The sequence below is a fragment of the Paenibacillus allorhizoplanae genome (genome assembly GCF_927798215.1).
Lineage (GTDB): Bacteria > Bacillota > Bacilli > Paenibacillales > NBRC-103111 > Paenibacillus_E > Paenibacillus_E allorhizoplanae.
Genome location: NZ_CAKMMW010000036.1, coordinates 1 through 47008, shown reverse-complemented (window position 1 = coordinate 47008; position 47008 = coordinate 1). Strand labels below are relative to the sequence as shown.

Annotated in this window: 39 protein-coding genes and 4 tRNA genes; 12 read left to right on the top strand and 31 right to left on the bottom strand. The window is 47.3% G+C overall.

All coding sequences use genetic code 11. The features are described 5' to 3' along the window. Positions 1–199: 199 nt before the first annotated feature. The 5 genes from add to L6I86_RS33165 form a co-directional block, all read right to left on the bottom strand. Positions 200–1237, bottom strand: coding sequence for an adenosine deaminase (gene add / locus L6I86_RS33185; protein ID WP_236293015.1), 1038 nt, complete (start codon positions 1235–1237; stop codon positions 200–202). A 224-nt stretch (positions 1238–1461) separates the two neighbouring features. Next, a complete protein-coding gene (locus L6I86_RS33180) occupies positions 1462–2499 on the bottom strand; it encodes a FecCD family ABC transporter permease (RefSeq protein WP_236293013.1) in 1038 nt (345 codons plus the stop codon). A 3-nt stretch (positions 2500–2502) separates the two neighbouring features. Continuing rightward, entirely contained in the window at positions 2503–3543 is a 1041-nt protein-coding gene (locus tag L6I86_RS33175; RefSeq protein ID WP_236293011.1) for a FecCD family ABC transporter permease, read from the bottom strand. 14 nt (positions 3544–3557) lie between these two features. Further along, positions 3558–4508, bottom strand: a complete 951-nt coding sequence (locus L6I86_RS33170; RefSeq protein ID WP_236293009.1) for an ABC transporter substrate-binding protein — start codon at positions 4506–4508, stop codon at positions 3558–3560. A gap of 165 nt (positions 4509–4673) precedes the next feature. Beyond that, positions 4674–5363 carry a DNA alkylation repair protein gene (locus L6I86_RS33165; RefSeq protein WP_236293007.1) on the bottom strand — a complete coding sequence of 230 codons (690 nt, stop codon included), beginning with the start codon at positions 5361–5363 and terminating at the stop codon, positions 4674–4676. A 117-nt stretch (positions 5364–5480) separates the two neighbouring features. On the opposite strand from L6I86_RS33165, the gene L6I86_RS33160 reads away from it, so the two are divergent. After that, entirely contained in the window at positions 5481–6278 is a 798-nt protein-coding gene (locus tag L6I86_RS33160; protein ID WP_236293005.1) for a Cof-type HAD-IIB family hydrolase, read from the top strand. 358 nt (positions 6279–6636) lie between these two features. On the opposite strand, the gene L6I86_RS33155 is transcribed toward L6I86_RS33160, so the two are convergent. Further along, positions 6637–7092, bottom strand: coding sequence for a GNAT family N-acetyltransferase (locus L6I86_RS33155; protein WP_236293003.1), 456 nt, complete (start codon positions 7090–7092; stop codon positions 6637–6639). A gap of 359 nt (positions 7093–7451) precedes the next feature. Between L6I86_RS33155 and L6I86_RS33150 the strand changes: the two genes are divergently transcribed. Then, entirely contained in the window at positions 7452–8303 is an 852-nt protein-coding gene (locus L6I86_RS33150) for an SDR family oxidoreductase (RefSeq protein ID WP_236293001.1), read from the top strand. A 609-nt stretch (positions 8304–8912) separates the two neighbouring features. Here L6I86_RS33150 and L6I86_RS33145 read toward each other — a convergent pair. The 5 genes from L6I86_RS33145 to L6I86_RS33125 form a co-directional block, all read right to left on the bottom strand. After that, positions 8913–9767, bottom strand: coding sequence for a carbohydrate ABC transporter permease (locus tag L6I86_RS33145; RefSeq protein WP_420851963.1), 855 nt, complete (start codon positions 9765–9767; stop codon positions 8913–8915). 51 nt (positions 9768–9818) lie between these two features. Further along, positions 9819–10694 (bottom strand): carbohydrate ABC transporter permease, encoded by an 876-nt coding sequence (locus L6I86_RS33140; protein ID WP_236292997.1) that lies wholly within the window; start codon positions 10692–10694, stop codon positions 9819–9821. Positions 10695–10768: 74 nt separating this feature from the next. Continuing rightward, the gene (locus L6I86_RS33135) at positions 10769–12115 is read right to left on the bottom strand and encodes an extracellular solute-binding protein (RefSeq protein ID WP_236292995.1); all 1347 of its coding nucleotides are present in this window, start codon (positions 12113–12115) and stop codon (positions 10769–10771) included. Between the two features lie 125 nt (positions 12116–12240). Beyond that, a complete protein-coding gene (locus L6I86_RS33130) occupies positions 12241–13800 on the bottom strand; it encodes a response regulator transcription factor (protein ID WP_236292993.1) in 1560 nt (519 codons plus the stop codon). Next, positions 13797–15593 (bottom strand): cache domain-containing sensor histidine kinase, encoded by a 1797-nt coding sequence (locus tag L6I86_RS33125; protein ID WP_236292991.1) that lies wholly within the window; start codon positions 15591–15593, stop codon positions 13797–13799. The genes L6I86_RS33130 and L6I86_RS33125 overlap by 4 nt, the downstream gene beginning before the upstream one ends. Before the next feature lie 205 nt (positions 15594–15798). Between L6I86_RS33125 and L6I86_RS33120 the strand changes: the two genes are divergently transcribed. From L6I86_RS33120 to L6I86_RS33105, 4 genes are read left to right on the top strand one after another with little or no spacing between them, the layout of a single operon-like run. Continuing rightward, entirely contained in the window at positions 15799–16461 is a 663-nt protein-coding gene (locus L6I86_RS33120; protein ID WP_236292989.1) for a helix-turn-helix transcriptional regulator, read from the top strand. Further along, positions 16458–17564: an alanine racemase gene (locus L6I86_RS33115; protein ID WP_236292987.1), complete on the top strand. Its 1107-nt coding sequence runs from the start codon at positions 16458–16460 to the stop codon at positions 17562–17564. Before L6I86_RS33120 ends, L6I86_RS33115 begins: the two co-directional genes overlap by 4 nt. Positions 17565–17600: 36 nt before the next feature. After that, positions 17601–19205: an N-acyl-D-amino-acid deacylase family protein gene (locus L6I86_RS33110; protein ID WP_236292985.1), complete on the top strand. Its 1605-nt coding sequence runs from the start codon at positions 17601–17603 to the stop codon at positions 19203–19205. A 47-nt stretch (positions 19206–19252) separates the two neighbouring features. Then, the gene (locus tag L6I86_RS33105) at positions 19253–19717 is read left to right on the top strand and encodes a RidA family protein (RefSeq protein ID WP_057313891.1); all 465 of its coding nucleotides are present in this window, start codon (positions 19253–19255) and stop codon (positions 19715–19717) included. Positions 19718–19860: 143 nt separating this feature from the next. Here L6I86_RS33105 and L6I86_RS33100 read toward each other — a convergent pair whose 3' ends face one another. From L6I86_RS33100 to L6I86_RS33045, 12 genes are all read right to left on the bottom strand, one after another. Further along, the gene (locus tag L6I86_RS33100; RefSeq protein WP_236292983.1) at positions 19861–21000 is read right to left on the bottom strand and encodes a toxic anion resistance protein; all 1140 of its coding nucleotides are present in this window, start codon (positions 20998–21000) and stop codon (positions 19861–19863) included. A 30-nt stretch (positions 21001–21030) separates the two neighbouring features. Beyond that, positions 21031–22716, bottom strand: a complete 1686-nt coding sequence (locus L6I86_RS33095) for a vWA domain-containing protein (RefSeq protein WP_236292981.1) — start codon at positions 22714–22716, stop codon at positions 21031–21033. Between the two features lie 16 nt (positions 22717–22732). Continuing rightward, positions 22733–23473 carry a hypothetical protein gene (locus L6I86_RS33090; RefSeq protein WP_236292979.1) on the bottom strand — a complete coding sequence of 247 codons (741 nt, stop codon included), beginning with the start codon at positions 23471–23473 and terminating at the stop codon, positions 22733–22735. Between the two features lie 255 nt (positions 23474–23728). Then, entirely contained in the window at positions 23729–24550 is an 822-nt protein-coding gene (locus tag L6I86_RS33085; RefSeq protein WP_236292977.1) for an alpha/beta hydrolase family protein, read from the bottom strand. A 53-nt stretch (positions 24551–24603) separates the two neighbouring features. Continuing rightward, complete coding sequence (locus tag L6I86_RS33080; RefSeq protein ID WP_236292975.1) at positions 24604–25026, bottom strand: MarR family winged helix-turn-helix transcriptional regulator; 423 nt, start codon at positions 25024–25026, stop codon at positions 24604–24606. A gap of 137 nt (positions 25027–25163) precedes the next feature. Continuing rightward, on the bottom strand, positions 25164–26897 hold the full coding sequence (locus L6I86_RS33075; protein ID WP_236292973.1) for a methyl-accepting chemotaxis protein: 1734 nt from the start codon (positions 26895–26897) through the stop codon (positions 25164–25166). 85 nt (positions 26898–26982) lie between these two features. Then, positions 26983–28014, bottom strand: a complete 1032-nt coding sequence (gene mglC, locus L6I86_RS33070) for a galactose/methyl galactoside ABC transporter permease MglC (protein WP_236292971.1) — start codon at positions 28012–28014, stop codon at positions 26983–26985. A gap of 18 nt (positions 28015–28032) precedes the next feature. Then, the gene (locus tag L6I86_RS33065; RefSeq protein ID WP_236292970.1) at positions 28033–29550 is read right to left on the bottom strand and encodes a sugar ABC transporter ATP-binding protein; all 1518 of its coding nucleotides are present in this window, start codon (positions 29548–29550) and stop codon (positions 28033–28035) included. Positions 29551–29699: 149 nt separating this feature from the next. After that, a complete protein-coding gene (locus tag L6I86_RS33060) occupies positions 29700–30776 on the bottom strand; it encodes a galactose ABC transporter substrate-binding protein (protein WP_216855935.1) in 1077 nt (358 codons plus the stop codon). Positions 30777–30893: 117 nt separating this feature from the next. Continuing rightward, entirely contained in the window at positions 30894–31862 is a 969-nt protein-coding gene (locus L6I86_RS33055) for a substrate-binding domain-containing protein (RefSeq protein WP_236292969.1), read from the bottom strand. After that, positions 31859–33613 carry a cache domain-containing sensor histidine kinase gene (locus tag L6I86_RS33050; RefSeq protein ID WP_236293016.1) on the bottom strand — a complete coding sequence of 585 codons (1755 nt, stop codon included), beginning with the start codon at positions 33611–33613 and terminating at the stop codon, positions 31859–31861. The genes L6I86_RS33055 and L6I86_RS33050 overlap by 4 nt, the downstream gene beginning before the upstream one ends. 68 nt (positions 33614–33681) lie before the next feature. Beyond that, complete coding sequence (locus L6I86_RS33045) at positions 33682–35340, bottom strand: response regulator (RefSeq protein WP_236292968.1); 1659 nt, start codon at positions 35338–35340, stop codon at positions 33682–33684. A gap of 381 nt (positions 35341–35721) precedes the next feature. Here L6I86_RS33045 and L6I86_RS33040 point away from each other — a divergent pair, with 381 nt between their 5' ends. From L6I86_RS33040 to L6I86_RS33025, 4 genes are all read left to right on the top strand, one after another. Further along, positions 35722–36678 (top strand): AAA family ATPase, encoded by a 957-nt coding sequence (locus L6I86_RS33040; protein ID WP_236292967.1) that lies wholly within the window; start codon positions 35722–35724, stop codon positions 36676–36678. A 7-nt stretch (positions 36679–36685) separates the two neighbouring features. After that, positions 36686–37819 (top strand): DUF58 domain-containing protein, encoded by a 1134-nt coding sequence (locus L6I86_RS33035; protein WP_236292966.1) that lies wholly within the window; start codon positions 36686–36688, stop codon positions 37817–37819. Continuing rightward, a complete protein-coding gene (locus L6I86_RS33030) occupies positions 37800–39182 on the top strand; it encodes a DUF4129 domain-containing protein (RefSeq protein WP_236292965.1) in 1383 nt (460 codons plus the stop codon). The genes L6I86_RS33035 and L6I86_RS33030 overlap by 20 nt, the downstream gene beginning before the upstream one ends. Positions 39183–39443: 261 nt before the next feature. Beyond that, entirely contained in the window at positions 39444–39614 is a 171-nt protein-coding gene (locus tag L6I86_RS33025) for a hypothetical protein (RefSeq protein WP_155993910.1), read from the top strand. 167 nt (positions 39615–39781) lie between these two features. On the opposite strand, the gene L6I86_RS33020 is transcribed toward L6I86_RS33025, so the two are convergent. Then, positions 39782–40051 carry a zinc ribbon domain-containing protein gene (locus L6I86_RS33020; protein ID WP_236292963.1) on the bottom strand — a complete coding sequence of 90 codons (270 nt, stop codon included), beginning with the start codon at positions 40049–40051 and terminating at the stop codon, positions 39782–39784. Positions 40052–40267: 216 nt separating this feature from the next. On the opposite strand from L6I86_RS33020, the gene hprK reads away from it, so the two are divergent. Together hprK and L6I86_RS33010 are read left to right on the top strand one after the other, a co-directional pair. Beyond that, positions 40268–41182 carry an HPr(Ser) kinase/phosphatase gene (gene hprK, locus L6I86_RS33015; protein WP_236292961.1) on the top strand — a complete coding sequence of 305 codons (915 nt, stop codon included), beginning with the start codon at positions 40268–40270 and terminating at the stop codon, positions 41180–41182. A gap of 83 nt (positions 41183–41265) precedes the next feature. After that, on the top strand, positions 41266–42162 hold the full coding sequence (locus L6I86_RS33010; RefSeq protein WP_236292959.1) for a hypothetical protein: 897 nt from the start codon (positions 41266–41268) through the stop codon (positions 42160–42162). A gap of 56 nt (positions 42163–42218) precedes the next feature. Here the strand turns inward: L6I86_RS33010 and L6I86_RS33005 are convergent, their stop codons facing one another. From L6I86_RS33005 to L6I86_RS32975, 7 genes are all read right to left on the bottom strand, one after another. Further along, positions 42219–44216, bottom strand: a complete 1998-nt coding sequence (locus L6I86_RS33005; protein ID WP_236292957.1) for a transglycosylase domain-containing protein — start codon at positions 44214–44216, stop codon at positions 42219–42221. 121 nt (positions 44217–44337) lie between these two features. Then, on the bottom strand, positions 44338–45216 hold the full coding sequence (locus L6I86_RS33000) for an aldo/keto reductase (RefSeq protein WP_236292955.1): 879 nt from the start codon (positions 45214–45216) through the stop codon (positions 44338–44340). A 68-nt stretch (positions 45217–45284) separates the two neighbouring features. Beyond that, positions 45285–46484 carry an MFS transporter gene (locus L6I86_RS32995; protein ID WP_236292953.1) on the bottom strand — a complete coding sequence of 400 codons (1200 nt, stop codon included), beginning with the start codon at positions 46482–46484 and terminating at the stop codon, positions 45285–45287. Between the two features lie 130 nt (positions 46485–46614). After that, positions 46615–46688 (bottom strand) — tRNA-Pro (locus tag L6I86_RS32990). An 18-nt stretch (positions 46689–46706) separates the two neighbouring features. Continuing rightward, positions 46707–46783 (bottom strand) — tRNA-Arg (locus tag L6I86_RS32985). An 11-nt stretch (positions 46784–46794) separates the two neighbouring features. Further along, positions 46795–46869, bottom strand: a tRNA-Gly gene (locus L6I86_RS32980). Between the two features lie 43 nt (positions 46870–46912). Next, a tRNA-Leu gene (locus tag L6I86_RS32975) sits at positions 46913–46992 on the bottom strand. Between the last annotated feature and the right edge of the window lie 16 nt (positions 46993–47008).

Genomic DNA, 47008 nt, shown 5'->3' with positions numbered 1-47008 from the left:
GGACTTGGACTTGGACTTCGACTTCGACTTCGACTTCGACTTCGACTTCGACTTCGACTTCGACTTCGACTTCGACTTCGACTTCGACTTGAGCTTCGGCTTTAACTTTGCTTTGACTTTGACTCTGGGTAAGCTTTGCTTTCCTAGCGTGAACAAAAAAATCTGCTGCATAATCGCAACAGATCCTCTACCACTTCATTTAATTATATACACCCAGGCTGTTAAGCTCAGCCTCCATCTCTTGTCTGAATATCCCTTTATCATCTTCTTCCATAAAAGCGGCCTCTACACCATTCATGATCAACTTCACAAGCTCCGGCGTTGTAAAAGCGAATCGATCAGCGATCGTGCGATACTCTTTCGTAATATCGGTTCCCGATACACTAGGATTATCAGTGTTGATCGTTACGATCAAACCTTGATCCAAGTACTCCCGGATCGGATAAGCCTCCCACGAAGCCACAGCCTTCGTTTGGATATTGGAGATCGGACACATTTCTAATGGAATACGGCGATCTTTGATCATCTCCAGAATAGCGGCATTCTCCCGAAGTCTTACCCCATGCCCGATTCGGGTTGCCCCTAGATGTGTAACCGCCTCGTAAACGTTAACCGCACCAGCTGCCTCACCAGCATGAATGGTCACAGGAATGCCGAGCTTATGTGATCTAGCGAACACTTCTCGGAAAAACTCAGGCGGATAATTCGCTTCATCACCAGCCAAATCAACAGCAACTACGCCCTTCCCTACGAACTTGGCGGCTGCTTCAATGACTTCCAAATTATCTGCACAAGCGTGATTCCGCATACAAATGGCAATAACACCGAATCTCGTTCCAAAATCGCGCCTAGCACGCTTTAATCCTTGCGTGACGTAGTGGAACGTCTCTTCCAAGGTTAACCCCATGTTGCGATGCAATTGAGGCGCGAAGCGCACCTCCACATAACGACAGTTATGCTCCACGGATTGCTCAACGACTTCATAAGCTACACGCTCTAAGGCTGCACCTGTTTGTAGAAAACGTGTCGTAAAATCGAATTTACCTAAGTATTCAATCAGACTGCCGCAATTGTCCGTCACGCGCATATGCGGGATCAACCCATCCTTGTCGTAAACAGGGAGTGATATGCCTTGCTCGAGAGCGAGCTCCAATATCGTCTCGGGCTTCACACTTCCATCTAAATGTAAATGAAGATCCACCTTCGGTAATCTCGCTAACAAATCATTTGTTCGCATGTGAGCCATCTCCCATCTCTCCCTTTGCCTCTCGTAGGCGCCAGCGCGCTAGAGAATAATTTTAATTACTTTAAACCAATGTAATGTTTATGTCAATATATATAACAAATATTTATTGAATTAGTATATGCGTCATGATATCTAACATTTCCTATTTCACTTGTAAAATGAGAAAAATCCACAACAGGCTACTAAGCCTACTGTGGATTTCTATATTTGTCCTCTTACGAAGCTCGCGTTCGAACTAATAAATACAGAAAATATGGCGCTCCGATAACAGCGGCCACGATGCCAGTCGGAACCTCCGTCGGCTGAAACATCCCCCGTGCTATCGTGTCCGCGACAATAAGCAGCAGCCCTCCGGTGAGTGCCGAAGCCGGAATCAAGTATTGATGCTTAGGTCCAACTAATCTTCGTGCCAGATGCGGACCTATCAACCCTACAAAGCCAATCCCCCCACCGACCGCGACGCATGCGCCTGCAAGTGCAACGGCTGCAGCCAGCAACCCAAGGCGTTCCCGCTCCATCCTTATCCCGAGTCCAATGGACGTCATTTCGCCTAGATTCAGCACATTCAGCACATTGGCTTTAAACATAACGTAAGGAATAAGAACGACGATCCACGGTAATAAGGCGAGAACAAACTTCCAGTTGGTTCCCCAGATACTACCTGCTAGCCAGATCTGAACAAACTGAAAATCAGTCGGATCCAAGCGAATGCTCAGTACAACCATCAGAGAAGCAATACCCGCGGAAACCGCGATACCCACAAGGAGCAGGCGGGATGACGAGATTCCCTTGCCTTTGACATACGAAAGCGTATAGATCAGTAAAGCGGCCAAGCCGGCGCCCAGCATAGCGATCATCGGCATGAAGAACAACGGTGCCCCAACATTATTGGGATAAAAGGATACGACCAGAATGATCGCGAGTCCTGCTCCTGCATTAATGCCTAGAATACCTGGATCAGCTAGCATATTTCGTGAAATCCCCTGCAAGATGGCTCCAGAAACCGCTAACCCCGCTCCAACCAGGATTGAAATCACGATACGTGGAAGCCGGAAATCCCACAGAATAATACCTTGCTTCGCTGTCCCGCCTCCGAAAAACGTTCGAAGCACCTCAAGTGGACTCAAACGAATCACGCCAGTGTTCATACTAATAATAAATACGATGATTATTAGGACCATTAAAATCGACATCACCGTGATCGCTTTAGCTAATCTCGGTTTCTTGATACTGCCAGATTGCATGGATGTCATAGCCTAATCCCTCCCCTTTTTACGCGCCAGATAGAGGAAGAAGGGCACACCAATCAGAGCAATAATGGAACCTATCGGCGTCTCAAATGGTGGATTCACCATGCGGGCTCCGATATCAGCCAGCACGACCAGCAACCCGCCTAATACGGCTGAGGTCGGGATGATCCAACGATAATCAACACCCACGAGATAGCGAACAACGTGCGGAATAATAAGACCAATGAATCCAATAGCTCCTACTGTTGCCACAGCTGCACCTGCAAGGACAAGAACCAGCACGAATGCTGCAAGCTTCACAAGCCCTGTCCGTAAACCGAGGCCTGTTGCCACATCTTCCCCCATGCTTAACAGCGTAATCCAAGGTGAGATGAAAAACGCGCCTAGTAAGGCAACGATAATCCAAGGTGCCATAATATCAACTTGCAACCACTTCGTACCTGCAACCCCACCTGCAAACCAAAAAGCGAGATCCTGACCAATATGGTAGGTAATCGCAATCCCTTCGCTGAGCGCCAGAAGTAAAGCACTGACAGCAGACCCCGCCAGAACGATTCGAACAGGTGTTACGCCACCCTTCGCCAGCGCACTAATGCCATAGACAAGCCCAGTTCCTATTGCAGCACCGAGGAATGAAAATAGAATGACATAGTGAAACGGCAGCTGTGGTAAAAAGGCAAAACACAGGGCAAGCATAAAGCCTGCACCTGCGTTGATACCAAGAATACCCGGGTCCGATAACGGATTGCGTGTAACACCTTGCATAATCGCCCCTGCCACAGCAAAAGCAGCCCCAACCAATGCTCCAGCGATTGCTCGCGGAAGCCTTAATTGTTGGATGATCAAATGCTGAGTCGAATCAGCATTAAATTGAAAGATGGCTTGCCATACCTCGCCGAAGGAGATATCAGCTGCCCCAACCGATATGGAGGCAATCAGGCTGATCAGCAACAAAGCCAGTCCTCCAATAATAATGGCTGATGCAGCTAATGGACGGGATTTTAATGGCGGATGGATTGCGGGAACTCGTTTATCTGAACCCGTCATACCCTAGCCCCCAATTATTTAATGACTTTAACGATATCGTCCATCACGCGCTCGCCAGCGATTACACCGTTGTACAACCAGCTGCTCTTCGTGTCCATTTCGAATACTTTGCCTGATTTAACAGCAGGAACGTTCTTCCATAGCGGATCTTCTAAATTCCCAGCTTGACCTTTATCACTGTTAACCAAGAATATGTAGTCTGCATCCAATTGTGCAAGCTTCTCTAGGGAGATTGGTGTCCAGTTCGCTGTCGCATCTGGCAGGACAGCTAGAATATTAGGCAATTTCAAACCAAGATCGCCATAAGCAACCGCACCACTTGCTACTTTACCATTAACGACGTAGAAAGCTTTGTTCGTTAGCCAAAGGATCGCAACCTTTTTATCACCAACAGTTGCTGCAAGCTTCGCTTTGGTCTCTGTTACTTTTTGATCATATTTTTTCAGTGCTGCATTCGCCGCATCTGATTTGTTAAGAATTTCGCCCATTTTCAAAAGCGTCTTGCGGAAGTCAGCTGTTACTTCACTTCCTAGTACGAATGTAGGTACGACTTTGGAGTACTGATCGTAAAGACCTTTTTCAACAGCAGACTCGTTGCCTACAATCATGAAATCAGGAGTAGCTTTCAAGACCGATTCAACTGGAAGATCATAACCAATTGTTGGTACCCCAGCAAGTTGTGTTTGTAGGTAATCTTGAACAGTTGAACCTTTCACGGACCACTGAACAACTGGTTTAACACCAAGTGCAAGAAGTGGATCTTCCAAGTAGGAAGCGATAACTGCTTTCGGGTTGGCTGGAACCTTAACATCGTGGCCCATGCTATCTTTTATAACTTTATCAACAGTAGGCGCAGGTGTTGCTGTCGCTGCTGCAGTAGCTGCCGGAGCAGTTGAAGTTGCAGGTGTTGTTGTGCTTGCTGCATCTTTGTTACTTCCGCAAGCTGTTGCTAGTAGAGCTGCCATGCATACTGATAGGACAGTGAAAGTAACTTTAGTAGTTTTTGTTGTATTGAAACGTGGCAAGGTGGACCCTCCTGAGTATCGATTTATGTATGATATTGATTCTCAATTCATAATAATGAAAATGATTATCAATGTCAATACATTAGAGGAGCAGCCCGATATGTTCTAATGTTCTGCAAATTTCTTATGAATGACCTTCAATGCCTCTCTGACACTTAGCGGTGATAACGCTGTGTTTGCAACGAAAGATTCCACGGCCTCAGCATCCGTCTTGGAATACTCGCGCAGTGCCCATCCAATCGCTTTGCGAATGAAGAACTCTTTCGAATGTGCCATCGTCTTAATACAGTGAAACAGCAGCTGCACGTCGGTCTTCTTTTTATACTTCAACTGAAAAAGAATAGCGGTTCGCTGCAGCCACATGTTATTGGAAGCTAACCATTTCTCCACATAAGCGGGAATTAGCTCGGGAAATCGCTGGAGATGAAAACCGATCAAGTGATCCGCAATCGTATCTACCGTGTCCCACCAGGATTGGGTTACGATGTAATGCTCCAGCACGTCAATGTGCTCAGCGTTCACTGTTTTTCTAACTTGCAGAAGCACCAAAATAGCCGTATAAGCAAACTCACGCTCAGGCAATTGCCACAGTTCCTGCGCAATGCGAATGCCCTCCTCCCCTTTCGGGAAACCATGTTCCTTCGTGAATTGTTTGGTCAGTGCCACGCGTTCTGGATTTCGAATGCCGAGGAATGGAAAATTATTCTTCATATAAGCTTCCATACTTATTGCATTTCCCTTGTTCGCATGCGATCTAAGCCATTTCTCCAAGTCATTCGTGTATGGGGATGTCATCGTGAAAGTGCCTCCTTTTAGCTATCTCCTATGCGCTTATTGTAGCAATTCGCTAGCAATTCGGGTATGCTATTAGCAGAATTTTAATAGAGAAGATGAATAGGATCGGTGAGAAACATGACGTATAAATTAGTTGCTGCTGACTTGGATGATACGCTGCTGCGTGATGATTTGACGATTTCACTAGAGACGGTTGAGGCCATGCATCAAGCTGTTGCCAAAGGGGTAACGGTCACCATCGCCACAGGAAGAAGCTTTCCTTCTGCCGCCAAAATTGCCAATCGGATTGGACTCAACGTCCCTATCATTACGTATCAAGGAGCTTTGATCAAAAATTTACTAGACGAGGAAGTCCTCTACGAGCGCACTGTTCCTGTCGAAAGTGCCCGCTTCCTACTTGATTACTGCGAGAAGAACAACTATCATCTTCAGCTTTACCATGGGGATGAGCTTTATGCAGCTGAGGATAACGATAAGATTAAAAAATACGTGAGCTTATCCAAGACACCTTATATTATTGGTGATTTGCGTCAATGGATCGATATCCCACAGCCAAAAATGCTGATCGTGGATACACCGGAGGTTTGCGACCGAATCCGTGAGGAGCTGCTCCCTCTACTGGGTGATAAGCTGCATATTACGAAATCCAAGCCGCACTATTTGGAGTTTATGCATAAGGAAGGTACGAAGGGACATGCGATCACGTTCCTTGCTGAGCACATCGGATGCTCATTAGATGAAGTAATTGCACTAGGCGATGCATGGAATGATCGAGAGATGCTTGAAGTTGCAGGCCTCGGCGTGGCCATGGAGAATGCCCTGCCTGAGCTGAAAGCATTGGCGAACTTCGTGACGAAGAGCAATAACGAAGATGGCGTGAGGCATGTGTTGGAGAAGTTTGTTTTGGCGGAGTAATGGATGTGGGGCTTGAGGGGGAGGTCGAATGAGACCTCCTCTTTTCGCACATTGCGGATAAAGGTTATGGATTCGATCAGGACGTGAAACTAACGTTAAGGAATCAATAAAGGTGTGGCATAAACGTTATCACTCTCCTTGACCTTCAATATCTCTGGCTTTGGATAGTATAACGTTATCCCATCGTCTTATTGGCTCTCAAAACGATTCACCCGTGCAAATAGCGTTACCCTATCGCTTTATTCTGAATAAGGAGATTCCGAACTCCAGTAACAATGAAATGAGCAGCCTGTATAGTTTTATACACAATGAAAAAAAGACCCCCAGCAACATCCTGAAGGTCTCCGCTATTACGATCTTATAATTCCAACGTCATAAATGAACTTAGCGGGTCATCCGTGTAATTCGCGAACGGTTTGCAGTAGGAAAACCCAAAATTTTCATATAACTTTCTAGCTGGCTCGAAAGCTTCCATGGATCCCGTTTCTAAGCTTATTCGCGTATAGCCGCGTTGCTTCGCTTCATTAACAACGTGTTCAAGGATTCGCTTCGCGACTCCTTTTCTATGATGTGCGGAGGAAGTTCGCATTGATTTTAACTCGCCATGTTGACGATCCAGCTCTTTGAGAGCCCCGCAACCAACTAATTCCCCTTGTTCCCAACCACTCCAAAAGGTCACATCTGGCTTTTTCAACCCATCTAGATTTAGGGCATGCGTACTCTCAGGTGGGGATAATGATTGCATATGTAAAAGGTGCTCCATAATGAGTGCTCTTACTTCAGGACCGGATAAATCGTCTACTTTAATCTCCACTCTTGCCACTCCTCTGTCTCTAATTTTTATTGACTAGAATACAACATTACAAAGGTCAATTCAACTGTTATTGGTTATCTGCACAACATAAAGTACAGGGATTGTGCACGGTGACAATGCATCTATTGGTACTGGACAGTAAGGTTGCTGGTATGAGAACATGAGTTATCAGCACTAATGTAAGCGCTATCCATAGCATTAAGGGCATAAAGATTTCATGAAATTAATATCCATACCCATGAGGTAAAATAAACGACTCCCCCGTCCAACAAGGACTTCTCACAGTGTTTATGGAAAATTTAACCCACTTATTAAGTGAAACATAGAAACTCTATATTTTAAAAAGGAGCGTGAATCCTATGTTCGATGGAGCATTACTACAAGATAAAGTAGTACTTATTACTGGCGGCGGCACAGGTCTTGGCCGCGCGATGGGTGAGAAGTTCCTGTCGCTTGGAGCTAAGCTGGCTATCACGAGTAGACGAGAAGAAGTACTTGCGAAAGCTGCGGCTGAAATGGCTGTTGGCGGCGGGGATGTGTTCTACCATCCCTGCGATGTACGTGATCCACAGCAGGTTGCTGCCATGATCACGGCCGTGGAACAGCACTTCGGTCGCATCGACGTGCTGATCAATAATGCGGCGGGCAACTTTGCCAGCCCGACCGAGCACTTATCACCGCGAGCAGTCGATGCGGTGCTGAACATTGTGCTCCACGGGACGTTCTACACCACGTTGGAGCTGGGTAAAAGGTGGATCGAGCAAGGCGTAGGCGGTACGATGCTGAACATCGTCACCTCCTACGCCTCCACCGGATCCGCCTTTGTTGTGCCTTCCGCCGCCGCGAAGGCCGGCGTGCTTGCCCTTACCCGCTCACTCGCCGTCGAGTGGGCGCGGTACGGGATCCGGCAAGTGGCTATCGCGCCGGGGCTGTTTCCGACCGACGGCGCGTGGAGCCGATTGGCTCCCACGCCCGAGCTGTCGCAGAAGCTCTTGCACCGCGTCCCACTGGGACGCGTCGGGGAAAAAGATGAGCTGGCGAACCTCGCCGCTTATCTGATTTCAGACTTCGCCGGGTATATTAACGGCGAAGTGATCACCATTGACGGCGGCGAGTGGCTGCAAGGTGCCGGACAGTTCAACGATCTGCTCGAGGTGACCGATGAGCAGTGGGTTTCGCTTGCGGAGATGACCCGCAAGGGGAAATCGTAGCGTTGGAGAAGTAGTAAGGAGCTCGATGTGGTGACTCGTCTCGCTCGATTGGAGTTAACAGGAAAAACTACATCTAATTCCAGGCTATTTGGCTGAATTAGTAAAATAAATGGAAAAGATACATCTAATTTACCGGATAATTAGGGTTTCAATGAAATAGACCAAAAATAGATGGAGAAAATCCAGTTATCTTCCATTTTCGATGAAATTGGGCAGGAATAGCTGGATATTTTCCAGCTATTTCGTTGGCGAGCACTTTTTTCTAGTCTTGTTCTACTCTTTTGCGCTCTTTTGCTACTCTTTTGCTGCTCTTCTCCTACTCTTTTGCTGCTCCTATTTTGGTCCACTTCTACTCATCAGCTACACTTTAACTCTCCGACTAGCTTTTTACTACTTTTAAGTTACTTTCTGCTCCCACTCCACTCTTGTTTTACCTTCTCCACTTGTGCTTCAAGTTCTTATTTTCACGCTTCTTCTGATTCAATAAACAGGCATACAGATGCAAAGTTTCGCATCTGTATGCCTGTTTGCTATCACTATCGAAACGCTCTTCACGTTTCCCCACTCTGTAGAGTTGCAATTTATCACCACAGCAAGGGGCAGCTATAACTACCCCTTCACCGCTCCAGCCGTCATCCCCTTCATAATCTGCTCCTGGAACAGCAAGAACACGATAATCGTTGGAAGCACAGCAATCGCGAGTGCCGCCATCGTCAATTCGTAATCCGTCATGTAACCTGTGGCAAAGGCGGATAAGCTAAGCGGTACGGTTTTGAGTGCAGGCTTACTAATAAAGACAAGAGCGAATGCGAAGTCATTCCAGAATCGTAGAAAGCCAAGAATGGCAACGGTTGATAGTGCAGGTACACTTAGCGGAAGCATCATGCGGAAGAAAATTCCCCAGTAGCCCGTACCATCAATAAGCGCGGCTTCTTCGATTTCTTTTGGAATACTGACTAAGTAAGCAGCTACTATGAAGATCGCTAAGGGTAACTCAAATGCGACATAGGGCAAAATAAGTGCGCCGTACGTGTTCAACAGCCCTATTTTTTTCATGATAATAAAGAGAGGTACTAATGTGCTGTGAATCGGAATGAGCATGCCTAACAGAAAAAGTCCTGTGAAAAATGCCTTCAATTTAAACTCAAACCGCGCAATAACAAAGGCTGCCAATGCGCCTAGAATCAGCGTAAGTATTAAAGATGCTACCGTTACAACTGTGGAGTTCCACAAGGAGAGTCCCATTCCCGAAACTTTCCATGCGCGGATAAGGTTATCCCACTTCCAAACTGTCGGCAGCAGAAACGGCCGGGAATAAAACTCTTCATTGGATTTAACGGCACTAATAAATAGCCATATTAATGGATACAACGTGACTAGCGCATATAAGGATAAAACGGCATTGATGGCGCCGCGCGTCCACACTTTACGTTGCTTGGCTCCAGCGGGAAAACCCGTCTGCATCGCTACAACCTGCTTCATAGATGTCCCTCCTGACGAATTAGATGATCGGTGTTAGCGATAGTCTCGCTTCATTAAATACTGACTGCCTACAATCAAGAGCAGGCTAAGAATAATAATCGCTGTGGAAAGTGCACTACCGAATCCGAAGCGATACACATTGAAGGTACTGTTATACATATAGGAAGCCAGCAATTCCGTGGAATGCGCAGGGCCGCCGCCTGTCATGACGTAAATGAGATCGAACGCCTTTAAGGAGCCCGAAATACAAAGCACGATCGCCACTTTCACCGTATCCCAAATCATAGGGAGTGTGACAGCAAATAGCTTACGTACCGGTCCGACGCCATCCAACTGGGCAGCATCTTCAATTTCAGGAGAAATATTTTGTAACGCAGCAATAAACATAATCATATAAGGACCAATATAATTCCAGATGATCGGCACCATCAGTGCGAACATCGATACTTTCGGATCGGAGAGCCAAGCTTTCTTCCAACTATCAAGACCAACACCATCAAGCAAGAAGTTCAGAATACCGATTTGCGGGTGATAAATGTATCCCCAGATAATCCCGACAACAACTGAGGACAATACCATGGGCATAAAAACTGAAGCACGAATAATTCGTTGAAAAGGTGTGCTGCGCATCAAAAGAAGCGCTAGGATCATAGCGATCGGAACCTGTCCAAAGACGGAAGCGGCAACGATAAGCATGTTATTTTTAAAGGCTTTCCAAAAGATTGGATCTGTAAATACTTCGATATAGTTATCCATCCCAATAAATTTCGCTGCGCCAATGCCTTTCCAGTCAAAAAAGCCATAGTACGCCGACCAAAAGAGTGGAACGACAACAAAAAACAAATAAATGATTAAGGCTGGAAGGAGCCCTATGGTAATGAATCCTCTCATTCTTGCGGACACGTTCATGATGCCCCTCCTTGTAAGCTTTTTTTGGAAAAAAGGCTCCAGCCGAGCTGAGGCTGGAGTCCTTTGGCCTAACCTTATTTGCCGAGAGCTTTCGCTTGCGCATCTTGCACTTTCTTAGCAATATCCTCTGGCTTGCCGCCCATCAGAAGCTCTTGAAGTCCGTTATTTACAACATCTGCACTGGATGAACTCAATCTGCCGTCATAGACAGGCGTCATTTTCACAGTGCCCATCATTTTGTAAACTTCTGCGAATAGAGATGTTACTTTGCTTGTATCCAAAGCTACCTTGTAACTAACAAGCTGATTGCCTTCTAAGATGGCTTTCTGTGCTTCTGGACCAGACAATGCATAGATCAACTCGTAAGCAGCTGCTTTCTGTGCGCCAGTAACTTTTTTGCTCATACCCAATCCTGTTCCTACAACACCGGATAGTGTGTTCGGATCTCCCTTACCATTCGGTACGGAAGGTAAAACGGTAACAGCCATGTTCGCCAATGCTTCTTTGGAGGCGCTAGCTGCTAAGTTCGGCAATGCCCAGCCACCATCGATCATCATCGCTGCTTTCCCTTGCGCGAACATTTGCTCCATCTGTGTGTTATCAATACTGTTGAAGCCATCTTGGAAAGCTCCGGCTTTACCAAGCTGTTGTAAGTACGTCAAGGATTGAACAAATTCAGGATCCGTAAACTTCGCACCATTTTGATCAACTGCCTTCAAGAACCATTCTGTTCCTGTCACGCGGTCAGCCAATGAGCTTAGGATGCTCGATTGTGCAACCCACGCTGCTTTGTTACCAAGCGCGATTGGTGTTACGTTATTCTTTTTGAACGTTTCTACTAGCTTCATCATGTCGTCCCACGTTTTCGGTGGTTGTACGTTATATTTGTTGAAGATTTCTTTGTTGTAATAAAGAATGGATGTTGGCGATAAGGCCATAGGTGCTGCATAGGTTTTGCCAGAAATCGTGAAATCATCGAAGGAACCTGGCATAAAGTTACCCTTCCACTCTGCCTTGCTATCCAGAAGCTCATTGATCGGTTGGATCAAATCGCCACCGACGAACTCCTTCGTCATTACACCAGGCCACATAACGAACAGATCCGGCATCTCATTCGCTGCTGCTACAGTTTTCAGGCGAGGACGGTACCCATCGGGTGGTATCCCCTGAATATCCAACTCCACATTCGGATGATCCTTCTTGAACTTTTCCATATATTCGCGCATCGTTTTGGCACGTGTATCTTCGCCTGTATAGTTGTGCCAGATAGAAAGCTTAACTTTCTCACCAGGTTTCGCTGTCTCTGTTTTAGCTGGTGCCGTGCTATCTTTTGCCCCATCCGTAGTTCCATTCGACCCACAACCTGCTATCAACGAAAGTGACATCGCAGCCGCCAGTGTAACGATAAATGACTTTTTCATTCGTTCGGACCTCCTAAAAGTTTCGTAGCAACTAGCTCCTCTACTTGCAAGCTTTCTTCGTTACTCCTTTAGTATAGGGGACATTTCTCTGCCCTGGTACGGGAGAGACTTCGGTGCGAAGGGGGTCATATTTCAGTCTTTGCCCCTTGTCGATACTCGGATGGTGTTCTTCCCGTGTACTTTTTGAACTGCTGCGTAAAGTATTTGATATCCTCATAACCCACTCGTCTAGCAATATCGCTCACTTTCATTTGTGTGCTCTGCACAATATCTATGGCTAATTTCATCCGTTCCCGAGTAACAAACTCGATATAGGTGCAGCCGGTCTCCCGCTTAAATACCTCACTGAAATGATTGGGATTGATATGGACGTAACCTGCAACTTGCTGGAGCGTAATTGGCTGATGCAAATGATCCCGAATGTATGCAATCGCCTTATGGATATACGCATACTTATTCTGATCGAGCCCCTGATGGAAAATGTTCATGAGCGCTGACAACACTTTGAACACTTCCTCTTCAGGACGGCCTTCTCCCTCTAGCTTAGATAGCGCGCTTAGTGCAGATAGATCTTGCTCTGCCGTACTAGCTCTCTCTAACCAGCGATGGCCGGCTACTACAAGAGACTGTATGTACCCTTGAACGGAAAGCGGTGTAGCAGCTGTATCCTCCAGCTGTGTGCGAACCTTGTGATTGACCCAGTGTCTAAGATCCGTCGCATTATCATTCATGAGAATCGCGGCAAGCTCCGACTCCTCTTTCTCCGTGCACACCGTGCGGCTCCCGCTTCGATCACGAATATCTTGGGGCGTGTAAAGGCCAGTCGAGCCCAGCAACCCCTGGTAAGCGAAAACTTCCGTGGCAGCACGATAAGACTCTCGGAGACCCTCATCATCGTGCGCAACTGTTCCAAGCGCAGCGAAAACGGCGCATTTCAGTGTTTCAGTGACACGTTGAAGCGCTTTATTGAGACCCGCGGCATCCGTTATCCCAGCCTCGTACCGAACGACCATGACGAAATGGTCTTTATTCATCAGCGTCACGCAAGGGAGAAGCTCGTACAACATATTCTCTGCTGCACCTTGCAGTAGATCAGCGAATGTCACCCAGCCCGAACAGGCTACGAGAAGCACCTGTCTTGCAATCCCCGCACCATCATCCTCAGCGGTGTCGACGCCACTTTTACGAAACCACTGATGAAGCTGAGTGCGCGCTTCATCATCATCGTGCAAGCCACGATTCAGAGCCCTTTCTAGCAATTGTGAGCGCAGCGCGGCCTGTCTACGGTGGTCCTGCTTCACCGACTCCCATTTATCCATGATGTTCTGCTTTGCTTTCAGTGCCGCTTTAATAATCTCCTCCGGACGGCTGGTTTTCAGCAAATAATCCGTTACCCCGCCACGCAAAGCCTGTTGCGCGTAGTTGAAATCATCATATCCCGTGAGAATAACAATCTCCGTATCCGGTAGGATTAGCTTTATTTCCCGGGCAAGTTCGATACCGTCCATCCCTGACATCCGGATATCGGTCAAAACGATATGCGGCTTCTCCTGCGGAATGCGCTCTAAAGCCTCTTCAGCGGAAGAAGCGGCAGGCAGCAGTTCCAAGCCAAGCTCTTTCCAATCGATCACCGTACATAGGCCCGTACGAATAATAACTTCGTCATCCACAATCAGAATTCTCATACTGACGACTCTCCCCTCTCACGCGGAATTAGGAATGTAATTCGGGTACCTGTTCCCAGCGTACTCTCCAAAACAAGGCCCGCCCCCGCACCGTAATGCAGCAGCAACCTGCGGTGCACATTAATAAGTCCATAACTGGTCATAACTTTCTTCCTCTCTTCATCCGCTTCACTTCGGATCCCTAACTTCTGATTAGCCAAAGCCAGCTGCCCATGAATATCTCTCAGCTTCACTTCATCCATCCCGATCCCTGTATCTTCCACAACAAATTTCATATCATGCTCACGCAGCTCGCCATGGACATAAATGTGTCCTTTGGTTTTTTTCTTCTGTATGCCGTGAATCAAGCTATTCTCAATCAAGGGCTGAAGCAGCAGCTTCAACATCACACTCTGCGTCATTTCAGGGTCAATAAAGAATTCAATCTCAAACTGATCCGGGAATCGAATCGCTTGAATATACGCATAGTTCCGTGCATGGGAAACTTCCTGCTGAACGACACAGAACTCCTCACCCTTATTTAAGCTAAAACGCAAGAAATCACTGAGTGCACCGACCATCTCGGCAATTTGTCGATCCTTATTCATCAAGGCAATCCAGTGGATAGACGACAAGGTGTTATATAAAAAGTGCGGATTAATCTGTGCTTGCAGCGCCATAATATCCGCCTCCTTTTTCATCGCTTCGTTCAGCTGAACTTGATCCTTCAGACGGCTGATGCGGTCACTCAGTTTATTGTAGCTGTGAACGAGCAGGCCGACCTCATCTACGCTTTTCACCTCAAATGTCGGAATCATCTCGTCAGGGTTCAGATCTTTGAGATATTTGGTCAATTTCATCAGCGGGTTCGTGACCCATCGCAAGAAATAAATGACCAGTGCCATCGCTAGCAAGAGCGCAATGAGAATGGTGACAGCCGTTACGGTCAGAACGAAGCCATTTTGCTTTTGATAGATTTCGGTCGGTATGAATCCTACTAATTTCCAACCCACACGTGGAAGTCCGTTGTAGAGAACCGTATACGGATGCATTCCTTGCAGCAAATTTGACACGCCGCTTGTTTCTGTAAGTCCATGCAGGTTGGGGAATACATCGGACATATCCTTCATCAACCACTTCCGATCGCTGCCAGCAATAATACGATTATTCGCGTCTACCAAGACGACAAACCCGCTCGTTTCCCAGCCTGCATCCGTCAAATAATGCTCAATCTCTGATTGATCTAGAGAAAAGGATAAAGTGCCCAACGTTTTGAATAAGCTGAAATCCCGAATCGGTCTGACCAGTGAAATGACCTTTCGTAAACCATCGGAAGTTTGAATGTCATAGAGCGGCGACCACCATTTGGGTGCTGATTTATTCGTTGTTTCGTACTGTTGCAAAAGTGGTGCCAAACCTGAATTCGTAATCGTTGTTGTATATAACACAGGATTACTGTTTTTCGGCGTAATGGTAATGTTGGCAATATACTTTTTGGAATAGGATAAGTTCCATAAGGTCCCGATAAGCTGCGAATACAGATTGATATCACTTTCTTCTTTGCCAAGGTAGGCCTGGACATCCCTCTGTCCGATCAAGAAGATCGACATGTTCTCCACGTCCTGAATAACAAAATCAAGCTTATCTGTCATCTGCCTCAGGGTATTCATCCCTGCTTCCTTCGCTTTATCCTCGGTGACCGAGGTTGCAATCCGATAAGAGACCGTTCCCATCGTAAGTAAAGGTAATACAACTGCGAATAAAATTAGCAATGAGAGCTTGCGATTGAGTGATTTGGCAAACCACCGCTTCATGGGAAATCCTCCATTCATCTAGCAATCCATCTTCTGGCAACACTTATCATTCCACATACCCTAATCTTTTTACCATAGTATCATGAGCGATACTGGAAAATCATACTTTTTTTTAGTCTAACAAACTTTTTGTTTGACATCCGAAAAGTTTGTGTTACCATTTTGCTCAGAATAACCTACAACCTGTAAGGGGGGGATAACCGGTATGGAATCCATTCAGGATGAATTCGTATTTTTGACAGATATGGTAACAGGCCTTGCCGCTCAATTCGGCGAGAACTGTGAGGTCGTGCTGCACGATTTGACGGGGTCTTATGAAAGTTCTATCGTCGCCATTGCCAACGGCCACATCACGGGACGTAAAGTCGGAGATCCTGGCACGAATCTAGGTCTTGAGCTGCTGCGAGGCAATCATGTAAACGGCAACAAATTCAACTATTTGACCCAAACGAAGGACGGCCGCATTCTCCGATCCAGCTCGATGTATATGAAAAATAAAGCAGGCAAAATCATCGGTTCACTCTGCATCAACATGGACATCACGGATCTCATGGTCGCCGAGAAAACATTGAAGAACCTCATTAATCCCGCTGGTGAGCAAGCTGAGGTAAGGGAATCGTTCGTAACGAGCGTAAGCGATCTACTCGATGCCCTGATTCAAGAAGCGCAAGAGGTCATCGACAAACCCGTTGCCGTCATGACCAAGGAAGATAAGATGCGCATGATTCAGCTTCTCGATGCGAAAGGTGCTTTTCTGATTAAAAAAGGCGGCGAGAAAATCTGCACCTATCTCAACATTTCCAAATACACCCTTTACAGCCATCTGGAAGAGGGCAAAAGTAACGCGAAAGAGAGTGAATCGCTATGACCATCTCCCTAGAAACGCCTTGCGTCCTTATTGATACAGATATCCTGGCACGGAATATAGCAACCATGGCAGAACGTGTTCGGCAAAATGGTGTTAAACTACGTCCGCATGCGAAAACGCATAAGCTTCCTTCTGTCGCTCAGCAACAAATTGACGCCGGTGCTGTTGGCATTACGGTGGCAAAAGTGTCAGAGGCCGAGGTTATGGCGGCGCATGGAATTCCTAATATCTTTATCGCGTATCCTTTGGTGACCGCGAGCAAGATTGAACGAGCTATTCGTATAAGCGAGCAGATTGAGCTTATCGTTGGGGTCGACAGCTTGGCCGGTGCCCAGCTGATGGAGCAGACCGCGGCCAAGCATGGTCATACGCTGCAGGTTCGGTTAGAGATAGACACCGGGCTGCGCAGAACCGGTGTGCCTTACGAAGAGGCCGCCGCGCTGGCAGCGGAGATTGCCGGAATGCCGCATCTGCGGCTGACCGGCATCTACACGTTCCGCGGCGCCTTGCTTGCCGGCAAGCCCACGCTTGATGTGGCGGCCGCCGGTCTTGAGGAGGGCCAGCTGATGGTACAGCTGGCTGACCGCCTCAAAGCCGCGGGCATCGCCATCGCGGACGTCAGCGTTGGCTCGACGCCGACGGCCTTGTATGCCGCGGCTGTCGAAGGGGTGACGGAGGTCCGTCCCGGCACCTACGTCTATCAAGACCGGATGCAGGCGCAGCTTGGCGTCTGCGAGCTCGATGACTGCGCCGGCAGCGTGCTCGTCACCGTCGTGAGCCGGCCATCGGCGGATCTGGCGATCGTCGACGGCGGCAGCAAAACCTTCGCGACCGACGTGCAACCGGGCACGAATCCCTTGCAGCTGCGCGGCTTCGGCCATATTCATGGCCTGGAGGATGCACTTCTCGTGCGGATGACCGAAGAGCATGGCATGGTCGAGCTTGGCCCTCTGGCACAAGCCGCTGACCTGAAAGTCGGCGACCAGCTGCGCATTATTCCGAATCATATTTGCAGTACGATTAACCTGCATAATCATGTTGTCATGCAACGCGGTGACACATTTGAACGTGTGCCTGTGCTTGCCCGAGGCATGCTGGAATAGCTGTAATTGCTGAATAAATTTGGGAGGTGCCCCATCATGTTGGATCTTATTTTGAAAAACGGACGCATTGTCGATGGCACTGGTAATCCTTGGTTTGCTGGCGATGTTGGCATCCAAGGCAACAAAATCGTCGCTGTTGGTCAACTTCATGAGGATGCTTTGAAGGTCATCGATGTGAATAAGCAAGTCATCTCACCTGGCTTTATTGATGGCCATTGCCATTCCGATCTGATGATCTTTGATTATCCGCATAGTGAAATCAAAATGCGTCAAGGCGTTACGGCTGAAGTTGTCGGCAATTGCGGACTCGCTCCTGCTCCCTTCGTCCCTTCCCAAGCTGAGCTTCTCCAAAGCTATGTTCAGCCGGTGTTAGGTCAAACCAAATGGCAATGGCCATGGGAAACGGTCGCCGAATATATGGATGCCGTCGCGAACTCGCGCCCATCTGAGCATATGGCCACCTATGTGGCGCATGGCGCACTGCGTATCGCAGTGATGGGCTTCGCCAATCGTCCAGCAACACTGCCAGAAATCGCACAGATGAAGGCGATGCTCGAAGATGGCCTGCGGGCCGGTGCGATTGGCTTCTCCATCGGGCTGCTTTACGCACCTGGCAGCTATACGAGCAAAGAAGAAATCGCCGAGTTATGCTCCGTATTGCCGAAGTATAACGGTCTTTTCTCCACGCATATTCGTGGTGAAGGCAACAATCTTTTACCTTCTGTGAAGGAAGTCATCTGGATTGCCGAGAAAGCTGGCGTTTCCCTGCACATCTCTCACCTCAAAGCAGCTGGCAAACGCAACTGGGGGCAAATTACCGATGCGCTAGAGCTCATTGAAGATGCACGCTCTCGTGGCATGGACGTCACTTGTGATGTGTATCCGTATAATGCAGGTTCTACTAGCTTAACAACAATTCTTCCTCCTTGGGTGCTCGAAGGCGGAATCGAAAGTGCGCTTGAGGTGCTGCGTGATCCTTCGCTTCGTGCCCATGTTCGCGAAGAATTGAGCCACGAACAGACCGCGTGGGACAACTTGGTTTGTTCCACAGGCTGGCAAAGTGTGTTCCTTTCCGCCATGCATACAGAGAGCAATCGCCATCTCGAAGGCAAGCACCTTGCCGAGATCAGCGAAATCCGCGGGCAAGAGCCAGCGGATTGTATGATGGATCTCCTTTTGGAAGAAGAAGGCCGTATCTCCATCGTCTACTTCCATATGTCTGACGAGGATGTGAAGCAAGTTGTTGCTTACGATAAATCGCTCATCGCGTCAGATAGTCTCACTTGTGACACAGGGAAGCCGCATCCACGCTTATATGGGACGTTCCCTCGTGTATTTGCGAAGTATGTCCGCGAGAATCGTATTTTGACCCTGGAGCAAGCGGTGCGCAAAGTGACATCGTTCCCTGTTCAGCGCTTCAAGCTAGGTAAGCGAGGGCTGATTGTTCCTGGCTACATCGCGGATGTAGCCGTGTTCAATCCGGATACCATTCAGGATCATGCGACGTTCGAAAATCCGAGACAGTATCCGGATGGCATCTCGCATGTTGTCGTGAATGGTGCGTTATCGTTGACAGGCGGTCAACACACGCATGCGCGGGAAGGCAGCTTCATTCGCGCACAGCATTGCTGCAAGCACTAAATTTTCTAATAAAACCTAAACCTAACTTTGACTTGGAGGTCATTCATATGTCCATTATTGAACAACGATTGCAAGAACTTGGTATCACGCTCCCCCCTTCCCCAGAACCGCGTTTCACGTATATTCCATGCAATCAAACAGGTAACTTGATCTACTTGTCCGGCCAAGATTGCCGCATCAACGGTGAGCTCATGTATGAAGGTAAACTCGGCCGTGAAGTCACGATTGAGCAAGGCCAAGAGGCAGCACGACAGACCATTATCAACTGCTTAGCGGTGATGAAAGGATATCTTGGCGATCTAGACCGTGTTGTCAAAATCGTCAAAATGCTCGGCTTCGTCAACAGCGAATCTGGCTTTGGCGACCAGCCTTATGTGATCAACGGTGCGTCCAACCTGCTCGTTGAGATCTTCGGCGAAAACGGCAAGCATGCCCGTTCCGCGATCGGCACGAGCGATCTTCCTTTCCACACGCCTGTGGAAATCGAGTTGATTGTGGAGATTCGGGACTAGGGTACCTTTGACCAATAGTCGAAACTATTTCTGGAAAATGTACAGCTATTTAGCAGGACTACACAAAATCCAGTTATCCACAGCAAGCCCTGGAACAAACAAAAGGAACCTCAGACTTGAAGAAGTCCGAAGTTCCTTTTTCCTTATAACCCCACAGCCGCGCCTCTTTCCAGCCGCAAAATCTGCTTCTCTCCCGTTTCAGCCAGCTCACGGAATTGGGTAATCGTTTCACGCATTTTCGGAAGCGCTTCTTGCTTATAGGTACTGATCGCCTGCAAGGCTTCAAAGCTGTCGGCGAATGCTTTTTTGAGCGATTCTGCTGAAATGCTGGCCTCAATGGCGCCTTTTTGAATATCCACACCTTGTTGCTTCAACATCTGCCCCGTATGTTCAATAAACGTATTGGTCGTATTGTACAACGCGTTGAGTTGCTTCAGCACTACCCGCTGATTGGCTAGCGCACTTGCCGCCGTAACGGCGACGCGCAGAGCCGCTACCGTTACCGTGCTTGCACGATCTACCCCGCGAATAAGTTCCTTATTATTCCGGATAACAACCTCAAAGGTAATAAAGCCTTGTTGGTTGACCGCCATCATCGCTTGCATATCGAGCGTCCTCTGACGAAGTGGAAAAAGCACCTCTTCCGTTATGAATTGGATCTTCTCTGGATCATCATTTCGGGCTTTGGCAAGCGCGATTTGAGCTTCAATGGATTCATCCATATAAGAAACTAGCTGGATCTCCTTGCGGAGCTTTTTGGTAAGATCACGCAGTGCATGCTGTTCGAGAAGAAGTGTCGTATTGTCATCCTTCAGCCCTAACTTCCCTTTATTCAGTGTTTCGATAATTTCGGCAATGACCATGTCCGCTTTATCAAACTGGTGGAAGTAGGACCTTAGTGGGTTAAAAAACTTCCCTAAAAACCCGCGTTTGACGAAGTCGATCCCGCTAGGATCGAGGTCCTTCATTTGGAGTTGCAACTCCCCTAATCCTTTGGCAACGATCCCCCCCTCGTCACCAGCCCTCGATAGCTGCCCTATCGTTACTTGGAGTAAAGCATTTTTCTGGGAGGATGCTCGCATCGTCTCAATACCAAAGTTTTCTACTGCTGCCAAAATATTTTTGCGTTTCTCCAGCGAATCGAGATCGATCTCCATGATCGTCTGTACATTCTGTTCCGCTTGTGCTTTCAGCTTAACAACTTCCTCTGGAACAGGCTTCACTTGTTCCTCTACAACGGCTTTAAGCACCTCGTCGCCAGCAATTTCCATCGAAAATGACATCGTTGCTCCCCCTTTGAACGGTAAGTTAACCTACATCTGGACGTTAAGCAGATTACTTATTTTATAAACAACATCATCCGTGTCCGCATTAATGCTTGCCGCCTCATTGATACTGGAAATGCTCTGAAGCGCCGCAATATCGGCATTATAGCCAATCGTATAGATGGGAATCTGCAACGTTTCGATCAGCCCTCGAATGTCCTTCAAGGAATGGCCTGCATTGGTTTCCCCATCACTCAATACGAAGATGATCGGTTTCACATTGGGATCTGCTACCATATAGTCTTGCAGCATTTTCATGGCAACGGCAATGGCATCAAATGTCGCTGTTCCTCCCCCTGCTTGGAGCATACCAACGGTACCCACAAACAGTGATTGCTGATTCGTATCGTACTTGGCAATGGGGAGATTGATCGTAACCCCGTTCGAGTAGGATACGAGACCAATTCTATTTTCTTTGCCCAGGTATTTCTGGCCTTTGAGCAGAGATTCTTTCAATCGACTAATGGGCTTACCGTCCATGCTGCCAGATACATCCGTAACAAAAACAGCGGCAAGAGGCTTGCTTCCGTTCTTCTTTTCTTTCCAAACCTTTTGAGCAGAAGTAAGTGTATTTCCATCGATGGCTGGGAGCTCACTCTTGTAATTTTCTAGCCCATTAAACCCTTTATCCTTGGCTGCTTGTTGATATTTCGCCTGTGTAACAAATTCAGCAAATCGCTTAATCACGTCAAGTTTCACGATTGGCAGATCACCAAGCGCATAGAGTGGGCTATCATGTCTATATCCGAAAGGTGTAAATACGTAGTCATTCGTAAGCTCCGGCGCATTCTGGAAAGTCTGATATTCCAACACGAAGCCATCCAGCATCCCCGACTTCGCAGCATCTCGCATTTGAATCGTTGTAGATGCGATAAAGGGCACGTTCGTTTGGAATTTCTCAAATTCTTGAACGGCCTTCTCACTAATTGGATTTTTATTATCCCATGTACTTAAAGCTGTTACGAGAAAGTTGAGGCCGGTTGAACTCGCGAAAGGGTCCGTATAACCCATAGCAAATTCATTATTTGAAATAGCTTGCGTCACGGTATTTACATTGATAGAGCCGTATTTGGCAACGAGGGCATCATATTTTTTCTTCGAAATCACAATACCGGGGACATTTCCTACCAGACTTTTTGTGACTAGTTGTATTTTGGGACCGCCAGATTTGATCATCTCCCCCCATAACTCATTCGAAGGTGTAAAAGCATCCGGCACATATTTGCCTGACTTGATATAGTCCGTCGCTGTCCCAGAAGCAATATTACGAATTTTGACAGAGGCCGTCTTCCCGTTAACCACAATCTGTGCTTTATTAAATTCGTTCGCTACATCCGTTAACCAACCATCCACCCCACTGCCGGATTTCTCTGTCGAGGAGAAAATCTCTACGAAATAATCCGTCGTATTATTCACCGTAATTGGAAATTTCGAAATATCAGGCAGAGATGAAGCGACATCCGCTGGATTAATATCAATCTGTCCTTTGACTGGTGTTCCGTTCACCACTGAGATCTTCTCGTACATCTTGTTCAATTGCTTTACAGCACTCTCCGCTGTCACTTGCGTTTGGGATTTGCCAATATTGGCCGTGAACGAAACGCCAGCATAAACACCGATAAATACAATAATCACAATAAGAAGCGATATAAAGAAAAACTTCGTTTTATTCATGTTTTGAGCACCACCTCTACTGTTTGTAGAATTGTGTTTGCTTGATCAAAGCATCAATCTCTTGCATGCCCGGCATTTGCCCGATATCACCAATATCCAGACTATCTAGTCGAGAAATTTCTAACAGCAACCTATCCAATTTGAGCAAAATTTCTTCATTTATATGTAAAGCGGATTTAACAAACGACATATGTGCTTTATGAACGGTTCTTTTTTCTTGCAAAAGCTCGGGGGACAACTGGCTCGTATTTTGTTTAGAGATACTTTGAAACTCCTCTTCATCGAACACATGGAGACGGTTTATCATACTCCGAATATTGTGAAAAAATAACTTCTCCACCTCTTGCGTCGTAGAAGCAAATTTCTGAAAGCTAAGTCCGCTCGGTTCAAACCTCTGGATGAGGACACTTCGTATGGTCTCTTGTTTTTTACGCATTCGCTCCAATTGGTGAAAGCCAAGCGCAATTTCCTGTGAGAGGGATTTGACACCCTTGAATTGTTTCAAAGCACCCTCTACATCTTCGGGGCTCTTCATCTGTTTGACGGGAAATCGAACGTTCGGCTTCATGACTACGCTATAAATGCCAAATAGCAATACCAAGGTGCTTCCGAGCAAAATGGAAACGGTGAGTGCCGTTTGTAACGCACTGTGTCCGATTCCAATGCCTAGAAGTCCCGGTGAAAGCATGACAATATCAAACAAGGCGACCCCACTCGTTAGCACAAATAATTTCATTATTTTACTTGCGGCTTCCATCAAAGGGAATAACTCCTCTCTTCGCAAATTTCAAATCTGAACCGAACATGCTGAGCACAAGGGAAATCGTCTTTTCGTTTGCTATCGAACGAAGAATGCTGATATTGAATTATATGCAGGACATTTAGGACATATCTGCTTCTTCTGGTCACAATGCAAGGAAAGATGTGCTTGAGCCTTCTTATGCTCGTACAGAAATGATAAAGGGCTGTCCCTTGAAGTAGATACACTACATCAGGACAGCCCTTATTTGGTTTAGAATCTCTTTAACCATTCCATAATTGCATCTACCGCTTCCATATATCTCTGTCCTACGAGCACACCGGTATGTGTTGTGTTCCAAAGCCCTCTATATTCAGCACGGAGATGCTCCGCTGTGACCCTACCCCGGCGATCGTCGTCATCACAGTTTACAGCTTTGATAACCACACACGGACAAGAAATTAAACTGCTGTCAATGGATATCCCCTTTGCTTCGGGTGAGAATATAAAAGCGTTAAATGCCTTTGCTGACTCGGTTGCCAAATACTTTCTTTGAAATTCAATGTCATCCGCAGATTCATCTATGCTGGATTGCTCTTCACGTACTGGGGCAGGCACGATGATTTCAGATATCCTTCTGCCTAATTCCTTGTATGGTACGGCTTTATGAACCTCTCTGCTTATGACGGAATCGATCAACACCAACCCGGCGATCTCGACGGTTTCAGCCAACTTCTCGCTTAAGATCCCTCCCATGCTAAATCCGATAACTATCGGCGGAACACCACACTCAGCAATAGCCTCATTAATGTCCTCCAAGTAGTCCTCAAAAGTTATGATAGTCATATCTAGTTGCCTACTTTTATAGTGACTTCTCAAGTTCATGACATAGCATTTCCAACCTTCGTCGATAAAGTGTGGTATATACTTGCTCCACATCCAACTTCCTGTAAAGGCGCCATGTACAAAAAGCAAAGGAGGCTTTTGTTTAGTTGCTTTCGAGAGGCTTTCCCCCTGGAATATCTCTATAAATAAATCGTAATCCCCGATGTATTTCTCCGTATGAGCGGGCAATTCTTTCGTAAAATCTCTCATGACCAGTTCCTCCTCATTTAGTTTTACGTCAAACTATTTTTACACAAAAAAATTTATAGGTTACTATAAATTTTTTTTAAAATGTGAAGCAGTTCTTCTTTTTCTTCATCAGAGATGTTTAAGTAAAAGGCGTCTAACATCTCTTTCGATATCGATTCAAAGAGTGGTTTCAATTCACTACCCTTTTGGGTTAAAGCCACATAAACAACCCTCGTATCTTCTTTGTCCCTCTCCTTCATCACATATCCGAGCCGAACCAACTTATCGACTAGCGCTGTGACTGTGGATTTATCCTTACTAATTTTCTTCGATATGTCCGCCATAGTTAGCCTGGGATTCTTAAATAGCGCATAGAAGATATCACCATGCGATGTGCCAATCCCGCTAATACCATTTTTATCCATCTCTGCTACAATAAATCGATTTACTTTCTCTCTAATTTTGGAGATTAATGAAATTGCATCTCTAGTTTCCATAATCATATTATAGTTTGATGTCAAACTAATGTCAAATACCCTCGATACGCTATGTGTCGACTCTTGAGGCTGCTACGAGCTTCTCTTTATCCGAAATCAAGTCGATCAACATTCGGATATACGTTGCAGACACGCCCTCACACCCGAAACCGTCCAATCAATCCCTGCAGCTCCGCAGCCATGCTGCTCAGCACCGTCGCGGAAGAGACGATCTCCTCCATACTCGCATACTGCCCCTCGATATTGGCGGAGACGTTCTTCGCGCCCGCAGCGGTCTGCCCCGCCACCTCGTCGATGGCGCGAATCACGCCAACCGCAACGAGCGTCTTCTCGGAGATAGCCTCCGAGCATCCCGCCACTTCCTCGATCTGACGAGCCACCTCGTCCATCGCCGAACGAATGCGCCCAAACGTCGCTCCCGCTTCGCCGACGACATCAAGCCCCGTCTCCACCTCGCGGCTGCCCGCCTCGGTGGAACGCATAACGTCCCTCGTCTCCTCCTGGATACTCGTGACGAGAGCCGCCACTTCCTCCGCCGCTGCGCCGGTCTGCATGGACAGCTTGCGGACTTCCTCCGCAACCACAGCAAACCCTTTACCCGCGGCTCCTGCACGTGCCGCCTCAATCGAAGCATTAAGCGCCAGCATGTTCGTCTGCCGCGCAATACCAGCAATCATCGCATTCGCGTTGACGATTTTCTCGGAACGGCCGCTTAATCGATCGACCGAGATAGCGAGCTCCTTCATCTTGCCATAAATAGCCTGCATCTGCCTTACCGCAGTCTCAATCGCAGCTGTGCCTTCCCCCGCCTCCTGCTGCGCAAACAAAGACTGCTTATTCGCCGTCTGCGTGACACTAGCAATCTGCGTAACTGCCGCTGACATTTCCTCCATGATGGCCACACCTTGGTGGACACTGCCTACCTGTGCATTCGTACCCTGCGAAATGATTTGAATCGTTCCCGTGATCCGCTCCGATAACTCACTAACTTGATTGGAATTCGCACTTAGCTCTTCCGAAGCTGCAGCAACCTGCTCGCTACTTCTGCCCACTTGGCGAATCAAGTCCTGCAGATTGCCTTTCATCTGATTGAAGGCTGTCGCCAAATCCTGCAGCTCATCGCGGCTTTTCACGCCAATATCGCCCCCGGATAAATCGCAATTCGCGATTCGCTCTGCCGTTCTCACCATGGAGCGCACTGGCACCACAATAGAACGCGAGACCAAGAAACCAATAACTAGTGCAAATACTAACGCCGCTCCGCTCACCCAAATCAATGTCTTAATCATTGCAGAGACGGTCTGATGATTTTGAGCAGAAGCATCTGCCTGAATGACAGCTTCGAGCTCTTCAATTTTAGCCGCCGCTTGCGTCAATGTTTCCGTTGTTGGAATCGCCCATTGCATAGCTTCCGCTTTTGCCAAGGAGGTGTCGCCTTTTTCACCGTAAGCAACCACCTTTTGAACCAACCTGGCGAATGTTTGATTCGCCTCCAGCATAGACCCAACAGCGGATTGTTCCTCCTCGTTGCCGTCCGTATCTTGCATTTTCGTAATGATCGAGGAAAGCTTCCCATTCATATCTGTTAAAAGCTTCTCCCTGTCCTTCGTTGGATCCAGCACATAACCAAACAAAAAGCTCGTTTGCATCTGTGTTTTTTCTTTGATTTCTGCAACATCCTGGAGTAATCTAACATTCGTATCGAGCAGCTCCGTGTAGGAGTTGTCCACTTTTTTGATATATATGTAAGATAATCCGCTCGTGATCCCCACCAGTAAGGAAACGAGTACAAAGGCCCCCACTAGCTTCGTTTGCAAAGAGATAAATAAAAGTCGCTTTTTCCAGTCAGGCCTGTTGTGATTTGTTTGCATTGTCTTACTCCCCCCGCCAATTCGTAAACGCTTACATGAATCGCGATTATAAAAGGCTGCCGAGAATATCGACAGCCTCCATTACTTACTTCGAATTCATATATTTGCGCATATCAAACGCTACTGCAGCAACGATGATCACACCTTTGATAATTAACTGCCAGTATGGGCTGATACCGATAAACGTCAAACCGTAGTTGATAACGCTGAAAATCAATACCCCTGCAAGCACACCTGGTACCGTACCGATACCACCTGAAGTTGATACACCGCCGACAACGCAAGCCGCGATCGCATCAAGCTCGTACATGTTACCATAGTTGTTCGTTGCTCCACCGGTTCTTGCTGCTTCCAATACCCCTGCAAGTCCGTAAAGTGCACCTGCAATAGAATAAATATAGATCAAGTAACGATTTACGTTAATCCCAGAAACGACAGCGGCGTGAATGTTGCCACCAATCGCGTACATATATTTACCTAGCTTTGTTTTATTAAATACGATCCAAACAATAACCGAGACGATTATCGCGAAAATAACGATATAAGGAATCGAGTATGTTGAGCTTGATCCAATGGCTCCAGTTCCCAGACTACTGAAATCAGGACGAAGACCACCGATTGGTTGTGATTGATTTGGCTTCATATCGAAGTACAAGGAGTTCGCACCATAAACAGCTACCATCGTTCCTAATGTCGCAATGAATGGCGGGACTCGGAACTTAGCAACGACAATCCCATTAATTAACCCAACGATTAAACCCGCTACAACAGCAATTAGAATCGGAATAAACATAGGCAATTGAGGTAAGTCTGGGAAAAATCTTCTGCCATACTCCTCTGTTTGGAGCATAGAAGCGGAGATAACCGCCGATAAACCAACGATTCGCCCTGCGGATAAATCCGTTCCGCCTGTGATAAGAATGAACGCTGCACCCAACGCGATAATGACACGTGTGGAAGACTGCAATAAGATATCACGTAGGATACTTACGGATAAAAAGCGTGGATCATAAATCGCGATCCCAATAACTAGAACAACTAGTACGATGTAAATAGCGTATTTGGTAATGAACCCGCTAAGGTCTCTGGATTTCAATGTTTCTGTTTTTGTAGTCATGGTTCTAGGCCCCCTCCATTATGCCATATGCTGTGCAGCAAGGCGCATAATCTCTTCTTCTGTTGCTTTATTTCCTTCTACAATGCCCGTAAGACGTCCCTCACACATAACCATAATTCGGTCTGACATCCCAAGAAGCTCGGGCATTTCAGAAGAGATCATGATAATACTTTTCCCCTGCTTCGCAAGGTCAGCAATGATGGAGTAAATCTCAAATTTCGCTCCTACATCAATTCCCCGAGTTGGTTCATCGAGAAGAAGTACCTCAGGTTCCGTTAGTAGCCATCTGGCCAACAAAACCTTTTGTTGATTACCACCGGACAAGTTCTTAATCAGCGCATGCATATTCGGCGTTTTCACGCGTAGCATTTCGATACTTTGTTTAACTTCTTCTTTACGTTTTGCTTCTTGAATGAAACCAAATGGATTCATGTATCGTCCCAAATTGGCAATGACCGTATTTTCCAAAACCGATAATACAGGGAAAATACCTGTTACGCGGCGCTCTTCCGTCAGCAAAGCAATCTTCTGCTTGATCGCATCCATCGGCGATTTCAGCTTCACAGGCTTCCCATGAATGGAGATGCTTCCTGAAGCAATACCTCTCATCCCGAACAGGGATTCAATCAGCTCTGTCCGTTGTGCCCCTACAAGGCCGCCGACACCTAGAATCTCACCCTTTTTCAGCTCAAAAGACACATTCTTGAACGATTTAGGAACGACCGAAGTCAGGTCCTCTACCTTCATCAATACGCCTTCTGGCACATTACTGCGCTCAGGGAAACGCTCTTTCAAATCACGTCCAACCATCTTGGAGATGATCATATCTGTGGTAAGCTCGGAAGATGCCCATGTACCAATTTTGGTACCATCACGCATAATCGTTACTTCGTCCGAAATTTCCAAAATCTCTTCCATTTTATGTGAAATATAGATGATCGAAACACCGCGGCTCTTCAGATCGCGAATGATGCGAAACAACTGCTCAACTTCGTTACCCGTAAGCGATGAAGTCGGCTCATCCATAACAATGACTTTCGAATTGAAAGAAACAGCCTTGGCAATTTCAATGGATTGCACTTTGGATACCGATAAGGTACCGACCAGTGTATCCGGCTTAATGTCCATTTGGAGTTGTTTGAATAAACTCTCTGTATCTGTACGCATTTTCTTGTGATCCACTAATTTCAAAGGTCCAATACCTTTTAGCGGGAATCTACCTAACCAAATGTTCTCCATCACATTGCGATGTGGAACGGGGTGAAGCTCTTGATGAATCATGGAAATACCGTTCGCTAATGCATCTTTGGAGTTCGTAATTGAAGCGACTTCTCCATTCAGCTTAATTTCTCCACCATCGGGCTTATAAATGCCGAATAAGCATTTCATGAGCGTCGATTTCCCCGCGCCGTTCTCTCCCATTAGCGCATGTACGCTTCCTGGACGAACTTTGAGGGTGACATTATCCAGCGCTTTGACGCCGGGGAACTCTTTGGAGATTTGATTCATTTCCAATAAATAGTCATGTACAGTCATGGTAACTCCCCCTACAGCTCACGATAATCCCCACAAAGTGAAGCCTTTATTCGAAGCTTATTTCTCTTTATCTTTGCACGGGTTTCCAAAAAAGGAAGGCAAAAGCGCGATTGTTGCTCTTTTATCGCCTCTCTTGCCCATTCTCACAATTACTTCGCTTCGTTCATGTTAGCTTTTGTGATTTTTTTGTAGGAAATCCAAACATATTTACCGTCAGTGATATCATAGCCAGTTGTTTCTTTGCTTGGTACTAAACCATTAGCAAGAGCTGTTGCTACACTTGTTGTTGCAGCACCTTGGTTCTTCGCATCGTTTAGAACTGTACCTAGAAGCGTTCCATCGCTTAGAGCTTGTAGAGCTGGAGCTGTTGCATCTACACCAACTACTGGAAGGAATTTATTGTCTTTGAAATAGCCTTTTGCTTTCAAAGCTTCGATTGCACCAAGCGCCATGTCATCGTTGTTCGCAAGAACAGCTTCGATTTTGCTTTCGCTGGAAGCTAGGAATGCTGCCATTTTCTCTTGACCTTTAACGCGATCCCACATAGCTGTATCTTCTGCTACTTTTTCTACACCCATACCGGAATCCGTGATGGCTTGGATAGAGAATTTCGTACGAAGCTCAGCATCTTGGTGTCCTGGCTCGCCTTTAAGCATGACGTATTGGATTTTACCGTCTTTGTTTTTGTCAGCTTCTGGGTGAGCTTTGAAGTAGTCAACCAATAGTTGGCCTTCCATTGTTCCGGATTGCTCAGCTTTAGCGCCTACGTAGTAAACTTTATCCCATTTCTTCATGTCCGTATCAAGTGGCTCACGGTTCAAGAAAACAACTGGAATGTTCGCTGTTTTTGCTTTATCGATGATAACGCCAGCTGCTGTACGGTCAACTGCGTTGATCGCAAGTGCATTTACTTTTTTCGTGATGAAAAGGTCAACTTTATCGTTTTGTGTTGGTTGGGAGTTTTGGCTGTCTACGATATCAACAGTCGCTTTATCTTTCGCCGCATCGGAGATCGCTGCACGAACACCAGACATGAACGTATCGTCAAATTTATAGATCGCTACACCGATTGTTGGTTTTTTACCAGCTGCTGGAGCTGTAGTTGCTGCTGCACCTGTGGAAGCTGCTGGGGCTGTGCTTGCTGCTGGTGTTTCTGTTTTATTTCCACAACCTGCAACGGTTGCAACCAAAGCGCCTGCTACGGCAAGTGTAAGTAATTTTTTCAAGATAAGACCCTCCCTAAAAGGTATATTGTTTGTTTACATTCCTTACTATAATGGTTCAAAAGCCATAAACAAATGCAATATCCTCATGTCTTCTATCGAAATTCTCATCAGTTTCTGTCACTTAATAAATGGGAATAGCAACTTTTGATTGTCTGACCAGAACATATTGTTCAAATCAATGGCCTTAATCCCTGTTGCCACGCGCTTTGGCACCGTTTTTCCTTTAACGGCATCTACCGCACTTTTCACGCCTAAGTAACCGATGCTAAACGGATTTTGAATAATTGTTGCTTGAATGACCCCCTCTTGGAGCAGCTCTAGCTCCTCAGAGGTACTGTCAAACGTGATGATTTTCACCTTTTCATTCAAATTCCGACTCTGTACCGCACTGGCAACGCCAATGGAGGAGATTTCATTCAGTGCCACAATCCCATCCAGCTCTGGATGTTTGTCGATGACTTCATGCGTGAGTTGAGCCGAAAGCTCCCGATCCGTTAAGCTGTATACCGTATCGATCACCTGAACTTCGGGGAACTTCGATATTTCGTCTAATAGCCCTTTTTCCCGCAGTTCCGTGTTTCGCTCCCCTTTCCTAAAGCTCATAATGGCAATTTGCCCACTCGTTCCGATCAGCTTAATCAGTTGTCGGCCTGCCAATTGACCTGCTTCATAGTTATCCGCGCCAATAAAACTACGCACATTCTTCGTCTCTACTTCAGAATCAACCGTAATTACGGGAATATGCGCTTCACCCGCTTCATCCACGATAGGAGAAAGCTCCTTATAGTCATTCGCCGCTAAGACTATCGCATCCGGAAGGCTTGAAATGGACTGCTCCATCAAGGCAATCTGCCCCTTTACATCAGCCTCATCACCTGGTGCACGGAAGTCCAACGTCACATCAAACTCCTTAGCCGCGACCTCTGCGCCCAATTTTACCGTCTTCCAATAGTCGCCTTCTTGACTTCGAAGAATAACCTCCAGGTGCTTCTTCTGCTCAGTAGGCAAGGTTTCCACACTTTCGGTGCAAGAAGAAATCGAGAGAAGAGCGACGAGAACTGCAATCAATAGTGGTTTCCATCTCATCCTTCACTCCCCCCTTCTTCCTCTAGTATGGCTGGAATCGTAATTCGGACGGTTGTTCCTTCCTCCAGCTCACTACTTACGTGAACCCCATAGTCTATACCAAAATAAAGCTGAATCCGCTCATGCACATTTCGCAGTCCGACACCTGAGCCCTTTTCACTTTTCACCTGACCGGTCATAATACTCTTCAGCGTTTCCTCTGACATCCCGACACCATTATCTCGAATCTCAAAGAGAATCTTCCCGTTATCCATCGTGGCAATGAGCTCAATCAACCCCTCATCCACCATATACTCGATCCCGTGATAGAGCGCATTTTCCACAAAAGGCTGCAGAATCAACTTGAGCGTTTTGTAGGGAAGCACCTCTTCCGAGACGTGGATCTCATACTCAAACTTGTCCTTATAACGCATCTTCTGGATAATCAAATAGTTACGAATATGCTCGATCTCTTCTCCGATCGTAATAATGTTTTTGCCTTTGCTGAGTGATATCCGGAAAAACTTCGACAGCGATGTAATCGTCGTCACAACCTCTTCCGTCCTCCCATTGCCAACCATTCGAACGACCGAATTGAGTGTATTGTATAAAAAGTGCGGATTAATCTGCGATTGGAGAACCTCCAATTCGTTCTTCCGCTTAATCTCCTGCTCAGCGATACTTTGATCCATCAGCTCGCGAACCCTCGAAACCATCAGATTGAAGCGCCGCGAAAGCTGTTCGACCTCATCAGCTCCACGCACATGAATATACGTGTCGAAATGTCCTTTCTCCACCATCTCCATTGACTTCTTCAGTCGTTTAATCGGCTGGGAAATACGTGCTGACATGAACGAGGAAATCAACAAAATGAAGAACAGTACGATCACTAACAACCATATCATGAACGTCGAAATTTCCTTGCGCGTCGTCACAATTTCATCGAGATAGGAGACCCCGATAATTTTCCATCCGATGTTATTGACCGTCCGCACAACGTTTAACCGCGACTCCCCTTCGCTAACATCCATATATCGGCCATACGAAAATTTGAGTGCTTGCTCCACATTCTCATATTTGAGACCAATATAAATAAGCTGCTGCTGCGGATGATACACAATACTGCCTGCCGAATCGTCAATGATATAGACATAGCCCTTCTTACCGAGTGAAACCGTACGAAACACATCGTCCAATGTCTTGAAATTAATGTCCACTAAAATAACCGCATCCACCATCTTCCCATTCTGCTCGATCGTAACCCCTTTACTCATGGAAACCACCCACTTGTAGGGATCTTTGAATAGGTTCTGGATATGCGGTAAGGAAAACGTTAGATGGTTCGGGTTATCGAGGGCAGACCGAAACCACGGCTGCTCAAGCAGCCGTGTATTTTTGCGCATCTCTGTCGTTGGCACACCGGTGACCAACCCGCCATCCGCGGTAAATAGATGAATAGATACAATATCCTCACGCGTACTGGCGATCGTGTCCAGCTGTTCGAGCAGCTTGTCCGACGGGATGCCGCGGCTTTTGGCGATTTTGGCATCTACAACTTCGAACGTATCTGACATCCCCTTGATGTACTGCTCCAGGTTGAATTGCACCTGCTCAATCACATGGGCCGTACTCAGAAAGGCACTCTCCTCTGCTGTTTTAGCAAACTTATTATAGAGCACCAAGGAGACAACAAGCATGACGGTTACGGTAATAAGAATGAATGACATCGTTATGGTAAACTGAATACTTTTTACCCGCATCGTATCCAGCATGACGTTATATAAAGCTTTCAGCAGCGTACTCACTCTGCGTCTCAAAGCAACTCTCCCCCTTCTAGTTCCTATGGCCCCTTGACGCTGTTATTGCGATACTCCTTTGGGGAAACGCCCACATTTTTGCGAAAGGAGAAGCTGAAATAATTAGCATCCGCATAGCCCACCTTTTCAGCGATTTCTAGCGCCTTCATATCCGTAGAACGCAAAAGCTCTTTCGCTGCTTCCATCCGAATGTGGTTCAAATAGTTCACGAAGGTCATTTTGGTTTCTTTTTTGAAAATGGAACTGAAATAACCCGCACTGATATGCAGATGTCCGCACACCTTATTGATATTGATATCGCCTTCATGATAGTGGCTCTTCGTATAATCCTTTGCTAGATCCACAAGGTTTTTATACGTATATTGACGATCCGTTGCAATGTGACTCATCATGCTCGCACAGAGCTCGGCCAACCAATGCTTCGCTTCCTCCAAGGAAGTGAATTTATTAATCTCCGTGAAAGGGATGAAACTCTCGCCAAATACCTCGTCAACATTCAGGTTCGAGTCCTTGGCTGCTTTCAGAATACAAGTAAGAATTTCAAGCAAATAGATCTGATAATCTTTCACCGACACCCCGGCCTCGATGCCCTGAAAAAGTTCATCAATCGTCTCTCGGATCTCTTGTGACGTGCCTACCTTAATACAGCGGGTCAACGCGTGTTCCTTCACATCGTCAAATCGAATCTTATCCATGCTGCGTTTTTCCACATCATCAATGTAAATCATGCGATTGCTGCCCAGAATAAGCCTGTAGTCGAGGGAAAGTACAGCATCTTCATACGAATAGCTGATCTTCGTGACGTCCTTCATCACACTGCCCACCCCAACAGTAAGGGTGAACTTCAAATATTTTTCCACACTCTGCCGAATTTCCTCCAGCACCTTCATCGTTTCCTGCAGCGCCGCTTCCTTGTCCTTATTCTCGCTCGCTGCTAACAAGACAACCTGATCATTATGCATGAAAACGAGTCCGAGGCCGCGCTTGCCCGCAATTTCTTCGGTAATATTTAAGAGGGCGAAATATTTCAACGCCTGATCCTCCGAGTATTTCAAAGATATCGACTTCGACAGTTCCTCCCGATTCTCCAGGTCTTCTTCCGAAATAAAGACCCCATCGATGCTCAGAACGGCAACCACATAGCTATTGCCGCTAAGCGCAATCCCATAGTTCGCTGCCTTCTCAAATACCTCGTCCCGCGGGAGCTTCCGATTCATTAATGTCGCTAAGAAATTCTCCTTCAGCACCGGCATACTCTTGCGGTAATGCTCCTTAAGCAGCTGCACATCCTCCCGATGCGCAACCTCTTCTTGGATGTGTCCTTTTACCTTCAAAAGGGCATTCACCAGCTCCTGTGCGGAAAATGGTTTCAGCACATATTCATCAATATGCAGCTTAATCGCCCGTTGGGCATACTCAAATTCATCATGCCCTGTCAGGATGATGAGCTTAATCGTGGGAAAGCGCTCTCTAATTGCTTCAGCAAGCTGCAAACCATTCATAAAAGGCATCTGAATATCCGTCACAACCACATCCGGCTGCAGACGCTCAACCATTTCCAGCGCTTCTTTCCCGTTCTCCGCCTTGTCGACAACTTCAAAGCCAATGGCTTCCCAATTTATTTCACGGACGACACCTTCGCGTACATCCTCTTCGTCATCCACTAACAGCAGCTTGTACATGCCTGACCTCCCAGGACTCCCCAATTTAGCAACATTGCTCATCGTATACTCATTATCACCACCATTGTACTCACTGCCCATCGAATATACAAATAGAATTGATATTTGTCCGAGGAAACATTGGTAAAAATCCCCTGCGAGGTGTTAAAATAAGCGTGGAGCATATGTAAATCTTGACACCCTTTGCTAGGGATTCGGACACCGAAAAGGAACCTGCATGCCGCGTTCCCTTTCGACTCTAAAGAACAGCACAATCCGTGAAATAGCGGAATGTCGTTCCTCTTTAACTCACCTTGTCGCCATCACTTTATCTCATTAACACCCTTACTGTTCTGCTGTCCCATTTCATTCGGATCATTCATTATTTAGGAGGTTAATCATTTGAATATCGCACCAATTGAACGCATCGCTTCCCGTATCAAAGAAAACGTTGGTCACGTTATTATAGGCAAAAACGATACCATCGAACTCCTGGTCATCGCACTGATCGCTTCCGGTCACGTGCTGCTCGAAGATGTGCCCGGCACAGGTAAAACCCAGCTGGCCAAAGCACTAGCTCGTTCACTCGATGGCTCCATGAAACGCATCCAGTTCACACCCGACTTGCTGCCGTCTGATGTAAGCGGCATCAATTTCTTCAACCAGAAGCTGGGCGAGTTCGAATTCCGCCCAGGCCCACTCTTCGCTCACATCGTGCTCGCTGATGAGATTAACCGCGCTACACCGCGCACACAGTCCAGCTTGCTGGAAAGCATGGAGGAGCGTCAGGTCAGCATCGACGGGGAAACGCGCAAGCTGGAAGCGCCGTTCCTCGTCATTGCCACGCAGAACCCTGTCGAGAATCAGGGGACCTTTCCCCTTCCGGAAGCGCAGCTCGACCGCTTCCTGATGAAGCTGTCCCTCGGTTATCCAACGGCAGCCGAGCAGGTCTTGATCTTGCAGCGCTACCAGCAGCAAGATCCGCTGGATCAGCTGCTGCCAGTCGTGAGCCGCGCGGAGCTGCTCGAAGCGCAGCTGCTGTTCACGCAGGTGCGCGTCAGCGACGAGCTGCTGCACTACATCGTGCAGCTCGCGGAAGCGACGCGCACGCATGCGGACTCCGCGCTCGGCGTCAGCCCGCGCGGTGTGCGCGCCTTGATGAAGGCGGCGCAGGTCTACGCGGCGCTGCGTGGCCGCGATTACGTGCTGCCGGACGACGTCAAGGCGCTGGTCGCGCCCGTCTGGGCACATCGCGTTCTGCTGCGCACGCGCTCACGTCAACAGGATCAGCAGGTGCATGCGCTGCTGACGAACATACTTGCCGCTACCCCCGTTCCTACGGAAGTGAAGATGGGGTAACGGACGGATGAGCATAAGCTGGATTGTCATTATCGCTGCCGCTCTCTTCTTACTCCAGTTTCAGTTTTTCGCCCGCTGGGGGTTTCGCGGACTTCGCATTGAACGAACCTTTAATACGACACATTGCCATGTCGGCGATGATATTCTCATGATTGAAACCATCGTGAATCGTAAGCTTGCGCCGATTCCCTGGCTGCGCTTAGAGTCAACGATTCATGCCGGACTCCACTTCACACAAATGAATAATCTGGAAGTGAGCAGCGGCTCCCTTTTTCAAAATCATCGCAGTCTATTCAGCCTCATGCCCTATACCCGCATCGTGCGGCGCCATGGTGTGCATGCAGCCAAACGCGGTTGGTACAAGCTGGAAACCATCGCTGCAACGATGGGGGATTTCGTCGGTTTACAAGCAGCCTCTACTACGCACCGCATACATGTAGAGCTTCTAGTTTACCCGCGCCTGGTGAATCGCGATGACATTCCGCTCCTGTCTAGTCGTTGGCAAGGCGATGTAACAGTCCAGCGGTGGATCATGCCTGATCCATTTCTCGTTTCCGGTGCAAGAGAGTACCGCTATGGCGATACGATGAATAGCATTCATTGGAAAGCAACGGCTCGCAGCCAGCGACTTCAGGTTTACAACCGTGAATTCACGGCAGATCCTCGATTACTTATCGTCGTTAACAGTCAAGTCACCGAAACGATGTGGGATGCAGTAACCGACCCTGAACTTGTCGAAAAAGCCCTCTCCTACGCGGCAACATTAGCCGAACATGCCGTTAGCCGAGGTGTTCCTGTCGGTTTTGGCTACAACGGTTGGCTGCTGAATGAACCGGGGACACCTGTATACTGTGCGCCTGAAGGCGGCTGGGGGCAATTGGAACATCTTTTTCAAACGATGGCGAAGCTCGCGATCTCTTGTGCTCGTTCCTGTGAAGATTTTCTCGATTATGGCATCGAGGTGGAAGGTGAGGCGCTGGATATCATCCTGCTGACTGCCTTCGTTTCTGAGGGGATGGCTCGCAGCATCGAACGCCTTGAAGCCTCTGGCCATTCCGTCTTCCTTGTCCCCTTGCAGCATAATCTTCTTGATCTCAGCGATAAGGAGGCGGCTCCATCCGATGCTCAAGCCCTTGCTTAATCGAACGAATTCTCCGCCGTCTCGTTTATCCTTCTTTTTACGGGGATGCGGTCTTGCACTCTTATTCGGCTTCGTCGAATTGGTTATCTTTGCTCCACTAGTTACGTTATCTCAAGTTTATGTATTTGATAGCGCGCTTGGTTTGACATGTATCCAATTACTGCTCAGTTTCGTGATCGGCGCCTACTTTGGACAGTTGAAATGGCTCTCTCGCAAAGGGTACGAGTTCCTTGTCTGTGTTGCTGCAGGTTACGGATTATCCTATGTATGTCAAATGGAACCCTTGCACGTTGCTTTATGTGCGGCAATTGGTGCACTACTCGTCTATCGGGGGATTCGGTATACCAAAGATGGAGGGCTCTCCCTTTATCCACCTGGGGTTTTCGTAATCTCTGGTGTGATGTACTTCATTGGTGTTCCCATTATGACCCGAGTGGAGCTTATGCATCCATACAAAATAGCCTTAAACGCGCTCGGATTCGCTACTCTGATCCTCTTCTTCTTTATAACGAATCGCACGCAGCTTCTTGTCGCTACCTTAGCAGGGAATGATCGCGCTGCCGCATCGTCGCTGTCTCAAACCGTGAAACGTTCCAGTCGTATATGGTTAATCGGCTTTATTGCGGTTATCGCTGCCGTCGGTTACTTTCAGCAAGTCAAGCAAGCCCTTATGCGCCTTCTGCATGGCATGCTAGCTTGGTTGCTGGGATTGATGTCATCCGAAGAACCACCTGCTGTTCCTGAAGCCAGCCCTTCAGCACCGCCTCCGATGGAACTTCCGCCATCAGCACCGCACGAACCAGGTTGGTTTGGGATTCTCATGCAATATCTTGTGCAAATTGTCGGCTATGTTTTGGTCATTGCACTCATTCTCGGCTGCCTCTATCTAATCTTGATGAAGCTTGCACCTGCGCTTCTCGCCTTCATTCATCGCTTTTGGAAGCGATCGCTGCGTCGTGAGCAAGGTGAAGCAACTGACGGTTATACCGATGAGAAAGAAGCCCTTCTCGACTGGAGAGAGCTTCCTAACTTGTGGTGGCGCAAAGCAAGCTCGAAACTGTGGTCTACATCCAATCGCGAGCCGTCTTGGTCACAGCTACCGAACAATCAGGAGCGGATCCGCTATCTGTACCGTGTGTTGATTGGGCAGGCGAGCAGGAGCGGTTACACCTTCAAACGCGCATTAACCCCCAACGAAACAGGCCGGGAGCTCAGACATCAAACACAGCTTGCAGAAGCTTCGGTTCACGCGCTTACCACGGCTTATAATCGGGTGCGATACGGGCGAGAAGCGGTTTCAGACGAGGAGCTTTCTCAGGTGCTCCAAACCCTTGATCCGAGCATTCGGAATCAGCTGAAGTGAATGTTTTTGTTTTATACAAGGTATCCTTCGTGTCTCCTACGAGGGTACCTTTTTGTGTTGTTCACTCTTTTGTCCCCTCCGAAGTCTCCTCCGACTCTTAGACAAGCCTACCCTAAATTTGAAGCTTTTATTTCCAAATGGCACAAAGATCAAGCTTCTTCCTAGGCTTGCTTACTAGCATTATGAAAATAACCGTCACATATTTTCAAAAATTTGCATATACATAATTGTTTGAATACATTCGATTGAGGTGGTTTTGAGATGTTAGCATTAAAAACCGGATCAGAAAAAGAAGAAGTGCTTCACACGCTTTACGAAATGGGCTTGGATCAAATCGCGAGATGGATCCTCGTATTACCTGAAGACAGGTGGGAAAGCATGTTTCTCTCAACATGGCCAACACTTGCCAAAAAATGCGGCTTTCACAGATAGCTGCTTTTACATACAGAGAGGTGGTTAGGTAGGAGATTAATTATAAAACGCTCTACACCATCAAGGTGCAGAGCGTTATTTTTTTCTTAGTCGATGGCACGGGCAACTTTTGGAAGACACGCTTTACATTTGCCCTCCAGCACAATGCCTAAAGTACATTATTCGGTTTACTTATGAGATGACCACCTTTGAAGTTTAGGGATATTTCTCGTAAATAGCCCCGTTAGAAATCTCGGAAAGCCAAACTCCACTAATTTTCCTTTAACTAGTTCTCTCATCTCTTCAACTGTTAGATCAGGCATCGTAAACGCCCCATGCTGATAGCAATGACTACAGTACATTGTGCTCTTACTACCCGATTTCTCTGTACCGCCGCCTTGCTCATCACGAGCGAGAGGCATCCCGCAGCTCTGGCAGTTCTTATAGGCAACACCCATCTTGTCCAATCCCCCTCATGCTTTCCTATCATCATATCAACTTAACATCCAAAAGCAACAAAAAAAGCTTGCAATCGACAAGAAATGCTTTCATATCCCGTGTTCAAGCGCTTTCAATAAAGGATTGTGGCTAGGTAAAAGAGAATTTAGTAAAGACAGATAGTCTTTACCCTAGGTTTACTTGACTACCGCTCAACTCGAAGGAGGATCTCCCGTTTGAAGTCCGTCACTGTGAAAGATTTAGTTGAACGCTTTTCGCTCGAAATTCTCGCTGGCCATTCCGAGCTCCACCGTCCTATAACCAAAACAAAGGCACACCGCCCTGGTCTAGAATTTGTCGGCTATTTTGAATATTTCCCACAAGCGCATGTGCAGCTATTAGGTCGTAAAGAAATAACCTACCTGCATAAGCTTAGCGAAAATGAAAGAAATTTGCACATCGGTAATATTGTCAAATACCACCCGCCTTGTTTCGTCGTGACGAGAAACCAAGAAGGCTTGAAATACTTAAAGAAATACTGCGAAGAAGAGAAAATCCCCCTTCTCCGCACGAGCGCCCCTACGAGCAAATTCCAGGACTTGGTTGATTTATTTTTGAGCAAATCATTGGCTCAGGAGATCGCCGTCCACGGTGTCTGCGTCAATGTTTCAGGGATCGGCATCCTGCTGCGCGGCAAATCCGGTGTTGGCAAGAGCGAAACAGCCCACACGCTGATCCGCAGAGGGCATCGCCTAGTCGCTGATGATATCGTCGTGCTCAAGAAAATTAGCCCAGAAACGCTGCTCGGCACGCACAATGGCAAAACGAAGGAATTCCTCGCGCTGCGCAGCGTAGGACTCATCAATGTCTCACGGCTTTATGGCCGTAAAGCTTTTCAAGATGAAACACGCATTGTGCTCGATATCGAGCTGACCAAGTGGCAGGAACACGCTCTAAACAATGATTTAGAGTTAGAGCCCACTTTCACCGACTATATGGACATTTCTATTCCCCATATTGAGATCCAACTCCAACCCGGACGCGATGTAGCTGGTCTTATCGAAGCTGCTGCCAATAGCTGGTATCTGCGTCAACAAGGCTACAGTGCAGCAGAAGAATTCATGCAACGCTTGCAATCTTACACAGATTAGCCCCATGTCTTCATTTTGTAGTTTTACGTATACCGTCCTAAAACCTCCCTTCGGCTCGAAAGCTTTAGCGGAGGTGTTTTAGGATGCACAAAAGAAAGAGAATAACGATTATTGCTATTGTCATAGCTACCCTGATGCTCTGTGGTTGGACAGCGTATGCTACAACTTCATCCAGCGAGACAACGTCTACATCCATCCAGGGTAAGCTTACGGTCCTGACGGCAGATTCGATTACTTTACATACAGGTACTGGTGATCAAACTGTTCCTTTGGCTTCATCCGTCTGGGTGTTCATGAATGACGAGAAAGCTCAGTTAAGCGATTTACACTCTGGGGATGAGATCGAGGTCATTCTGAATAACAAGAAACAAGCCGCTTATGTGAAGGGATCTTCAGAAACCACAAGCACTTCTGAACCAACACAGCCTGTCTCTCCCGTTCCGAGTGAATCACCTGCACCCGTTCCAGTATCTGGCCCTACTACAGTAGCTCCCAGCTCATCTGTAAGTCCAAGCTCTTCTTCTACGAAGGTGGACAATAAGCCAGAAGCTTCCCCACCAGGTATACGATCTGACCTGAAGGATGTGGACGTAAGTGTAGATGGGCAGCATTTCAACTTTCATTTAAAACAATCCAAGGGAGCACATGGTTCTCAGTATGATCTGAGCATCCAGTCTCCGCATGCCGGCAGAATTCATCTCACTGGATCGCAAGCTCAAGCTTGGATATCCAAACTTCTGGGTTCTATTGACTTATCTGCACCCAATGCGCGAGAGATCTTGAGCCAGCAGCTCGCCAAACAATATAATTTAGAAGCTGGCAAATTGAATGTTCATTTGAACGTACATGCCGATGACAACGAAGAAGACAAAGAAGATATCAAGAGCGATGACAAGAAAGATGATAAGAAAGATGATAAGAAACCTCAAAAAGACAAAAACAATGATAAAAAGTCCGGTAACAACAATAAACAAGACTAACTAGAAATGTAAGAAAGCCCTCGTCCTCCTTAACCGGATTTCGAGGGCTTTCTTACTTATTTCTTCTTCTCTTTACCATGTCCATGCCCCTGTTCAGCTTGCTTTTGCTGTCCCTTGTCCTTCTTAGCTGCTGATTCATTCGAGGTGGAGCTATCCTTCTGAGGTCCCTCAATACTCATTGGAATATCAAAAGGTACAACGGGTGTTTGAGCTAACGCACGACTGAGCATCTCACGAAACAGTACGGCAGGGACTGCCCCACCCGAGGTTGTTAAATAATGCGTCGCATCCGTTCGATCATAACCAACCCATACCGCTGCCGTCAGTTCCGGCGTATAGCCAACGAACCACGCATCTTTAGCACTTCCGCTGCCTATTCCCTCGAATTCCTTCGTTCCCGGCAGCTGAGTTGTTCCCGATTTACCCGCCACGGGACGATTCATAGCCGCATTCTTCCCCGTCCCCTGCGCTACTGCCGTCTGCAGCATCGCCGTCATCGTGTTGGCCGTTTCAGCGCCCATTACCGACTGCCCCTTAGCTTTCGCTTGAACAAGCAGGTGTCCGTCATTTGTCTCTATCTTGGCGATTAGATGTGCAGGGTTTAAGACGCCCTTCGCTGCAAAAGCACTAAAAGCCTGCGCCATCTGCAGCGGAGATACTCCCTCAGAAAGCCCGCCAAGTGCGATACCTAGCTGCCTGTCTTCTGCCGGTAGACTTATCCCCAAAGACTTCGCAAACTTCAAGCCATTGTCGATGCCGATCTCGTGTAAAAGCCATACTGCAGGAACATTCCAAGATGAAGTAATGGCCTCTTGCATCGATACTTGTCCTCTTGACTGGTGATCCCAATCTTGAGGCTGGTAGCCTTCGATATTCAACGGTCCATCAAACAGCATGGTTGACGGCTTGTAACCTAACTCCAGAGCAGGGCCATACACAGCCACTGGCTTAAAAGCCGATCCCGGCTGTCTCCTCAACTGGGTGGCATGACTGAAGCCTCGAAATACGCCTTCCCCGCGTCCACCGGCTAGCGCTCTAACACCACCTGTTTTCTGGTCGACTATAGCAGCACCACTCTGAATGAGCTGATCTGGCTTGCTTTCAGGGAACAGACTGTTATTGTTAACCACATCAATTACTGCTTTCTGTACCGTAGGATCTAGCTCTGTCGTAATACGCAAACCGCCAGTTAGTAATTGTTCCTCCGTAAAACCGTAGAGAGTTACAGCCTCATCAATCACAGCATCTACATACGCCCGATTTCTCCCTTTTGCCTCATCCATATTGACTGTCTTCACGGCTCCAAGCGCTGAAGCATTGGCTTTCTCGTAATCCTGCTGTGTTATTTTACCTTCTTTCAGCATCAATTTGAGAACCGTATTCCTTCTTTCCAACGCTTGCTCTTCATTTTGAAAAGGGGAATAATGACTAGGTGCCTTCGGCAATGCCGCTAACACCGCAGCTTCTGGCAAGGTGAGGTCTTTCACATTTTTATTAAAATATGTTTTCGCAGCCCCCTGTACCCCCCAACTGCCCTCACCGAAATAAATCTTGTTCAGATACATTTCCAGAATGTCATTCTTACTGTAGCTCGTCTCTATTTTGATGGCATACGCCGCTTCCCGCAATTTACGACCTACCGTTTTATCCGCTGTTAAGAAAAGATTCCGAGCTAATTGCTGCGTAATGGTACTGGCACCTTCCGAATAGCTTCCTTTGAGCACATCTCGGCCAACAGCACGGAAGATGGACTTCATGTCTACCCCCTTATGCTCGTAGAAACGTCTATCCTCCACCGCGACAATGGCATCAACCAACACCTGTGGGATGTCCTTAAAAGGCACAGCATCGATCTTTGACGCCGACAACTGAGAAGCGACTTGACCATTCTTATCAAGCACGACGGATGCCTCGGGTAGCGGCTGTTTCAACAGTGACACATCCAGTCCTTTTATGTAAAAAGTGCTCATTAACGCCACGCTCACACTCATGACTAAGACTATGCCAACACTAACTTGCCAAAACCTACGAGGTACTGCCTTCATTTTAAACATATACCATGCCTCCTAACGTACCTTATAGCTATTCGTATGACGGCTCCATTAAGTGTCGTATACGTGCAGGAAGTCACAAAAAAGCCTTCAACCCACAATGATGGGGTGAAGGCTTATCATATTAAGCAATCGACGTCGGCGCTCCAAAAACACTCGTATATCCACTAATCCCACTCAAAATACGTTCCATGTCTTCCTTGCTCATCGTACCATAGCGCTCAACGGCATCTACGATTTTGGGAAATAAATGCACATCCCCCGCACTCGCAAAACCGCATACGCTTGGGAACGACAGCACGAAGTGCACACAGGCATCGATAATCTCCTGCTGATCAAAAGGCTCATACCACGTCGCATACGGTCGCTCCGCTCCTTCAATCCAAGGTGCCTTCGCAATGGCTTTGATCACCCGAATCGCCGTCTGTTGCTTGTTTGCTTCTTCCATCAGTGCATCTACAGCCTCACGATAGTCCGGTAAGCCATACATGTAGTAGTTCAGCGGGAAGAGTATGGTGGCAAAAGGAAATCTCCTTAGCGCTTCCAGATGAACCGCAGGTGCCTGATGCCCGTGACCTGTGATCCCGATTTCCTTCACAATGCCCTCGCTTTGCGCTTCTAATGCCGCTTCCAGCGATCCGCCCTTGGCCGTGCAGCGGTCCAATTCTTCCATCGATCCCACCGCATGCAGTTGTAACAGGTCGACGGAATCTACCTTCATTCGCTCCAAGGAGCGATAGATTTCTTCCTTTGCTTCCTTTTTCGTTCTTTGTCCTGTTTTGGTAGCTAAAAAGATATCATTCCGCACCCGGCTTATCGTCGGGCCCATCCGCAACTCTGCGTCTCCATAGCTCGCCGCTGTATCAAAATGATCCACGCCATGTGCCAGCGCGAAAGCGATAGAGGCATCTGCCTCTTCCTGTGTGACCTGTCCAAGACTAGCTGCACCAAACATCAACACAGAGGTTTCCCTTTTCAAACGGCCTACTGTTCTCTTCAACATCCTTAGATTTGCTCCTTCTGTAATTGAGTATGTATATCTTTATTTACAAATCTAATTGCATTAAAACCTCAGTCCGCAGATATCTGTTTCATTTGCTTCCTCACATTGAGATGTAACACCCCCGCTGCTAGCAGTAACGCACATCCTGTTAATAAAAATACAGAATGAATCCCTACTAGACCGCCAAGGAATCCGCCTATCAAAGGACCGATCATCATCCCTAATTGATTGGATGTTTGGTTAAGACTCATCGCTCTCCCTCGGAAGTCAGCATCGGAAGCTTTCACAATAAGCGCGCTCAGTGCCGGATAGACCGCAGCGAAAAATAACCCATAACTGAAACGAAGTACACCAAAAGCAATCAAATTATGCGCAACCAACTGCAGCAGGTTCCCAATACCGCCACCAATTAAGCCAATGAGCAGTGTTTTATCATAGCCGATTCGCTGCCCGATAATGCCCCATCTTGATCCCATGATGACGGTCGCTACCCCTGCAGCAGAGAAAATAATACCCGAGCTCAGTGATGCACCCTTGGCGCTTCCACCGATTTGCACGACATATATCGTTAAAAGCGGTTCTAAAATCATCACCGAAGTTGCCACTAATACGGTTAATCCAAAAATGGATAATAACTGCTTATTGGCAGTCGCTTGCTTAATATCCTGAAGAACACTCGGGCGTGCCCCCGCTTTCTTGTGATGCACTTCCTTCACGCCGACTACGGCGATCACCGCAGAAATAAGCACAACAAATCCAGATGCCAAGAAACATTCTCTTGTCCCTACCCAGTGGCTAAGCATGCCACCGAACAATGGGCCTAGGATGCTCCCAGCCGCCGTCGCCGTTGACATGACACTTAAGGCATAACCAACATGCTTCTCTGGTGTGTTCGTACTGACTAGCGCCATCGATGCGGGGATATAGCCCGCCATAAGTCCCTGCAGAACACGAACAACAATAAACGTATACGGATCATTCACGAAATAATTAAGAAAATAGACGGCGCTTAAGCTTAGTCCTGAGCGAAGCAGCATCGGTTTCCTGCCATATTTGTCAGCTAGGGAACCCCAAAAAGGTGCAATCACTGCACTTGCGAGAAAGCTCACAGAGAACGTGATCCCCGACCATGCCTCCAAACCGCTATGTATACCCAAGTCTTCTTGTAAAAATATAGGGATAAACGGGATCGAAAGTGTATACGCCATCGCGCAAAAGAATGCTCCAATCCATAAAATAAATAGATTCCGTCTCCAGCGTAATTCCATCTAGTAGCCCTCCTCCCTGTCTACTATACACCAACACTAACTTGAATCCCAGTTATTAGTAGACACTAATGCACAAAAAAAGCATAGACATCATCAGCATGAAGCTGACAGTCTATGCTTACTTTCTTGATCGGGACGACACGATTTGAACATGCGACCCCCTGCTCCCAAAGCAGGTGCTCTACCAAGCTGAGCTACGTCCCGATACGATTGTGATAAAAATGGCGCGCCCTGAGAGATTCGAACTCCCGACCTTTTGATTCGTAGTCAAATACTCTATCCAGCTGAGCTAAGGGCGCTTAAGAAAAAATGGAGCGGAAGACGGGGATCGAACCCGCGACCCTCGCCTTGGCAAGGCGATGCTCTACCGCTGAGCCACTTCCGCATAGGGATCCCCAAGCCGTAAAATACGACTTGGGGATGTTTGATGCGCGTAGAGGGACTTGAACCCCCACGGTCGCCCGCTAGATCCTAAGTCTAGTGCGTCTGCCAATTCCGCCATACGCGCATGCTGGTAAATCTGA

Coding starts and splice junctions, on each gene's coding strand:
- add (WP_236293015.1), bottom strand. CDS start 1,237: ATGCGAACAAATGATTTGTTAGCGAGATTACCGAAGGTGGATCTTCAT.
- L6I86_RS33180 (WP_236293013.1), bottom strand. CDS start 2,499: ATGACATCCATGCAATCTGGCAGTATCAAGAAACCGAGATTAGCTAAA.
- L6I86_RS33175 (WP_236293011.1), bottom strand. CDS start 3,543: ATGACGGGTTCAGATAAACGAGTTCCCGCAATCCATCCGCCATTAAAA.
- L6I86_RS33170 (WP_236293009.1), bottom strand. CDS start 4,508: ATGGCAGCTCTACTAGCAACAGCTTGCGGAAGTAACAAAGATGCAGCA.
- L6I86_RS33165 (WP_236293007.1), bottom strand. CDS start 5,363: ATGACATCCCCATACACGAATGACTTGGAGAAATGGCTTAGATCGCAT.
- L6I86_RS33160 (WP_236293005.1), top strand. CDS start 5,481: ATGACGTATAAATTAGTTGCTGCTGACTTGGATGATACGCTGCTGCGT.
- L6I86_RS33150 (WP_236293001.1), top strand. CDS start 7,452: ATGTTCGATGGAGCATTACTACAAGATAAAGTAGTACTTATTACTGGC.
- L6I86_RS33145 (WP_420851963.1), bottom strand. CDS start 9,767: ATGCAGACGGGTTTTCCCGCTGGAGCCAAGCAACGTAAAGTGTGGACG.
- L6I86_RS33140 (WP_236292997.1), bottom strand. CDS start 10,694: ATGAACGTGTCCGCAAGAATGAGAGGATTCATTACCATAGGGCTCCTT.
- L6I86_RS33135 (WP_236292995.1), bottom strand. CDS start 12,115: ATGAAAAAGTCATTTATCGTTACACTGGCGGCTGCGATGTCACTTTCG.
- L6I86_RS33130 (WP_236292993.1), bottom strand. CDS start 13,800: ATGAGAATTCTGATTGTGGATGACGAAGTTATTATTCGTACGGGCCTA.
- L6I86_RS33125 (WP_236292991.1), bottom strand. CDS start 15,593: ATGAAGCGGTGGTTTGCCAAATCACTCAATCGCAAGCTCTCATTGCTA.
- L6I86_RS33120 (WP_236292989.1), top strand. CDS start 15,799: ATGGAATCCATTCAGGATGAATTCGTATTTTTGACAGATATGGTAACA.
- L6I86_RS33115 (WP_236292987.1), top strand. CDS start 16,458: ATGACCATCTCCCTAGAAACGCCTTGCGTCCTTATTGATACAGATATC.
- L6I86_RS33110 (WP_236292985.1), top strand. CDS start 17,601: ATGTTGGATCTTATTTTGAAAAACGGACGCATTGTCGATGGCACTGGT.
- L6I86_RS33105 (WP_057313891.1), top strand. CDS start 19,253: ATGTCCATTATTGAACAACGATTGCAAGAACTTGGTATCACGCTCCCC.
- L6I86_RS33100 (WP_236292983.1), bottom strand. CDS start 21,000: ATGTCATTTTCGATGGAAATTGCTGGCGACGAGGTGCTTAAAGCCGTT.
- L6I86_RS33095 (WP_236292981.1), bottom strand. CDS start 22,716: ATGAATAAAACGAAGTTTTTCTTTATATCGCTTCTTATTGTGATTATT.
- L6I86_RS33090 (WP_236292979.1), bottom strand. CDS start 23,473: ATGGAAGCCGCAAGTAAAATAATGAAATTATTTGTGCTAACGAGTGGG.
- L6I86_RS33085 (WP_236292977.1), bottom strand. CDS start 24,550: ATGAGAGATTTTACGAAAGAATTGCCCGCTCATACGGAGAAATACATC.
- L6I86_RS33080 (WP_236292975.1), bottom strand. CDS start 25,026: ATGGAAACTAGAGATGCAATTTCATTAATCTCCAAAATTAGAGAGAAA.
- L6I86_RS33075 (WP_236292973.1), bottom strand. CDS start 26,897: ATGCAAACAAATCACAACAGGCCTGACTGGAAAAAGCGACTTTTATTT.
- mglC (WP_236292971.1), bottom strand. CDS start 28,014: ATGACTACAAAAACAGAAACATTGAAATCCAGAGACCTTAGCGGGTTC.
- L6I86_RS33065 (WP_236292970.1), bottom strand. CDS start 29,550: ATGACTGTACATGACTATTTATTGGAAATGAATCAAATCTCCAAAGAG.
- L6I86_RS33055 (WP_236292969.1), bottom strand. CDS start 31,862: ATGAGATGGAAACCACTATTGATTGCAGTTCTCGTCGCTCTTCTCTCG.
- L6I86_RS33050 (WP_236293016.1), bottom strand. CDS start 33,613: ATGCTGGATACGATGCGGGTAAAAAGTATTCAGTTTACCATAACGATG.
- L6I86_RS33045 (WP_236292968.1), bottom strand. CDS start 35,340: ATGTACAAGCTGCTGTTAGTGGATGACGAAGAGGATGTACGCGAAGGT.
- L6I86_RS33035 (WP_236292966.1), top strand. CDS start 36,686: ATGAGCATAAGCTGGATTGTCATTATCGCTGCCGCTCTCTTCTTACTC.
- L6I86_RS33030 (WP_236292965.1), top strand. CDS start 37,800: ATGCTCAAGCCCTTGCTTAATCGAACGAATTCTCCGCCGTCTCGTTTA.
- L6I86_RS33025 (WP_155993910.1), top strand. CDS start 39,444: ATGTTAGCATTAAAAACCGGATCAGAAAAAGAAGAAGTGCTTCACACG.
- L6I86_RS33020 (WP_236292963.1), bottom strand. CDS start 40,051: ATGGGTGTTGCCTATAAGAACTGCCAGAGCTGCGGGATGCCTCTCGCT.
- L6I86_RS33010 (WP_236292959.1), top strand. CDS start 41,266: ATGCACAAAAGAAAGAGAATAACGATTATTGCTATTGTCATAGCTACC.
- L6I86_RS33005 (WP_236292957.1), bottom strand. CDS start 44,216: ATGTTTAAAATGAAGGCAGTACCTCGTAGGTTTTGGCAAGTTAGTGTT.
- L6I86_RS33000 (WP_236292955.1), bottom strand. CDS start 45,216: ATGTTGAAGAGAACAGTAGGCCGTTTGAAAAGGGAAACCTCTGTGTTG.
- L6I86_RS32995 (WP_236292953.1), bottom strand. CDS start 46,484: ATGGAATTACGCTGGAGACGGAATCTATTTATTTTATGGATTGGAGCA.